Genomic DNA, 57,671 nt, shown 5'->3' with positions numbered 1-57,671 from the left:
AGAAGTGTTCTGAAACACAGTTCAAGCGATATACAGGCATCTCATGGTCAACCTTTGATTTAATGGTTGAACAACTTAAAATGCATATCCTTGCTAAAGGCAGACCGTCCAAATTAAGTATAGAAGATCAAATCCTTCTGTGTTTAAGTTACTAGCGTAAATATCGAACATTGTTCCATGTCGCAACAAGTTATGATGTGGCAGAGCCAACTGCTTCAAGAATTGTCCGTCATGTAGAGGACTGCCTGATCCAGTCTAATTTATTTAATTTACCGAAGAATTTGCCTGAAGGTGAAGGCATAGACTGGAATGTTGTGATTGTAGATGCTACAGAAATTCCAATACAAAGACCTAAAAAACAGAAGAGAAGCTATAGTGGCAAGAAGAAGGTACATACTTTCAAAGTACAGGCCATCATTCGTTATAGAACTCAGCAAATTCTAAGTTTATGCACCAGTCATGGTGCTGTACATAATTTCAAACTCTTTAAAAGGAACTTAAATCAAATTCCCTTCGAGGCATTTATCCTTGCAGACAAGGGTTATTAAGGGATTTATGCAGTATATTCAAATAGCCTATTGCCTCTAAAAGCAAAGAAGCATTGCAAACTAGATCCCGAACTAAAGATTTATAATCAGGAAATCAATAAAAGAAAAATTGGCATTGAGCATGTATTTGGCAGTTTGAAAACTTTCAAAATCCTTGCAGAACGTTATAGAAACAGAGGGAAAAGACATGGTTTGAGATTCAATTTAATCGCTAGAATATACAATTTAGAACTGTGTAAAAAATGATTTATGAAAGAAGCCTATTATTAAATTTTTTATAAAATCTAATAAAATTTTATTTTAACGACCTTTATCCAATAAATAAGCCTCTTATTTTAAGAGGCTTATTTTTAATAAGTTATTTTTAGATTGCGACCACTTTTACAATAATGGTTTGGCTTTCTTCTTGCTCTTCGGCTAGATATAAACGCTTTAATTCTTTGCTTTTAACTTTAAACTTTAAATTCTGGTAGTGAATGATGCTTGGGATCTGATCAAAATATTGACCATCTGCCTCAATTTCTTCCTGAAATAAAGGAGTACCCAGTTGATAATCTAGACTTTTTAATACGGAATACTTTACTGTGGTTTTCATTCTTACAACCTACTTTCCTTACGCACTTTATTTTTATTTTTACCACTGATCAGAGCAAGTTAAAACCATTAATTTCAAATATTGTCCAAGCATTAAGCAATCAGTTCAACAACTGCCAAACTTACGTTTGGAATACTAAAATTACAAAAATATTTTACCTTTCATCATAATAAAGAAATAATCTCACAGTTGATACAAAAGCAAAATGGGACTACATTGGAATAAAGATTACCTTCTAAGACAAAATAGACATTATGATTAAAACATGTTGTGGCCTGCTGGAACAAAGAAACATCAAGATTGCTTTTATTGAAAGTGCAAGTTCTGGCTATTTAACCAGTCAGTTTTCAATTTGCAAAAATGAAGGTGCTGAAATCTTGTTGGGTGGTCTGGTATGCTACGATCCTTCCGTGAAGATTAATGTTTTGGGAATTTCTCCGAATCTGATTAGTACCCATTCAGCTGAATCCATGCCTGTAACGGTTGCTCTGGCTGAGGCAGGTAAAAAAATGTTTCAGGAGGCTGACTGGATTATTGCCTGTACTGGCCTGCTTAAACCAGGCGGTAGTGCGACACCTGATAAACCGGAAGGTACTTTCTTCGCTGCTGTTTATGATGGTCTTCAGACTCACCAGTTCCAGTATTATATTAAAGGTACTCCACAGGAACGTCTCAATAAACTGGCAGCCGTCATCGCACATGACATGATTAATCTACTCAACACCTAAAGCTAAAACTGTTTATATTGAGTGCTGATCAAATTATATTGAGTGCTGATCAAACTTCATTATTTCTACTGTATTTATAGTTAAATTATTTCTATAAAAGCACGTTTTTTTAATGAGGCCTGATCAGTGATGAAAATAAGAATTGCAGCTCTTTTGCTCGCCCTTGGTATTCCTGTATCCGCTTTCGCCACTGTTGGTGGCCCACAGAATATTGAAGTTTTGGGTTATGAAGTCAAAGACCGGAAACTTTATCTGTTGCGGCATTATCTCGATGGTCGCGGACGCTTGCCTCAACTGTATTATTATAATTTTAAATCTAAAACACCGAATCAGTTAATTCAGGTGAACTCCCTGTATATCAATCCAAAAACCAAGCAGATTGACTACGATCAGTACAGCCGTAAGTTTAACCAGGAAATTGCCAAAATTAAAAAGCGACTAATTCCGCTGGTACCACTGAGAAAGCAAGCCATCCAGCTTAAGCTATTAAAGACCAGCAAAGGTACCGCCCCTGCATGGCATGACCCTAAACAGAAAGTCCCAAAATGGACTTATCAATATCGAGTGCAATCTGGCCAGTATAAAAGTCCTGTTCAACAAGCAGTCAGCTATAAAGCAGATTTAAGATTAAACCAGACTTATAAAGTACCGAAACAGAATAAAATACTGGTGACGGTAAAATACTTAGGCCTCCCATTCGAAACCGGTTATCATATTGAAGATCCAGCATTATTAAGTCGTTAAACCAACGTCAATAAATAATCAGAAAAAAAATAAGGTCTCGTGGAGACCTTATTTTTTATATTTAGAATATCTCTGGCTTACGCAGCAGAAGTGCGTTCAGCAATTGGAACCACTTTACGTAATTCTGGACCGGTATAATCCGCGCTCGGACGGATAATCCGGTTATCTGCACGTTGTTCCATCACATGCGCCGCCCAACCTGTGACGCGTGACATCACAAAGATTGGCGTAAACAGTTTGGTTGGAATACCCATAAAGTGATAAGCAGAAGCATGGAAAAAGTCTGCGTTACAGAACAGTTTTTTCTCGCGCCACATCACTTCTTCACAACGTACTGATACTGGATAGAGCACAGTATCACCCACATCTTTTGCCAGTTTTTCAGACCACTGCTTGATAATGCCATTACGCGGATCATTGTCTTTATAGATCGCATGACCAAAGCCCATGATTTTTTCTTTACGCTCCAGCATGCCCAGCATTTCGCGCTCGGCTTCTTCTGGAGATTTCCAGTTTTCAATCATGTCCATTGCCGCTTCGTTGGCACCGCCGTGTAATGGACCCCGTAGTGAACCAATTGCGCCGGTAATACATGAATGCAGGTCAGACAAAGTTGATGCACAAACACGCGCTGTGAAGGTTGAAGCATTAAATTCATGCTCTGCATACAGAATCAGGGATACATTCATCACCTGTTCATGCAGCTGATTTGGCTTCTTGCCATGTAGCAAATGAAGGAACTGAGCACCGATTGAATCATCATCGGTATTTTCATCAATGCGTACGCCGTCATGGCTATAGCGATACCAATAGCAGATAATTGCTGGTAGCGTCGCCAGAATACGGTCTGCAACATCCTGTTGCTGATCAAAAGACTGTTCAGTTTCAAGGTTGCCCAGCATCGATACGCCAGTACGCATCACATCCATTGGATGTGAGTCCGCTGGAATGCGCTCAAGTACTTCTTTCAATGCTTGTGGCAGTACACGCAAAGATTTCAGTTTTGCTTTATAGGCTGCCAACTGTTCTGAAGTTGGTAATTCACCAAAGAAAATCAGGTAAGCGACTTCTTCAAACTGACAGTTTTCTGCCAGATCCTGTACGTCATAGCCGCGATAGGTCAGGCCTGCACCACTTTTGCCTACTGTTGAAAGTGCAGTTTTGCCTGCGACTTGTCCGCGCAATCCTGCGCCAGTGAGTACTTTTCCTTCAGCCATTGTTTTAATTCTCCTGCTTGAACAGTTTATCTAATGTGTTTTCGAAGCTGTGATAATCTAAAAATTCGTATAATTCTTTACGCGGTTGCATTTTATCCAGAACATGCACCTGTGTACCATTTTCACGCACTGAGCGCATCACTTCCAGTGCCGCTTTTTGCATCGCACGGGTGGCTGATAGCGGGTAAAGTACCATGCGAATACCCTGCTCAGCCAGTTCTTCAGTGGTGTAATATGGGGTATCACCAAATTCGGTAATATTGGCCAAAACCGGCACACCAACTGCATCACATACGGTGCGATACATCGTAATATCCGTCATTGCCTCAGCAAAAATGGCATCTGCACCTGCTTCGACACAGGCACAAGCACGGTCAATCACTGCCTGCAGACCTTCTTTCTGTAATGCATCGGTACGTGCCATCACCACAAAGTTTGAATCGGTTTTAGCATCGACTGCCGCCTTGATCCGGTCAACCATTTCCTGTTGGGTCACAATTTCCTTATTCGGACGATGACCACAACGCTTTTGCGCAACCTGGTCTTCGATATGCACAGCTGCAGCGCCAGCAGCAATCATCTGCTTGATGCTACGTGCGATGTTAAATGCACCGCCCCAGCCTGTATCGATATCGACCAGTAAGGGTGTATCTACACGTTCAGTAATGCGACGCACATCTTCCAGAACATTATCCAGACTGGTCATGCCTAGATCAGGTAGACCGTAAGAATAGTTGGCAACACCGGCACCAGAGAGATAAATGGCTTTATAACCGACCTGTTTGGCCATCATGGCAGCATAGGCATTCACTGTGCCCATAATTTGTAATGGTTTTTCGACTTCAAGCGCTTGTCTAAACTTTAAACCTGCAGACATTTGTTCTGTCATCTTCCCTTCCACAGTCTTGGCTATAATTATTGAGATTTGAGTATACCGATTTGAAACCATGATGCTATAAGCCAATAGAATAAAAACTCTAAAACTTTAGTCAAACTTTTAAGTTTTACTTGATTCATTGAATAAATTCCGCCTTCATCCGGTCCGATTGTGAAATCTGCGGATATATTTGTTATGATGAACTACCAAGTTTATATAACCTGTTGATATACCATCCTCTATGCAAAACCTTGTTCATCTGGAACCACTCGCCAAAGATCTGCCACAAACCAAACGTGGTCATGAGCGCTGCGTTGCGCTGCTGGTCTCTGCGACCGAACTGTTTCTGGAACATGGTTATGATGCAGTTTCTCTTGATGATATTGTCCAGCATGCAGGCGGTTCCAAGGCTTCTATTTACAAGTACTTTGGCAACAAAGAAGGCTTGTTTAAGGCCATTTGCGATTATCGTCGTATCAAGTTTTTTGAAGATATCAGTATTCCGATCGAGCTGATGGCTCTGGATTTTCGTAGTTATCTGGTACATACGCTGCTTAATTTTTATCATCAGATCATGCAACCGGAAAATTCAGCCTTTATGCGTCTGGTGCTGGAACAGAGTCAGCGTAATCCGGAACTCGCGCAGCATATTCATGAACGAGGCCCAGTACATGTACAAAGTGCGATTGCCACGGCTTTAGAACAAGCAGATGCGCAAGGTTTATTGCATTGCGAGAATCCGCAATATTCGGCCCAGTTATATTTTGGCATCTTGCGTAATCTGGAATGGCGCATTCTGATGGGAATTCCGGTACAGGAAGATGATCAGGAAATCGACAAATACATCAGTTATTGTGTGGATCGATTTTTAGACGGTCATCAAAAAGTCTAGTTTTTTTTGCATTTTTCATTGCTTATAGTATATTAGCCGATTCCGTATTTTTTCTTAAACTAACCAACAACTGATTGTTGATCGAGTTTTTCGGCAATTATTGTGGAGTAACGAATGGCTCTCCGTCACTTTCTCACCTTACGCGATTTATCAACTTTAGAACTTAACCAGATTTTGCAACGCGCAATTGAGCTTAAGCGCAAACAGCATAACAATGAAGTGTTCCAACCATTTGTTGGTAAAGTGATGGGCATGATTTTTGAAAAATCGAGTACCCGTACGCGTGTTTCGTTTGAAGCTGGCATGAGCCAATTTGGTGGTAGCGCAATTTTCCTGTCTTCACGCGATACCCAACTGGGTCGCGGTGAGCCAATTGAAGATTCTGCACGTGTGATTTCCAGCATGCTGGATATTGTGATGATCCGCACTTTCGGTCACGATATCGTAGAACGTTTTGCTTCTTATTCAAAAGTTCCAGTGATCAACGCTTTGACTGATGATCATCACCCTTGCCAGTTACTTGCTGACATGCAGACTTATCTGGAACATCGCGGTTCGATCGAAGGTAAAACTGTTGCCTGGATCGGCGATGGCAATAATATGTGTAACTCTTATATCGAAGCAGCGCACATGTGGGGCTTCAAGCTAAAAGTTGCAGCACCGAAAGGCTATGAGCCTCAAGAACAGTTCCTGTCTGAATTCGCACACTGTGTAGAACTGGTCGATACTGCTGAAGATGCAGCAGTCAATGCCGACCTGATCGTCACTGACGTTTGGGCAAGTATGGGCCAGGAAGAAGAACAGAAAATCCGTGAAAAAGCTTTTGCAGATTATCAGGTGAATGAACGCCTAATGGATCTTGCACACCCAGACTGCCTGTTCATGCATTGCTTACCTGCGCATCGTGGTGAAGAAATTTCTGAAAACATGCTGGACCACAAAAATGCTGTGGTTTGGGATGAAGCAGAAAACCGCCTTCATGCACAAAAAGCACTGGTTGAATTCCTGTTGAATGAAAACCTGAAAAAAGACTGATTCCTTCAAAAAATCTTCACAAATTAAGCACCAATCTCTGGTGCTTTTTTTGTTTCAGCTCTTATAATCAGAATTGAAATGACATAAAAAGTGATGCGATACAATGCAAAAAAAATATTGGACTTTGGCACTCCTGGCAGGTTTTAGTAGTGCTGCTTTACCGGTGTATGCTTCTGAATTCGACCAGTATCTCCAAGGAAAAGGCATTCTGGACAGCAAGTTTAAAATTGAGAAAAAAGCTGAGCTGAACGAGCTGCTTACCGTGCTAAGTGCGGAAGATTCCAAGACTTTACCGCTACAGATCGATCAGAATACAATCATAGAGCAGTTACAACTTACAGCCAATAAAACCACGCTTAAAGGCATGATCACGACACCCGACTTTAGCCAGTTTGAGAAAGACTTAGGCCGTAAAGAAGTTCTTAAAGTGATTCGTAATAATCTTCTAAATAACTGCCAGATCTTTTTTGAACATCGCTATCAGATCGTCAATCCTTATAAAATCGAACTTAGTCTCAGCTCCCAAACACACACTTATAATGTTGACCTCTCCCAGAAAGACTGTAATGTAAAATAATCTTGTCTAGAATCAATAAAGGCAGCTTCAGCTGCCTTTTATATTTTGATAAATTCTATTTTGGTAAATATAAACAGACGGTCAACGGATCAAACCTTGCGGCTGTAAAATAATAATTAATGCACCTAGAATGACCACGATTCCCCCAAGCAGGTCCCAACGTGAAAGGCTGACCTGATCAACGAATCTCAGCCACATCAATGCTGAGAAAATATAGATGCCCCCATAGGCAGCATAAATACGTCCAGAAGCCGCCGGATGCAAAGTCAAAAGCCAGACGAACGCAGCTAAGGCTAATGCCGTCGGAACCCATAACCACTTGCTCTTCGCCTGATTTAGAATCAGGTAGGGAAAATAACAGCCCAAAATTTCCATCAATGCCGTTAATAAAAACAGAAAAAACGTGGTTAAAAGCTTGCTAATCTGGATATCCATATATTTCGCTAAATCAGAAACTCTTTAAACCAAGAGCACATAAATTAAGGGCAAATAAAACAACAAAACCCGTGCGAACACGGGTCTGATGATGATCTATTCAATGATTAAGCTGGTTCAGCAGTCTGATCTTCGAAGACTTCAAGTTTCAGACCGACAGACTTACCATTTTCTTTCTTCACAGAAACTGAAACGTTACCACCATTTTCAGCCAGTTCACCAAACAGGATCATTTCAGCCAGTGGTTTTTTCAGATGTTCCTGAATCAGACGCTGCATTGGTCGAGCACCCATCAAACGGTCATAGCCATTTTCAGCCATCCACTCACGTGCGCTTTGATCCACCTCCAGCACCACTTTCTTCTCATCCAGTTGTGCCTGAAGTTCAGTCAGGAATTTATCCACGACATTTTCAATAATGGTATTCGGCAATGCCTTGAATTGAATCACGCCGTCCAGACGGTTACGGAATTCTGGCGAGAACGCTTTCTTCATCGCTTCCTGGTTGTCATTACTGTTATCCTGTTCCATGAAACCAATGCTGACACGGGAAATACTTTCCGCACCAATATTAGTCGTTAGAACCAGCACCACATTACGGAAATCGGATTTGCGACCATTATTATCCGTTAATGAACCATGATCCATGATTTGTAATAACAGATTAAATACATCCGGATGCGCTTTTTCGATCTCATCTAGAAGTAATACACAATGCGGATTTTTGTGAATCGCATCGGTCAGTAAACCGCCTTGGTCAAAACCGACATAACCTGGAGGCGCACCGATCAGACGAGAGACTGCGTGACGTTCCATGTATTCGGACATGTCAAAACGTACCAGCTCTACACCCAGAATTTTCGCCAATTGCTTGGTGACTTCAGTTTTACCTACACCCGTTGGACCTGCGAATACAAAGCTACCCACTGGCTTATCAGGCGATTTCAGACCCGCACGTGACAGTTTGATCGCAGAAGCCAAAGCTTCAATTGCTTCATCCTGGCCGAAGACTACACGTTTCAGATCACGCTCAAGGTTCTCCAGTACAGACTTGTCATCTTTAGAAACCGTTTTCGGTGGAATACGGGCAATCTTGGACACAATGTCTTCGATATTTTCAACCGTAATCAGGCTGTCATCTTGCTCAGCTTTCAAACGGCGTTGTGCACCAGCTTCATCAATCACGTCAATCGCTTTATCTGGCAAGAAACGGTCATTAATAAATTTCGCTGACAGCTCAACCGCAGAAACCAGCGCCTGATCGTCATACTGTACATGATGGAAATCTTCAAATTTAGATTTCAGCCCACGTAAGATATCAATCGTTTCTGTAATCGAAGGCTCATTCACATCTATTTTTTGGAACCGACGTGACAAGGCATGATCTTTTTCAAAGACCTGACGGTATTCCTGGAATGTGGTTGAACCGATGCAACGCAATGAACCATTTGCCAATGCAGGCTTGATTAGATTCGATGCATCCATGGTGCTGCCCATGCTTGAACCTGCACCGATGATCATATGAATTTCATCAATGAACAGTACTGCATCTGGTTTTTTCTTCAAGGCATTTAATAGTTGTTTTAAACGCTTTTCGAAATCACCACGGTATTTAGTTCCCGCCACCAGTGCGCCGATGTCTAGGCTATAGATTTCAGCATTTTCCAGTGGCTTAGGTGCCTTGCCATTCACAATTAACCAAGCCAGACCTTCAGCAATTGAAGTTTTACCTACACCTGGATCACCGACTAGCAATGGGTTATTTTTACGGCGACGGCATAAAATTTGCGCTGCCCGCTCAATTTCTTTTTCACGGCCAATCAATGGATCTGTCTTGCCGCGTTGAGCTTCCTGATTCAGGTTTGTCGTATATAACTCTAGCGGACCAGAATTATTGGAAGAAGCCGATTCACCGTCCAGTTCTTCAATTTCTTCTTCAGACTGTACTTCGTCTTTACGTGTACCATGAGAAAGGTACTGGGTTAAAGTCAGACGGTTAATCTGATGACGTTTAAGCAGATAAACCGCAAAAGAATCACGCTCAGAATACATCGCAACCAGAATATCGGCGCCTTCTACAGTACGATCACCGCCACTGGATTGAACATGGAAAATTGCACGTTGCAAAATCCGGTCAAAACTTTCTGTAGGATGAGGTGCCTGATCACTATTTTCACCGAGTTTAGGGGTATGTTGTTCTACGTACTCTTCTAATTCTTTACGCAAAACGATAATATCTGCACCACATGCTTTTAAGGCATTCACGGCAGAATCATTGTCGAGTAAAGCTAATAATAAATGTTCTACGGTCAGGAACTCATGTCTCTTTTGACGAGCCATGCTGACAGCCAAACGTAGTGATACTTCTAATTGACGACTGAGCATGCAACCCCCTTAATCTTTCGGCTCAATCTGGCAAAGTAAAGGATGACCTTGAGATCGAGCGTAATTATTGACTTGGTTCGCTTTGGTTTCCGCAATGTCTCGAGGATAGACCCCAGCTACACCTTTTCCTTCATAATGTACAGTTAGCATCACTTGTGTAGCTTGGTCAAGATTCATTGCAAAGTATTGTTGTAAAATTTCAATTACAAACTCCATTGGAGTATAGTCGTCATTCAATAACACCACTGCATACATCGGTGGGCGCTTCAGTTCAGGAGGTGCAGTCTGGACTGCAAGATCAGCCTCATCATCGTGAAAAGGCTCGTCTGTTAAACGCGGGCTAATATGCCAATCAACCATGCCGGACTCGTAAAAAGAATTTTTGATCTCACTTAAACATTTTGGACGTTTATTGCTTGGCATACGATTTCTATTTCACACTTAATTTGCATTTGCTTCAGTTTTTGGAATCTCTGACAGGACTGTTGACTGGCTTTCAACAGCTTTCCCCTGATCCCAGCTAAAACGGCGAATCACAGGCTTAGCCCCTGAGAGACGCACTTCAATAAATTCTGGTTTGAAGCCTTTAGGCATGGTCCAGCGACCAGTCAAACGTTCATAATTGTCGAAATTAAAGTTTTTATCTTCAAGCGGCACGACCAGAATTTCAGTACCCTTAATCAAACGTAGCTCCACTGTACCAGAGGCGCGATTTTTGCCCGGGCTGACCTGAATCAGATCAATCTGGTATTCGAAGGCATTATCAGGCAAGGCTTTAATCCCCAGATGTTGAACTGTCAGCGCCAGACCACCGCGTTGACGCAAAATCTCACGATAGATCGTACCAACGCTTTCAGCCTGCTCTTGAGCATCACGCGCCTTATTTGCAGCCAGATAAAGATCATTAGCATTGCTAACGGCCAGATCACGTTCCTGTACCGCTGTATTCAGAGATTTATTCAGTGTTTCCAGACTGGTTTTCTGTTTTTGTACTACTTCAACCAATTGTTCTGCATCCGCCTCAAAGCCCACCGCAGTCAAACCTTGCCGATGCCCGACCGTATAGCCCAGCAAGCCACTACCCAGAATCAACACAGCAGCACCGATTACCAAAGGTGTATTGCCTTTCATCAATGGTTTCTTTGTAGATGGTTCCTGGATCGTCATGTTTGACTCATTATTCGGCATTTTGATCTCTGTATACTTTGTTCAAGACACACATTTAAATCCAAATCTAAATGTGTGTGAAGTTCTAATACGTTTTTTATGGTAATAAACCAATATTATTCAAGCCTGCATTTTCTGCAAAGCCAAACATCAGGTTCATGTTCTGTACTGCCTGACCAGCTGCACCTTTGACCAGATTGTCCTGAGCCACCAGAATCACCAGCTTGGCTGGTTGTGGCTTATACATTGCGATACGCAACTGGTTGGCACCGCGTACCGAACGGGTTTCTGGTGAACTGCCTGCTGGCATTACATCAACAAACTGTTCATTGGCATAGAACTGCTCGTACAGTGACTGCAAGTCAGCTGCCTGACCTGCTTCAGTCAAATCGATATAAATCGTTGATAACATCCCACGAATCATCGGCACCAGATGTGGCACAAACAGGATATGGTCAAACACGCCTTTTTGACCTGAAATGTTTTCTAGTGCTTCTACGATTTCAGGATGGTGACGGTGACCTGCAACGCCATAAGCCTTAAAGTTATCAGCATTTTCAGAATAGATCATGCCCAGGCTGGCTTTACGGCCTGCACCTGATACCCCAGATTTTGCATCGATAATAATGCTTTCTGGTTTTACCAAAGCTTCTGCCGCCTTTAAAACTGGTGCCAGACCAAGCTGAACCGTCGTTGGATAACAGCCCGGATTACCAATCACACTCGCCTGTTTGATCTGGTCACGGTTAAGTTCAGACAGACCATAAACAGAATCTTTTAACACTTCTGGGCAAGCATGTTCCATGCCATACCATTTTTCGAACTGTTCCAGATTTTGCAAACGGAAATCCGCTGCAAGGTCAATTACCTTGGTATTAGCTGCAACAAGTTCCTCAGCATGTTTCATGGCAACCCCATGTGGTGTCGCGAAAAATACCACATCACATGATTTTAAAAGATCAAGGCTGAGGTCAGAAAACTGAAGATCCGTATGTCCACGCAGACTCGGGAACATATCGTCAACGCGACGGCCTGCTTCAGTACGTGATGTCAGTGCTTTAACCTCTACATTCGGATGTCGCAGTAATAGACGTAAAAGTTCAACGCCTGTATAACCTGTACCACCCACAATACCCACTGAAATCACGATGATTACCTCAAACTAGATGTTTCCTTTATGGGCTGTAGTATGACAGGAACTTGAGGTTTTCTAAACTGTTTCACTAGGGATTGATGGTTTTTTATTTACCCTTTTATTTTGAGTGTTTTTAAAAAATTTGAGAGGATGATACCTATTGCTTAGGCTATTTGGAAGTAAATAAATACTATCCTCGTTCCTTTAAAGATATTCTTAAGCTGCCCACCAATATGGCATGACAGTATTTTTCAGAATTTTACGGTGAATTAAATAATTTGGATCATGCTTGGCCACTTCCGCCCAAAAACGAGGACTATGGTCAAAATGCCGGGTATGGGCCAGTTCATGCACACATAAATAACGCACGATTTTTTCAGAAAATAAAATGATGCCGCTATTTAGCATAATGTCATGTTTGGCCGAACAACTGCCCCATCGTGTTTTCGGCTGGCGAACATTACAAATGTTAAATGATAATCTTGTTTCTTGACTTACTTTGTTCAGATAAACAGGCAGCTGCTCTTTGGCATAAGAAATAATAAAAGCTTTTAAATATCCTTCAGGATTTCGATCACTAATCGACAACTGTAATATTTCAGCATCAAAAAGGAAGTTCTGCTTCTGACTTTGATAAACAATCTGAATGGGTGAAGTCTGATTAAAAAGCTGCAATTCTGCTGGTAAAGATCTATCAATACTTTGATTTTTTTCCTGCTGCAATTTCCAGGTTTTCAGTAGCCAGCTTTCCGCTTGGTCAATAAAATTCTGAATCTGTTTTTTGCTACAAAATACAGGTGCGGTTAAACGGATTTGATCACCCTCTACACGCAGTCTGAGACGTGTTGAGCGAACATTTCGGGTGATTTGGATTTCGGGCAGGTCGTTTAGGGTCATTTTTTATATTTAATCGTTATTTTACTAATCCCCCTCGATCCCCCTCGATCCCCCTTTAATAAAGGGGGAAGTTCAAACTTATAGAAGTTTCGAGGAGCTTTATCAAATTAAAGACTTTTCCCTCCTTTGAAAAAGGAGGGTCAGGGAGGATTTCTTAAATCGCTGTACGCTCTTCAATACCATTATTGGTCGCAACAATCGCAATATCCGCTTTATTGATCGCGAAAATACCGTTACATACGACGCCTGGAATGTCATTAATCGTTTTTTCCAGCTCAAGCGCATTCAGAATATTCAGGTTATGCACATCCAAAATAACATTTCCATTATCAGTCACGACACCTTCACGGTAAGCAGGATCACCACCTAATGCCACCAACTTACGTGCGACTGCTGAACGTGCCATTGGAATCACTTCAACAGGTAATGGGAAATCACGACCCAACTGCTCTACCCATTTCGAATCATCGACGATACATACGAATTTTTTCGCAATCGACGCCACGATTTTTTCACGTGTAAGCGCAGCACCACCACCTTTGATCATGTGCATATGACGGTCAATTTCATCAGCACCATCGACATAGGCATCTAAACCGCCCACGCTATTCATATCAACCACTTCAATGCCTAATTTTTTCAGACGCTGTGCAGTCGCTTCAGAACTTGCAACAGCAGCTTCCAATTGCAGTTCTGGTAAAAGGTCAATTAAAAAGTTAACGGTACTACCTGTACCTACGCCTAAAATGCCCCCTTTTGGTAAGTGTTTTAAAGCCGCTTTGGCTGCAGCTTGTTTTTTCTCATCTTGGGTTGCATATAGACTCATGACATCACTCAACTAATTTGGACTTTTGCAGTAATTTTAAACCGCAAAGCCGTGTGGTTTGTTACAATAGAGTCTTATTTTAAACTGTTAGATGGAAAATTAACATGCTGTCTCGTTTGGTTCGACAAATTTTACAAGCAACGGTCTACGATGTTGCAATCGAAACCCCACTCGAAGCAGCGCCACGAATTAGCGAACGCTTAAATAATAACATTCGCTTTAAACGTGAAGATTTACAACCGGTCTTTTCATTTAAACTACGCGGTGCCTATAACCGTATTAGTCAATTACCGAAATCACAACTCGAACGTGGCGTTATCACAGCTTCAGCAGGCAACCATGCACAAGGCGTGGCACTGTCAGGGAAAAAGCTGGGTATTCGCGCGATTATTGTGATGCCAAAGACCACGCCCGACATTAAAGTCCAAGCAGTAAAACGTTTAGGGGGTGAAGTAGTATTACATGGTGATTCATTTGACGTTGCCAACAAATATGCCATTCAGCGTGCCGAAGAAGATGGCATGACCTTTATTCCACCTTATGACGATGAACTAGTGATGGCCGGTCAAGGTACGATTGCCAATGAAATCCTGCGTCAATGGCGTGATGTGGAATATGTCTTCGTTGCTGTTGGTGGTGGTGGCCTGATTGCCGGTGTTGCAGCGTACTTGGGAGATGTGGCTCCGCATGTCAAAGTTATTCCTGTGGAATATGATGAATCCGCGTGCTTAAAAGCGGCCTTAGAAGCCAATGAACGTGTGATTCTTCCATCTGTCGGTTTATTTGCCGATGGTACTGCAGTGGCACAAATTGGTGAAAAACCTTTTGAGGTCATCCGCCTGCAAAAATCAGATAACTCTGGCCCAATCGTTGAACCAGAAGTCGTGCTGGTCAATACCGATGAAGTCTGTGCAGCAATTAAAGATACTTATGATGAATGCCGTAGCATCGTAGAACCGTCAGGTGCAATGGCATTGGCCGGTATCAAAAAATATGTAGCAGAACACGGCATTAAAGGCAAAAACATCGTATCGATTGTTTGCGGTGCGAACATGAACTTCGACCGTCTGCGCTATATTGCCGAACGTACAGAACTCGGCGAACGCAAAGAAGCTATCTTTGCCGTAACTATTCCAGAAGAAAAAGGTTCATTCCTGAAATTCTGCCGTGCACTACAAGGCCGTAATATCACAGAGTTTAACTACCGTTCAAGTGATGCTTCTGCAGCTCAGGTCTTTGTCGGTATCAGCCTGAAAAATGGTGAAAAAGAACGTCAGGAAATCTATGAAAACCTGAAATTCGACTACGATGTTGATGATCTGTCTGATGACGAAGTCGCAAAACTACATATCCGTTACCTGATTGGCGGTCATGCCGATATTGAAAATGAACGCCTGTTCCGCGTGGAATTCCCGGAACGTCCAGGTGCCCTGCTAATGTTCCTAGAACGTCTTGGCCCAACGCATAACATCACCCTGTTCCATTACCGTAACCACGGCGCTGCAGAAGGTCGCGTACTGGTCGGCCTAGAAGCAGAAGATGCACAGCAAAATCCAGATGGTTTGATTGAGACATTGGAAAGCATTACTTATCCATATGAAGAAATCACCAACAACCTGGGTTATCAGCGTTTCTTGAAATAATCAGTTTGATATAAACCGCCTTTCGAGGCGGTTTTTTTATGTCCAGCTAAAAAAATGTATGAAGTATTTATGTAAGGCCAGATAGCTGAAAACTATAAAAATCTTTAAGATACGTACTTAGACATGAACTGATTTGAAATAAAAAAGATTTAGGGAAATATGCATGGCATTATTTGCAGTCATTGGGCTGGGCAGCTTCGGTGCAACAGTAGCGACTCAACTGATCAGCCTGAAACATGATGTGATTGGAATCGATCTCGATAAAAAATATGTGGAAAATATTTCTGATCAGCTCACCCATGCGGTGATTGCCGATGCAACCGATGAGCATGTCCTGGATGAACTGGATATCCAGCGCTGTGAAGCAGTCGTAGTCGCGATTGGTGAAGATATTGAAGCCAGCATTCTGTGTGTACTGCATCTAAAAAATATGGGTGTAAAGAAAATCTGGGCCAAAGCCAAATCTAAAGCCCACCATATGATTTTGACTCATCTGAACGTCGAAAAAATTATTCACCCTGAAGAAGATATGGGCGTCCGTGTGGCACAATCACTCAGCTACCCGATGGTTAGCCGTTATATGTCACTTGAAGATGATCATTATATTGTCAAGATCGAGATTCATGCCGATCATCATGACACTCCCTTACACCAGTTAATGAGTCAGGTTCCCGAAATTAAAGTTCTTTTACATAAACGCGGCACTGAAATACAACATATCGTGGATCTTGAGCTGCTACTTAAGGAAGGTGACATTCTGGTGGTCGAAGGATTACTAGAGCCTCTACGCCGTTTGTCCAAGCATTTTAAGGCCATATGAAAAGTTCACATTTAAACCAGAACAGGATTGTCAATCTCAGTCCACCGAGTCTGCTGGCCTTAGGTTTTCTCGGACTGATTTTTATTGGTTCTTTATTACTGATGCTGCCCTTTGCGCATCAAACTGAAATCAGCTGGTTAGAAGCGATTTTTACAGCAACTTCTGCAGTGACAATTACCGGGCTATCTGTGGTCAATGTTGGTGAAGCTTATACACCCTTTGGGCAGGTCGTGATTATGTTCCTGCTGCAATGTGGTGGCCTCGGTTTTATGACCTTTGCCATACTCGCTTTTATGAGCCTGTCACCTAAACTTGGTTTAAGACAGCAAGTGATGGCACAGGAATCTATTGGCCAGACCAGTTTGAAGAAAGTCAGTTTTACCATTAAAGCGGTATTCCTATATTCCCTGTTTTTCGAAGCCATTGGCACCCTAATTTTAACCATGGCGTGGCTGGAAGATTATCCTTTTGGTGAAGCACTGTTTTATGCGGCTTTTTATAGTGTTTCTGCGTTTAATAATGGCGGATTTTCCCTTTTCCCCAATAGCTTGATGAGCTTTTCCGGCCAGTATTTCGTGACCTTTACGATCAGCATGCTGTATATCATTGGCGGGATCGGTTTTCTGGTTCTGATGGATGTAAAACAGAATAAAAGCTGGCGCAAGCTTAGCCCGAATAGCAAGCTGATTCTAACGACGATTATGGGCCTTAACCTGAGTGCTTTTATTGTACTCTGGCTATTAGAAGCCTCTAATCCACAGACTTTAGCGCTGATGAGTGTAGGTGATCAGGCACTCAATGCCTGGTTCCATGCCACTGTTCCCCGCTCTTCGGGTTTTTATAGTCTGCCCATGGACCAGATGAGCGATGCCTCAAGTCTAGTCACCATTTTTTTAATGTTTATTGGTGGCGGCTCCTTAAGTACGGCGGGCGGAATTAAAGTTGGTACGTTTATTATTGTGGTGATCAGCGTAATCAGTTTTCTACGCCGTGAAGATGAAATCCGCTTGTTCAATCATTCTATTTCTGAGAAAACTACTTTTAAAGCCTTGGCGGTTGTGTGTATTACTGCAGGTCTGGTCATGACCGGTTTTATGAGTTTACTTATTCTAGAACCCGATCATGATTTTTTAGATTTGCTGTTTGAGGCGGTTTCTGCAGCCTGTACGGTTGGATTAACGCGTGGTGTTACTGGAGAATTGCAGCCAGCGAGTTTAATCATTCTAATGCTGATGATGTATGCGGGTCGTCTAGGGCCTTTAACTCTTGCCTATTTAATTGCAACACCGAAAAAGAGCCGTCTTAAACATCCGCCTTCAGAAATTCAGATTGGTTAAGATTTAAATGAATACCCATAAGCAAAAAAACCACGCCTGAGCGTGGTTTTTTACATGAAACAGATTAGTACCAATTCATTAAGGATACACCCAAGCCCACATAAGTTGCACGGTGATTATAATCAATCAGACTTTCACCATAACCATCAAAGAGCTGGAATTGACCGCGTAGACGCCCACTGATCGGAAATGACCAGTCGAACTGGACTGCACCACGATTATCATCACCACCTTTAAGTGTATGACGCAACATTAAGGAGAAATCGTGGGCATTATGACGATAAAATGCAGTTAAATCCCCACGTCCGATATAGTTTTTAATCTCGGGATTATTGTCATCTGCACGATCTTCTTCAATACGATACCAAGGGCGCAGCATCATGGCAAAGTTGTCTTTTTCAAAACCGAGATTCAGCATTACCCGGTTCCAGCTACGAGATAATGGATCGGAACGGCCATTAGATTGATGATTCAGGGTTAGTCCCAGCATACGCCAGTTCAAACCAAACAGATCATAATTGGTACGGAAGATCAGGCTGGCTTCGGGCTCATAATTGGTTTCACGAAATGGTCGGGACTCTTCCGAGTTATACACCTGCCAACGTGAAGACTGGGTATAGCCCAGCCAGAGATCACCATTGTCACCCAGAATATTTTCAACCGCCTTGGTTTTTAAAGATAACTGGAATTTCCCCTCAATCGAGGTCAAATTCTGGTCTTCTTCAACCGTGTTATTTGGGTTTTCGCTTTGTGGAAACTCGTTTTTCTTGGAAGTCCAGAATCCTGGCATCAGATAAATCGGCTGATAGGAACGGATATTCCAGGTACCCAGTTTACTTTCCGGCGACAATTCCCAACGACTATCCAGCAAGGATAAAGTCGGAGTCAGCTTTGATCCTTCTGAAGCATAGATATTGGAAACGGTTTGTTCAATTTTTGCTTTGAGGTTATCAGGTTCGGGCGCAATTTCTATGGCTGCACGCCGTTCAGAAACAATATCTGGCTTACTATCGGCCGGTATTTTAAATACCGCATCATAACAGGCCAAGCGTTCTGAATTGGTTTCAACCGCAGAGCAAGCCTCCGCCGTTGCCGGCATCGGACTACTTGCTACAGTTTTATCTTCCGCATTAACTTGCGTCCCAACTACACAGCCAAGCAAAACGCCCAGCTGCAAAGTTGAGCGCTTAATAGAATTAAGCGCCATCCTCTATCCTCATTGTTTTTATTTATTGAACTTGCTGAATTGTAAAGCCGAGTTGTTCTAAAGTTTCTCGTTTGGCAAATGGCGCAACCACCGCTTTTGAAGCTTGCTGTTCAACCAGATAAGTCTGTGCGACACGTTTCAAATCATCTAAAGTGACATGCAACAAACGTTCCCGAAGCTGTTTACGGAATGCTGGCGTACGTTGATGCAGGTAGGCATAACAGGCAGTAATCGCTTCACCTGCTGGTGACCCCGGTTTGTCCATACTGGCAATTAAACCCAAGATGGCTTCTTCCAGCTGATGCGGTTGTTGAGGTGCGTTAAGCAACCATTGGATACTTGCATCAAAGTCCTGGAAAGTCTCTGCTAAGCGTGGATCGCGATAACTATAGAAGCGGAAAGAACATGCATTTCCGTCATAGCTTGCGCCACCACCATAAGCACCGCCTTTTTCACGGATTGCGCTATGCAGATAACCATTACGCAAGTAGCCTGCCAATACCATCAAGGCAGCAGCATCAGGATGTGAAACTTCTACCGCAGGATAAGCTGCTGCACAGAACTGCACATTAGTCTGAATCAACCAGGCTTCATCATTGCTATGATTAACTTTTTCAACCTGAGTCAATTCTGCAGGTGCAGTATTCACTTCCAGTTTGTCCCACACGTTTTGAATTTCTTCAATCAGACGCTCAGACTGCTGTTCTTCACACACCAACAGGAATTGTTTTGGTGCCTGTAGCAAGACTGTATGAATGCGTTTTAATTCATCAATCATAGCATCATAAGCTGCTGTATCTTTTTCAGCCTGATTGACCAAGTTAATCAGCCAGTTCAAAGCACCCAGACCGGTATTATGATAATCACGCAAGGCTAGAGCGCTATGCTGACGTGATGCCACTTGCATCGCATAGCTATGACCAGAACCGGAAATACGCGACTGCCAACGAGTTTTACGCTGTTGTAATAACTCAATAATACGGCCTTTTTCATCAAAGCGTAGCTGCTCGAAACCGATTTTTAACAGACGGATCGCATCCAGATGGCTAGCCAAAGATTTAGTCGTTAAAGTTAGCCACGCACTGATCTTGTTTTTGTCATCCACTTTAGAACGCAATGAAGCGCCCATGCCCAGACCACCACTGACTGCTGTTTGCAGTTGCTGGAATTGCAGGTAATCATATTCACCCGCACCAACTTCACCCATTAAAATAGACAACAGGTTGAAATACGGTGATTGCACCACTTCATCTGGAATTTTCACCAATACCTGTTGGTAATAAATCCCATTGGTACCTGCATGATAAAGATTCAACGGCGTATCTACGCGGTTACAGATAATCTCACGCAACTGGCCTTGAACAATCTGCAATTCCGCAGGCACATCTTCCAGACCCACCTTAGGTAACAAGTTCAAGTCATCCGGTGTATCCTGACGAATTTTTAATGCTTCAGTTTGAGCATTGATCTCTGCTTTTTGCTCTTCAGTTAAAGCTTTACCAATTTCAGCCAGACGTGCTTTTTCTTCTTCCGCTTCTTTGGCAGATTTAGTTGCATCTGGAACTAAAGTCAGTTGAACACGGTGCGGGTTATCTAAAAGATGATCTTTAATCAGATTCGACAGCCACATTGGATCTTGCAACTCTTCTTTTACTGAAGCAATTGCAGAGTCCACATCCCAGACTTCAACTGGATCACGATGGTGAATTGCACTGCTTAAGCCGCTTAAAATCAGGCTTAGACCATACGGTGTACCATCACCATTGATTTCACGCTGATGCAATTCGATCTGATGTAGGATCGCATCTACTGCCTGTTGATCAACAGGTTTAGAGGCAACTTCTTCCAGAACTTTGAAAACTCCGTTTTTGAATTCTTCAGCATGTTCAGGGTTTGAACCTTGAACCGCGCAGTAGAAGGTCATTTCAAAGTTGGAATCATCTACGCCCATGAATGGGCCAGTTGACTGTGCATAACCACAGGTTTCCAAGTAATGACGTAAGGGAGATGCTGAATCTTCCAGCAAAATCCCTTCTACGAGACGCAAGCCTAAACGTAACTTGATATCACTCGCTTCTGGCAATAACCATGACAATACGTGATAAGTCTTGTCCTTCAGATCTTCCCCATCAACTGCATAGGTTTCTGTCACATTGAGTGGCGCAGTTAAACGGGTTTCTGGTATTGAATAAAGTGTTTCACCTTTTTCAAATTTAGACAGCGCCAGATTTTCAAACTGTTCCTGTAACTCAGCAGCAGATTTATTACCAAAGGTCATAAATACAGCATTACTTGGGTGATAATGCGTTTTATAGAAGTTCACCAGCTCTTCATAAGTCAGGTCTGGAATATCTTTAGGATCGCCGCCTGAGTTGTAGTGATAAGTGGTGTCCGGGAATAAGTGATGCGCCAAAGTATGATAAAGCTGATCTGAAGGTGAGCTCATTGCCCCTTTCATTTCATTAAATACCACACCTTTATATACCGGTTCGCCATTTTCCAGTTCAATACGGATGCCTTCCTGAGCAAAATCCAACGGATTCAGGTTCGCAGCGAAAGCCGCATCCATATACACTTCTAATAAGTTCTGGAAGTCTTTATCATTTTGAGTTGCGAATGGATAAGCCGTCCAGTCTGCCGCTGTAAAGGCATTCATAAAAGTATTAAGCGAACGGCGAATCATCAAGAAGAACGGATCACGTACCGGGAATTTTTCTGAGCCGCACAGTGCGGTATGTTCCAGAATGTGCGCTTCACCTTTTGAATCCATTGGCTGGGTGCGAAACGCAACCAGAAAAACATTTTCATCGTGATTGGTCGCCAGATGATAATGGGTGGCGCCAGTCACTTTATGCTTATATTCAGACACTAAAATGTCTAAAGCTTCAACATGTTGTTGACGTACCAACTGAAACGCAGGATGTACAGTTTGAGAAATGGTTTCAGTGACATCTACAGTCATGCGATCTCCTAATGCTTAAATTAAAAAATTATTATTCGCATTATAGCTGTAGTTGTTTGAATTATTCACGTAGAAAACCGAGGATTTTGATCGAATTAAGTAAACCTGATCATCTGATTTTTAAATGATCAGGTTTGGCAATGATCTCTAGATCATATACTTGAAATAGTTATAACTCGGGTGGTTTTCAACAAAGACATAGTTCTGTTTTTGATAGAAACTGGCGGCCAGTTTGGTATCGGTCTGTAAACAAAGTGCTGAATAAAATGGTCGTGCCAACTGCTCCAGATAAGCTAGAAGCTGCTTACCTACACCATGTTGACGATATTTTGGATGCACATAGAAGCGACGTACCCGGCCAATTCTTTCTTCAATGCCGTTATCGCCCCATTGCTGGTTTAAGCCGCCACAGGCAATCAGTTTATTGCCATCATAGGCACAGGCCAGAAATTCATTATTTTGACTGAAACAGTTTTTTCCAGTGCGGTATTCTTCAATTAACTTATCAATCAGGTCATAACCTTCTTTACGCGCCAGTGTCGCTAAAGTGTCAATCTGATCAGGGAGCTGCTCGGCTGTTACAATCTTAATATCCATATACCCACACTGTTTTAGATGATTGTTCAAATGTCGCACCAGTATAACTGCTTGGTACTCTAATCTTATAAATAAAATCCAACCTTTAAATCAATGGCTGCACTCGCTACCGTTTAAAAATAAATCAATTCTTAGACCAAAGATTCAAGCTGAATAAGTTACAGTATTTTTTAAAGTATTCTGAAAATGTTTCAGTGAACTACAGCAAACCCGAGCAATCGTGTAAACTTAGCACTTTCATTTTTAATGTGATATTTGGATATGTCTACTGTTGACCTTTTTGCGATTGGCAATGCGCTGATTGACCAGGAATTTAAAGTTTCTGATGAGTTTTTAACTGCACATCACTTGCAAAAAGGCACCATGCAACTTGCGGATGGTGAAGCTCAGGCTACTCTGTATCAAAACTTAAAAGCAACTCAAACTTATAAAGGTCAGGCTTCAGGCGGTTCAGCAGCCAATACTACAGTTGCATTTGCAGCTTTGGGCGGCTCTGCATTCTATGCCTGCCGTGTCGGTAATGATGATTTGGGTCATATCTATCTGCATGGCTTAAATGAAGCTGGCATTAAAACTACAACCCAATCGATCAGTGAAGGCGTAACCGGCACCTGTATGGTTCTGGTCAGTCCAGATTCTGAACGTACCATGCATACCTATTTAGGTATTACTGCTGAACTGACAAATGAACAGATTGACTTCCAGCCTTTAACAACTGCTAAATGGCTCTATATCGAAGGTTATCTATCCACATCAGAAACAGCACGCCAGGCCGTAAAACAGGCGCGTGAAATTGCCAAAGCCAATGGGGTTAAAATCGCATTTACCCTTTCTGATCCTGCGATGGTGCAATATGCCCGTGCCGGTCTGGATGAAATGATTGCAGATGGTGTAGATCTCTTGTTCTGCAACCAGCAAGAAGCATTGATGTATACCGAAACAGATACCATCGAAGCCGCTCTGGCTAAACTTAAAGAATTAAGTCAATACGTTGTCATTACAATGTCAGCTGAGGGTGCGCTTATTTCCAATAATGGTGAAACCTTCACTGTACCGGGTCGTGCTGTAACTGCAGTGGATGCCAATGGTGCTGGCGATGCGTTTGCGGGTGCTTTTTTATATGCACTTAATGCGGGTCTTGGTTTAAAAACAGCAGCAGAACTGGCAATTTTAGTGTCTAGCCAAGTGGTAGCGCAATTTGGTCCACGTCTGGCGGTTTCAGAATACGCAGCATTATTAAAAGATGTTCTTAAGGAATGTGCTTAATGTTTAAAATTTGCATGACTGACGATATTCCAGAGCGTGAAGCGCGCTCTTTTGAACTTCCGAATGGGGATACAATTTTTATCACCCAGCGTGATGGTTCGTTTTATGCTTACCAGAATATTTGTCCACATTTACAGGTAGAACTGGAATTTTTGGAAAACCAATTTCTAGACCGTGATCAGGAGTTTATTGAATGCTCTACTCATGGTGCGCTATTCGTAGTAGAAAGCGGTGAATGTATTTCTGGACCTTGCCAAGGTCAATCACTTGAAAAAGTTGATATTACCGTGCATTCTGATGGCGGAATTTATCTTTCAGAATAATAGCTAAAACGGATTTTGCCATGCCTGAGTTTTTACTTGACTATAACCTGATGCCATTTCATCTCAGTTTATTGTTCATCATTCTGCTTGGCATGGCAAAAACAGTTGCCTTCTATTTTAAGCTTAAACCCAGTCAACTCCTGAAACGCATTTCCCCATATGACTTTCAGAATGTTGAATGGCTAAATGTCAAATTTTCCAAAACCCTGATTGTTTTTTTCTTCCTGATGAATTTTAGCTTTGCCGGCTATTTGCTTCAGTTTCTGATCTATTCACAGGAATATCATTTCTTACCTGCCTATTACATCATTCTACCGGCATTGATCATTGCGATTTTCTTTACCGTATTTATGATTCATTGTCTGGATCAGGTTATTCCACCTAAATATAAAAAGAATGATGTAAACCTATTAGGCCGTTTAGCTACAATTTCAAGCGGTAATGCCCGTCCTGGCTTTTCTGCCCAAGCACGAGTTCGGGATGAGTATGGTCAGTTACACTATGTTCAGGTTGAACCTGAATTTGGCGAACTGGAATTTCAGTCTCAGATTATTTTAATCCGTCTTAGAAAATCGCATTATGTGGCCAAGAAGATCTGTAAATCCAACCGACTCTTTAGCTTGAATCTGGAAGAAGCTTAAAGAATTCAATAGAAAAAATCCCGGCTAAAAGTCGGGATTTTTTATTGGATAGATAGATTTATTTTTTAAACAAGCCTGAGACCATATTCAATACATTCTGAATATCGTTATTGGCTTCCTGTTTACTGGTCTGCTCACCTTGTGGTGTCAGTGAATCAATAATCTGCGGCAAGACCTGAGAAATGGCGCTATAGACATCCTGCTTAGGCACATGTGTCTCTTGTGCGACCTGTTCCACTTCCTGATCATCAAACAGGTTTTGCACCTGCTGCGGATCGACATTGGCATTTTCACCTGGACCAGTAGATACCCAGTCATCAACCTGGCTATTTAGACCTTGTCCTTTGAGCTTATCCAATGCTCCTTGCAAACCGCCCTGTTTCTGAATCCAGGCCAAGACCAGTGGCAAGACAGCAATCAATAAAGTCTTTGTTGTTGAACTGCCACCCAGTCCAGAACTTGGTCGAGCGGAAGATTGGCTCCCACCTCCGAGCTGGCTGAGTACAGAACCTAAAATTGCACCTAGGCCATTTTGCTTGTTTTGCTGTTGTGAGTTTTGATGCTGCTGATTTGGGTTCTGGTTTTGCTGATTGGCATTATTGATATGACCCAATACTGATCCAAGAATATCTGCCAATCCCCCTTGCTGGGATGAACGCTGCTGGGATTGCGACGGGTTATTTCCTAGGGCTTGCTTGGCCAGCATTTCCACAATACTACTAAGATTGGTCATAACTCATTCCTGTATACGCCTTCTGTACAGAATAGAGTGTGAGCTCATATTTTCCATGCAGGATTTTGTTAATATTTGCAATACTGATATAAGACCTTATGAGCCATCCAGTTTTACCAGCGATATTTATCCCAGTTTTCAGGGTTAGCCCAGAATTTAGAGTTAAACCAGTCTGGCACATGTTTATAAGTCAAAATATTGAATTTCCAGAGTGCAAAATCTGCCTCATGAACTGTCTTGTCAATCAACTGGGTCAGACCTAAAGACCTGAGCAGTTTTTCATCCTGCAAGCGACTCACCACAACCAGACGTTTTGCAAATAAATCACGCATTTTAACCAGAATTTGACTCTTCTGCTGTTCTGACAATGCTAAGGTTTCAGGAGTGTCCAGCATCACTACTGCCAGGTCATAACGCTGTTGAAAAGGCAGATTTAGAACCTCAGATACGTTAAAATAGTGCCATTGAATAGATTGCTGAAACTGAGATTGGGTTAAATCCTGCCCGATACAAATAGCAGTATGAATTGGCTGTTCTTTGGCGAAATCGTCTAGCATTGAAGTGATGACATTCTGTTCAGCCATGACTGCATCCTTATGATTTAAGTGAGTAATTTTTTATGGAACTTCAGGGCATTTGCCATAAAATGCACGTCGGTCTTACAGACCTTAGTGTAACTGATCAAAATACCCAGCGGGCAAATGTTGAATACAAATTAATATTAGATGGATCAGAAATTAACCTTCCATTCCAGTTAGGTCAGGAAATCGAGATTGAATGGACTGGAAATATCTATTGTGTTTCTTGCGGCAAAAAAACTTCTAAATCATTCTCACAAGGCCACTGTTTTAAATGTTTTAAAACTAAAGCGTCATGTGATATGTGCATCATGAAACCGGAAACCTGCCATTATCATTTAGGTACTTGCCGGGAAGATGAGTTTGCACAGAATGTCTGCTTCCAGCCACATATTGTTTATCTGGCCAATTCTAGTGCATTGAAAGTCGGAATCACCCGTATTAATCAAATGCCGACTCGTTGGCTGGATCAAGGTGCAACTCAAGCCCTTCCTATCATGAAAGTGGGTTCTCGCCGTCTTTCCGGTAAACTGGAAGTGATGTTTGGTACTCAGGTCGCAGATAAAACCGACTGGCGTAAATTACTCAAAGGTGAGGCGGAACCTTTAAATCTGATTGAAGTCCGCGATCAGCTGATTGAAGAATTTGCACCGAAAATCCAAACTATCCGTGAAGAGTTTAATCAGAATTTGCAGTTTAATGAGAATATTGAAGTTTTGGATAAGGAATTACCACGTGAGTTCATCTATCCGATAGAGCAATATCCAGAAAAAATCAAATCTCACAATTTAGATAAAACTCCAGTGATCCGTGGCAAACTACAAGGGATTAAAGGTCAATATCTGATTTTGGATACTGGCGTGATTAATATCCGCAAATATACAGGTTATGAGCTAATTTTTAGAGCGGAATAACTTTAAAAGAGCGAGATATAACATCTCGCTCTTTTATACCTCACGAGTCACTAGCCTATAATGTAATTCTGTTCGGTAAGTGATGATTGTTGAAAATCTTGAATTGAATAGAAGATTGGACTGCTTTGAACAGAGTGGTCACCGAGTAATGCAGGCTCTTCTAATAAAGGATTAATTACAGTCTCTTCAGGCGGTGTTTGAATATCTTCTAAGAATAAAGCCAAATCAATATATGATTCCGGATTTTCCTGTCCACTACTTTCAGCTGGCTCTTGTTGCTCAATTGCCACAGTAAGAAGCTCTTCAAGTGAAACCTGTTGTTCTTCTATTATTGGAAAATTAAGCTTAGCCACAGAAATACTTTCACTACGGTCGCCTGCAGCATTTTCCGAATACAAAGTTATAAACCCACCTTGAGCAATCGGATTCTCAATACTCCATTCACCGTTTGCATTTGCATAAGTAACATATTCCAGACCATAAGCAAAAATCACAATTTTTCCATATGGCATCGCTTGACCTGCAAGCTGCTCATCATTTTCTAAAACTATTGGTACAACAGGTTCAAACACTATATAAATTGGTTGTTCCGGCTCTTCAATAGGCGGTTGTGGCTCAAGAAATACCATAGGAATCGCCAATGCAATTATCTCAGATCTAAGACCTAAACTATTTACTGCATACAACTCTAAAGTTCCCCCTTGTGCAATTGGATTAAGCATTGACCAATTGCCTTCGTGATCAACACTCGCTGTATATTCATGACCATTTGCCGTCACAACAATCTGTGTATAAGGCGTTGCCTGACCTGATAGATATTCACCTTGATCCAAAATCACTGGGGTAATTGGTGCCCAATCTGGAAATATTGGAATTTCAGGAAGTGGCGCCATACCTGAAATGATAGATGGAGACTCTTCTCCAAATTCATTACGGGTAAACACTTCCATTGTAGTACCCGGCACCAGTGGATTTGGAAGCATCCATTGTCCATCTGCATCAGCTTCAGTACTATATTCAATCCCATTATGCCGTACAATCACCGTTATATGCGGATCTGCTGCTGTACCGACTAGATAGCCTTCCTCTTGAGAAAATACAGGTATGCTTGGAGGTGGCGGTGCAATTTGTGCTAAACCAATTTGCTGGGAAGAAATACCCTCTGCATTAACAACAACAATAGTGACAGACCCTGTGCCCGAAATTGGATTAAGGAGTGACCAGTTCCCCTGTGCATCAACAGTGGTTTGATATTGCTGGTCATTATACGTAGCAATGATGGTTACAAATGGATCTGCCGTACCAATAATCTGAGCCTCAAATTCTGTGACTTCAGGCGTAGAAGGTTGAAGAATAATTACCGTTTCATCTTCATCACGACCATAACCTTTTCCCGGTTTATTAGGTTCATGTCCTTTTCCCGGATTGTTTGGTTGTGGATGAGACTGAGGTGATTTAATAGCCTGCGCATGTTGCGGAACAAGATTAAAATGTGATGTTTTTTTCATTATATGCTTTTTCATTTATTATTTATGAAGGATTTATATAGGTTTAAGAAACCTAATCAATTATATATCAAATACTTAATTTTATTATTCATACGAATATAAATTTTAAAAATAAAAAACCAGCCCTCAGGCTGGTTTTTTTACAAGCGAATCTTATTTGATTTTTGCGTGAGATTTTAAGTAACGCGTATAGTCATCAAATTCTTGTTGACCACGAAGCTGTTGATACAGTTTCACCAGTTCACTGCGTTGCTCTGCACTTAAAACATCGATCGGGTTTTTCTTCACTTCAGAAACTACCACAACCACCAATTCATTTGGCATATTTGCTGTCGTTACTGACCAGTGACCTGCTTTAGGCGCTGGCACGCTAAATGCTGCACGTTGCACATCACGCTTAAGCAGACCTTCTGCGCGTGTATAGATGCCTGCATCTTCAAATACCAGTTTACCTTTCGCAACGGATGCTGCAGGCTTGGTTTTAAACTCATTCAATGCAGTTTGAACTTCAGCTTTGGCCGCAGCAAATGCTTTATCTTGAATCAGTTTCGCTTTTACTGCTGGTTTAGCTTCTGCCAGTGTCTGCTCACCCGCTGCATGATAATTGCGAACTTTTACCCAAGCCACATCACCATTGGCTAACTGAATGCTTGAAGATGCATTACGGTCGCCATTTTTCACGTCATCATTAAAAAGTTTAACTTTGACAGCTGCATTACTTAGCAATGGATCACGTGTCGCAAGGGTCACACCATTTGCTTTCTGAACCTGAACACCCTTCACTTCCTGAGCAACAACATCCAGCGAGTCCGCACTTACGACCATATCATTCAGACTGTTTACCGTATCAGAGAATGTATTAGATTTTTTCGCTGCCAATACTTCTTCAGATAAACGTGCTTTTTGAGATTCAAACGATGGAACTGCTACATCAGGCAATTGGACTGAAATAATATGGTAGCCATAATCCGTTTTAACAGGCGCTGAAACTTGACCAGATTTTAAAGATGCAACAGTCTGATCAAAGGTAGTACCGAACACGCCTTTTTCATAGACAGCAATAGCACCGCCTTTAGACTTAGATTCAGGATCCTCAGAATATTGAGCTGCTGCTTGTGCAAAAGTAGTACCAGCTTTGATTTTAGCTGCAATTTCGCTTGCCAGTTTTTTGGCCTCAGCATCGCTACGACTATCTGCAGTCACCAGAATATGTTTAACCTCTGGTTTTACATTCTGCTTCTGGTCAGCCACAAATTTATTATAAGCTTCCTGCAATTCTGCATCAGTAACCGCTACATTGGCAGTATCAATATTGCTCGGCTTGATCACCACATAATCCACATCAACACTAGTTGGTTGCTTGAACTGGGATTTGTGCTTTTCATAATATGCTGCAATATCAGCTTCTGATACTTTTACTGCTTTTTTATAGCTGTCCAGATTCACGCTAGCGATATGAATATGACGCTGTTCAGTTTGCAGATCTGCAATTTGCTGCATTTCAACCGGACTGACTAGAGGATAATCCATAAAAGTAGAAGACAGCATTTTCAGTGCATGGTCTTTACGTAAACTTTCTACTAAAGCATTGTTGGTCATGCCAATTGATTTCAGGTAATTTTCATATAAAGCATTAGAAAATTTGCCATTCTCCTGAAAAGAAGGCTGCTGTGAAATCATTTGTGCAATTTGCTGGTCACTCAGGCTAATCCCCAGTTTTTCAGCCTGTTGCAAAAGCAAGGTACGCGCAACCAGGGTATCCATCGCTTTTTGATCGATGAAGCTTTGATTTAATAAGGTTTCATCACCATTGGCATAACTTAAGTATTGTTGTTTGAATGATTTTGTCAGTGACTCTAATTCTTGTTTAGAGATATCAGTTCCATTGACTGATTTTGCTGCATCAGAATTCCCGCCGCTAAAATATCCTTCAATACCTACAAGTGCTAAAGGGGTTAAAAACAGAACGAGCAAGACCTTGCCCAACCAACCCTTAATAACTTTACGAAAAGATTCCATAAGTATTCCAATATTTTATTTGCAGAGGATTTTAACCGAAAAAACCCATTGAATGAATGTGTTAATCAAAACAATTAAATCTATCAATAAAAAACGCGCCAAAGAAGGCGCGTTTTAGGATTGAAGCAGCTTAAGCAACAGCGTCTTTTAAGCCTTTACCTGCTTTGAAGCTAGGTACTTTGCTTGCTTTAATTTCAAGAGTAGCACCAGTTTGTGGATTACGGCCAGTACGTGCAGCACGCTCTTTAACGCCGAAAGTACCGAAACCAACTAGAGTTACTGTATCACCCGCTTTTAAAGCTTCAGTAACAGAAGCAATTGTAGCATCTAAAGCTTTACCTGCGTCAGCCTTAGATAATCCCCCTTTCTCTGCAATTGCATCAATTAATTCTGATTTATTCATGAAAACTACGTCCTCTTAATATCGTTTATTTAAGGTCCAAGAATTTGTTTAAACTACCATAACGCCTTTATAGCAATGCTTTAGGTATAAACGCAATACTTATAAACCTCTTTTTTTTCAAAATATATGCGAAAAAAACATTGAATTATGAAGAAAATCATTTTGTGTGTATTTTTTCCGATAATTCTTTCTGTATTTTTTCTTGCTGCAAGGTCAATTCATCAACCTTGGCATGCAACTGAAGAATTAAACGCTCCAGATGTTGTACATCCTTCAGTGTGACTAATCCTATACGATTCAAGGAATGATGAACAGAGTTGTCGATCAGTTTTTCAACCTTATCTTTGGTATCTGTCACAGATTCGCGTGCTTTTTCGGAGACTTTTTCCACAGTTTGATCTGCAATATCGACTGTTTTGGATTCTAGCTCTTCTCCGACCTTGACCAGCGAGTCAAACAGTTTGTTGCCTTCTTCCTCTGCCCGGGAAAATGCCCCAAGGCCAGCCAACCAGATCTGCTTAGTATATTTACGAAAGTCCAGCATTGAACGTCGCTCTGAGGCAGACTTTGACTTAGTCTTCACCGGTTTTTCAATCAATACCTGATCTGTATCTTGTGTCGTTTTTGTTTTATCCATGTACACGACTCCTGCTTATTTTCTATGCAAATATCATAAAATTATCTACAAAATCACCGCATAATAGCAAATTTAGGGCTTGATAGATTTGCTAAACTGTTCTACAAAGCACTTTATTTCAAGTCTAATTTGATTTAACCCTGAAATCTTTTACTCAGCAGGATGCTTTTTCATTTTAATTTTCAGGTAAGGATTGGTTGTATATATGAGTGAATCGCAACAAAGTCAAAATCAACCACATTTGTTGCTTACGATGACTTTGATCGTTTTAGAAACAATATTCACGTTCATTCTCAAACATGACCGTGTTGTTGCTCTTCAGGCGAAGAAGTTTGTAGATGAGAATATTACAATAAAAATCAATAGTTATATTCCCTATTTTGATTTCTATGTTCAGTTTACCAAAGACGGGCTGTTATTTGACTATAAAGCACCAGGCAGAGTTATTGATCTGGATGTTCGCACTACTTTAATGGATCTGATTAAGATCTTTATCTTTGGCAATCGCAGAAGCATTCGTGCAATGCGAATTGACGGTAATCAGGTTTTAAAAGACGAGTTCCGTGATTTACTGACTTTATTTGCCTTACCTAAAGTCTTGTCTGACTGGAAGCACTGGTTATCTGAACCACCGGCAGATGAGACCGATATTGTTTCATCAAGAAAACGTATTGCGCCTTTATTAAAGAAAATTGAAGATCAACGTTCTAAAATTAATAGCCTGCAAGTTGAAGTTAAACAGTATCGTAACCGCATTAAACGTATGGAGCGCCGTCAAAAGCGGATCAATATGGTCTTTAGTATAATCACAGTACTTTTGATTGCGTTATTAGTGTATAATTGGATCAGCGCGTAATTCTTTCAATTTCAGAAAATTAAATACGCTCGCCATTCACAAAAATAACTTGACTAATTTAGTCGGGATTCATAAAATCTACACATCTAGTCTAACCATGTGTATCGAATCATGCGCCTAACCACTCGCGGTCGCTACGCAGTGACTGCTCTACTTGATTTAGCTTTGCAGCCATCTGAACAAACGATCACGCTTGCTGAAATTGCAGCACGTCAAACTATTTCTGTTGCCTATCTCGAGCAGTTATTTGCGAAACTAAAACGTTATGGTCTAGTTTCGAGTGTTCGCGGTGCCAATGGTGGATATCATTTAGCACGCAGCGCAGATGAAATTACTGTGTTAGCAATTATTGAAGCTGTAAACGAAACAGTTGATGCGACTCGCTGTGACCATAAAGGCAACTGCCAAAATGGCGCGATGTGCTTGACTCATGATTTATGGCAAGAACTCTCCCACCACATTGCCGATTATCTCGCAAAAATCACCCTTGCTGACCTTGTAGCCCGTGACAACGTACAAACCGTGTCATTACGCCAAAATTCAGCAAACATTGATTCAGCCCTTTTATCGGTTACAGGTATTTGACATGAAACGTCCGATTTATCTTGACTATGCAGCAACAACTCCGGTAGATCCTCAAGTTGCAGAACGTATGATGGAATGCTTAACTTTCGAAGGCACCTTCGGTAATGCAGCATCTCGTTCACATGCTTATGGCTGGCAAGCGGAAGAAAAAGTTGAATACGCCCGTGAACAAGTGGCGAATTTAGTAAAAGCTGATCCGCGTGAAATCGTATGGACTTCAGGTGCGACTGAATCTGACAACCTTGCATTGAAAGGTGTGGCTCAGTTCTATGCATCTAAAGGCAAACACATCATTACTTCTAAAATTGAACATAAAGCAATTTTGGATACATGTCGTGAGCTTGAGTCTGAAGGTTTTGAGATTACTTATCTTGAGCCGCAACCAAAAACTGGCTTAATTACTCCAGAAATGGTTGAAGCAGCAATCCGTCCAGACACCATTCTTGTTTCCCTGATGATGGTAAACAACGAAATCGGTACGACAACTGATGTTGCTGCGATTGGTGAAATCACCCGTGCGAAAAAGATTTTCTTCCACGTTGATGCTGCACAGGCTGCGGGTAAAGTTGAAATCGATCTTTCTCAATTGAAAGTCGATTTGATGAGCTTCTCTGCACATAAAATCTATGGTCCTAAAGGTATTGGTGCCCTGTTCGTACGTCGTTCACCACGTGTACGTCTAAAAGCACAAATGCATGGTGGCGGTCATGAACGTGGTATGCGTTCTGGTACTCTTGCAACTCACCAGATCGTTGGTATGGGTGAAGCATTTGAACTTGCAGGCAAAAATTTACAGTCTGAACAAGCTCGTTTACGTGTCCTTCGTGACAAGCTTTGGAATGGCTTACAAGGTCTTGAACAGGTATTCTTGAACGGTCACCCAACTCAAAACGTTGCAAACTACTTAAACGTAAGTTTCAACTTTGTTGAAGGTGAATCATTGATGATGGCACTGAAAGATGCAGCGGTATCTTCAGGTTCAGCATGTACATCTGCAACACTTGAACCATCTTATGTACTTCGTGCATTAGGTCTTTCTGATGAGCTTGCACACAGTTCGATCCGCTTCAGCTTTGGTAAGTACACCACTGAAGAAGATATCGATCACGTTTTAAATATCACTAAAGCTGCTGTTGAGAAATTACGTGAACTTTCTCCGCTTTGGGATATGTACAAAGAAGGTATCGACCTTTCTACAGTTGAATGGGCTGAGCACTAATTTTTGACTCTGAGATAGCTGTATTTACACTGCTATCTCATTGATAAAAAATTTTTAATCCCCATATTTATATTAAGGCTGACCCCGAGTTTTGGAGAAGCAACATGGCTTATAGCGAAAAAGTAATTGATCATTACGAAAACCCACGTAACGTTGGTGTTTTAGACAAAAATGCAGAAAACGTTGGTACTGGTATGGTCGGTGCACCTGCTTGTGGTGACGTAATGCGTTTACAGATCCAAGTAAATGATGAAGGCGTGATTGAAGAAGCACGTTTTAAAACTTATGGTTGCGGTTCTGCAATTGCATCAAGTTCATTAGTGACTGAATGGTTAAAAGGTAAAACCTTAGACCAAGCACAAGCGATCAAAAACATTGATATCGCAAATGAATTGGCTCTTCCACCAGTAAAAGTGCACTGCTCTGTACTGGCTGAAGATGCAATTAAAGCGGCTGTTGAAGACTACCGTAACAAGAAGTCTAAAGTTTAATCATTCGTTTTTTGAAGAAAGATTCACGGAGTTTTCATGATCCACTTAACTGAAAATGCAGCAACTCATATCAGCAATTACCTCAAAAGTCGCGGTAAGGGTGAAGGCATTCGTGTTGGTGTGAAAACTTCAGGCTGTTCTGGTCTTGCTTATGTTCTTGAGTTTGTCGACGAAGTTGATACTCATGACCAGGTCTTTGAACAGTTTGGTGTTAAAGTTTTCGTAGACCCAAAAAGTCTGGTTTATCTCGAAGGTCTAGAAATGGACTACGTGAAAAACGGCTTGAACGAAGGCTTCGAATTTAATAATCCAAATAAAAAAGGTGAATGTGGTTGTGGTGAGTCATTCACTGTCTGATTGCAGCAATAATTCTCTTTTTTCAGCATTAAAACAGTGTGAAATACACTGTTTTAATTGCATTTAGGCAGTTATTTTAATTGTCATCAAGTTTAATCATTTTTGCATATTAATCGCGGACTCTATCTCCCATGAATCATTTTGAGTTGTTCAATCTTCCTGTAGCACTCGATATTGATTTAGCCACTTTAAAAGCAGAGTTTTTAAAGTTGCAGCAACAATATCACCCCGATAAAGCTGAAGATAAAGATCAGGCTTTGATTAAATCAAGCGAGATCAATCAGGCATTCAAGGCTTTGTCAGCGGTTGATAGCCGTGCAGCTTATTTACTGTCTTTAAAAAAACAGGACTATCATCTGGATCAGTCTATTAGCGATTTTGAATTTCTTCAGGATGCGCTGGAAATTCGTGAACAATTAGATGAAGCCTCATCGGCTGAAGATCTTTCCTCTCTGAAAGTTGAAGTTCAGCAATGGATTGATGGTCTGGTTCGTGAGTTCAAAATCGACTATGAAGATGAAGACTGGAGTGAAGCTCGCGATACTGTGCGTAAACTGCGTTTCTTTGTTAAAGTCATGGCGGACATCGACAAAGCGGAAGACCGTTTCCTGGATGATGACAGCTTTGATCTTGATGATGAATTTTAATTTTTCTATTTAATTTTAACGTGCAAAGGATGTAACACTATGGCTCTCTTGCAGATTGCAGAACCAGGTCAATCAAGTGCACCACATGAACACCGCATTGCGATTGGTATCGATTTAGGCACCACCCACTCTTTGGTTGCCACGGTTCTTTCAGGTCAAGCCAAAGTACTCAAAGATGAACAAGGTCGTGTGTTACTTCCTTCTATCGTTCATTATGCAGCACAAAGCACCGAATATGGCGATGACGCCAAACCTTTTATTACCACCGATCCTAAAAATACGATTGTATCCGTAAAACGTTTTATGGGTCGCTCCCAAGCAGATATTAAATTCCAGCATCCTTATGCCTTGGTGGGCGAAGCGAATGAAATGCCGGCATTTGAAACTGCGCAAGGACGTAAAACGCCAGTTGAGATTTCTGCGGAAATTTTAAAGCAGCTTAAAGAACGTGCTGAAGCCAGCTTAAAAAATGAGATTAATGGTGCCGTGATTACGGTTCCTGCATACTTTGATGAAGCACAACGCCAGGCAACACGTGATGCCGCGCAACTGGCCGGTTTAAACGTTCTGCGTTTATTGAATGAACCAACAGCTGCTGCGGTGGCTTATGGATTGGATCAGGAAACCAACTTGAGCACAGATCGCAACTATGTGATTTATGACTTGGGCGGCGGTACCTTTGACGTATCCATTCTGCGTTTCTCTCAAGGTGTGTTCGAAGTATTAGCGACTGGTGGCCATACTGCTCTAGGTGGTGACGATCTGGATCGTCTGATTTTAAAATGGGCTAAAAAACAGCTTAATATCGAAACCCTAGATGATGCTGAATATGCGCATTTCATTACTGCTGCGCGTAAAGCTAAAGAAGCATTATCTGATGCAGACTCAGTTGAATTAAAGCTGCTTGATCAAAGCCTGACTTTAGATCGCCCGACTTTTGAAGAAATCATCAAGGTTGCTTTGGATAAAACCATCAGCGTTTGTAAGCGTGTCATGCGTGATGCCAAGCTGGAACTTGATGATATTCAGAATGTGGTGCTTGTAGGTGGTTCTACCCGCTCGTACGCCGTGCAAAAAGCAGTACGTGATGTGTTTAACCAAGAGCCTCTATGCACCATTAACCCGGATGAAGTGGTTGCGATTGGTGCTTCAATTACAGCGAATCAGCTCATTGGTAACAGCAAAGATGGATCATTATTATTAGATGTGACTCCACTTTCTCTTGGTCTGGAAACCATGGGCGGTCTGGTTGAACGTCTGATTTCACGCAATACCGCAATTCCAGTTGCACGTCGCCAGGAATTTACAACGTATCAGGATGGCCAAACCGCTATGCTGATTCATGTGGTACAAGGTGAACGTGATCTGGTAGAACATTGCCGTAGCTTAGGCCGTTTTGTCCTGCATGGTATTCCACCAATGACCGCAGGTCAGGCACGTATTGAAGTGACTTTCCAAGTGGATGCGGATGGCTTATTAACCGTTTCTGCCAAAGAAATGACTTCAGGTGTGACTGCACAAATCGATATCAAACCATCTTATGGCTTGTCGAGTGAAGATACTGAGCGTCTGCTGTTAGAAGGTTATCAGTTTGCTGAAGAAGATAAAAATCTTCGTCATCTGCAGGAAACCAAGGTGGAAGCACAACGTGAACTTGAAGCACTGATTCAGGCACTGAAAGTAGATGCTCAATTGATGAATGAACAGCAATTGGCAGAACTGACTGCTGCGCAAGCACGACTTGAGTCCGAGCTACAAGGTACAGATATCAAAGCCATTGAATATGCAGTAGAACAGCTTAAAATACATAGTGATGCATTTGCTGCTCTGCGTATGAATCAACATATTGATGCTGCCCTTAAAGGCACTAAACTCGACGATTGGTCAAACTCAAACTAATTTAAGGTAAAGACTATGCCACGTATTAAAGTTCTTCCACATGCGCAAATTTGCCCTGAAGGCGCTGAGTTTGAAGTTGAACAAGATGCCAATCTATGTGAAAGCATGCTGAAAAACGGAATCAAGATTGAACATGCGTGTGATATGTCATGTGCATGTACCACTTGCCACGTAATTGTTCGTCGCGGTTTCGACAGCCTTGAAGAAATGAATGATGTCGAAGCTGATCTGCTCGATCGTGCTTGGGGTTTAGAGCCTGATTCCCGTCTGTCTTGCCAAGTGAAGATTGTGGATGAAGATCTGGAAGTTGAAATTCCAAAATATACCATCAACCATGCTTCAGAAAATCACTAAGATTCTGCAATCAAAAAACCACGCTTAGGCGTGGTTTTTTTTATGGTCTTTATCATTTATTTAAATCATAAAAATTAGATGACTTTTGATCGTTCAGCTGCTCGAAATGCTTCTTCAGCAGACAAAGGTTCAATGACTTCATCTTCAAGTTTTAATTTCACAATTCCTTGAGAGTTGGTCAGTTGCTGTTGGGTTTGAATGCGTTTAATCATTTTCTCCAGCACATGCAGCAACTCTGGATAATCATAGTTTTGCACTTCATCCAGATTTAACAGTAAATGGAAACCTTTATATTCATAATCAAACCAGCGCTGATATTCAACTTTCTGGAAGGCATATTTTTCCATCACTTGCCAAGTGCGTACCGGTGCCTTAATCCCTTTCAGGAAAATTGGCTTTTTAGGTGCACATAGATAGTCATTTTTGATCAGGTTATGGGTATCTTCAGAAATCAGGATTTCATCAACTTCCGCAGCACTTTGCAAGCGTGCAGCCAGATTGGCATCACGACCAACAATGGTATAGGCCATACGGTGATTGGCACCATAGTTCCCCACGTGGCAATAACCGGTTGAAATCCCCATACGGATATGTAATGGCGGATAACCCATTTTAATCCAGCGTTCGCGTAGTAATTTCATTTGCTGACGCATTGAAATCGCCATTTCCAGACAGTTTTTAGCATCCTGCTCTACACCATCTGAGTGCGGATCGCCAAAGAAGATCAGGATGGCGTCACCCATGAATTTATCGACTGTCGCTTCATATTTCTTGGCGATTTCAGTCATATGGCTTAAATAGTCATTCAACAGGAAAGCCAAATCATCCGGAATCAGAGTTTCAGAAAGCTCTGTAAATCCCTGAATATCCGAAAAGAAAATCGTGAGTTTTTTACGTTTGTATTCGATCTTAGCTTCAGACTCGCCTTTCATGATGGATTGCCATAACTGCACTGGCGCATAACGGCTGAGCTGGTTAGCAAATTCCATATAACGGTTCATCTGGTCAAAATAATGATTTTTCTTTTGGGTCATATATTGCATACGACCGCTTTGATAGAAATTTCCGACACCAAAATAAGTAATCAAACAGATGAAACCTAGTACGGTGAGTTCCGTACTGGTGGGACTGAAATAGCTGGTAAACCCAAAAATGCCAATGGTAGACAGATAAAAGATCATGGTGCCAATCAGGCCAGCCAGTGACACCATCATGAACGAAATCTTGTTATTAATGGCGGTATATAGCAATGTGACCACTGCCAGTAGAGACAACACCAGATCCAGATGCACAGCTGCAAGTACAACCGATACGATAATCACATCTAGAACAAAGAAGAAATTACGTTTTAAATTATAGTCGTATTTATAAATCATCCACCGGGATAATTTCGGTGTGATCACCAAAACCAGTGCCAGAAATAACGGAACAAAAATCTGGTAATTGGTGTCCGGTTCCGTGTAGTGATAGACGATCAGAACCAGAGACAGCATGATATATCCCATCATCCGATGGAAATATTCAAACTGTTTTGGTTCCTGATGAATCCAGTCGTCTAATTGCACTCAATTACTCTCTTGAAGTCCAAAATCCTGAATGGACCATAAAATGTATGTCAACGCTTAGTCCATACGCCAGTCAAATGGCATATCCCCTTGACCACGTAAAGCCAGCATCAAGGTTTGACGCATATGTGCCAATACTTCACTGCTATAAGGAACTGCTGGAGTGCCCCATACCGGCTTAGGCCATGCCACATCATTTTGATAACGAACCACATGATGAAAATGCAGTTGCGGCACCATATTGCCCAAAGCTGCGACATTCATTTTGTCGGCACGGAATACACGCGCTAACTGGCTAGATAACCAGCTTGATTCACGTAAAAACTGCTCTTGGTCAGCTTGGCTCAATTCATATAATTCGGTAATGCCTGGTACACGCGGAACCAGAATCAACCACGGAAATTGCATATCATTCATCAAACGACATGTTGATAAAGGAAAGTCGCCTACAAAAAACGTATCTTGAGCAAGTTGTGGATGCAAACTAAACATATCTTTATAAATGATGCAAAATTAGAATGATGGCTAATACTACCATATACAATTGCGGCTGAGTATTGTAAGCGGGCGCTTTAGGGCAATTTTGTATGAATTGTGAAGGACAAAACGGCAAACTATTAGCTTAAATAATTCCATATGAAAACAAGCTGATATTCACACTATATTTATAAAAATGAAATATAGTGTGAATATTCATATTCCATGAAATCTAAAAATATTAATTTAGCTCTTTTAATAGGCTATCCAATAAATCACTGATGAACTGGATTCGTTTCTGATAGTCTTCCAGCATTACCATCACTTTTAATCGCTGGCCGCCTTCCATCCTGAAATATGTCGGATGTTTCTGCATCATCTGGATAATACTCATAGCCTGAACTGGCGTATCTGGTGCAAATTCGATATGGCCACCCTGCCCACCAATGTCAATTTTAGTGATGCCCAATTGCTCGGCTTTAAGACGTAGCTGATGCACAGCAAATAACTGTTTCACCGGTTGCGGCGGAATGCCAAAACGGTCAATCAGTTCCATACGGATATTATCGAGTTTTTCCTGAGTATCAGTATTACTGATGCGTTTATAGAACAGCAAGCGCTGATGTACATCACCCAGATAATCGTCCGGAATCAGGGCTGGCATATGCAGGTTGATTTCCGCAGTTAAAGACAGTGGCGCATCAAAATTCGGCGTTTTACCTTTTTGAATGGCTTTAGTCGCCTTTTCCAGCATTTCCATATACAGGCTATAGCCGATCGCCTGCATCGAACCACTTTGCTGCTCACCTAGAAGTTCACCTGCACCGCGAATTTCCAGATCTTCGGTGGCCAGCATAAAGCCTGCACCCAAAGTCGAGGCACGTTGAATCGCTTCCAGACGTTTTTCTGCATCACCTTTCAAGGCTTTTAGGGATGGCACTAACAGATAGGCATAAGCCTGGTGATGCGAACGCCCAACCCGGCCACGCAACTGGTGTAACTGTGCAAGACCGAGCTTGTCTGCCCGCTCAATAATAATAGTATTGGCATTAGGTACATCAATCCCGGTCTCAATAATGGTCGAGCACACCAAAACATTGTATTCCTTGTGATAGAACTGCTGCATCACCTGCTCAAGCTCACGTTCTCGCATCTGACCATGTGCCACAATGACACGCGCTTCCGGCACCAGATTCCGGATATTTTCTGCAGCACGGTCAATGGTATCGACTTCATTATGCAGGAAATAGACCTGACCACCACGCAGTAATTCACGCAGAATCGCCTCTCGAATGGTGTCGCTGGTATGTTCCTGGACAAAAGTTTTTACAGCCAGACGGCGTGCTGGTGGTGTTGCAATAATGGACAGATCACGCATTCCACTAAAGGCCATATTTAGGGTACGTGGAATTGGCGTTGCTGTTAGGGTCAGCATATCCACATCGGCACGCAAGGCTTTAATACGTTCTTTATCACGCACCCCGAAACGATGTTCTTCATCAACAATCATCAAACCCAGATTATGGAACTGGACATTTTCCTGTAAAAGCTTATGGGTGCCGATGACAATATCGACTTTGCCATCCGCTAAATCCTCAATCGTTTTGGTATGAGCTTTAGATGAACCGAAACGGGAAAGCACCTCAATCCGAACTGGCCAATCCGCAAAACGGTCTTTAAAAGATTCATAATGCTGTTGTGCCAGCAAAGTGGTAGGCACTAATACCGCAACCTGACGGTTATTTTGAACTGCGACAAAGGCTGCCCGCATGGCGACTTCAGTTTTACCAAAACCGACATCACCACAGACCAGACGGTCCATTGGTTTTGCCAGTTGCATATCATATAGTGTGGCTTCAATCGCATTGGCCTGATCCGGTGTTTCTTCATAAGCAAAGCCGCTAGCAAACTGCATATACAGACTTTGATCAACCTCAAAACTGATCCCCGGCTTAGATGAACGACGTGCCTGAATATGTAATAACTCGGCTGCGACATCATGAATCTGTTCCAAAGCTTTACGCTTGGCTTTATTCCAAGCATCTGTACCCAGTTTATGTAAAGGTGCTAGATCTGGATCGCCACCACTATAGCGGCTGATCAGATGCAGGTTAGTCACCGGCACATAGACTTTAGCGCCTTCAGCATAGTCCAGTTGCAGAAATTCATGGTCCTGATCATCGATACTTAAAGTAATTAAGCCTGCATAACGTCCTACACCATAATCAATGTGTACCACTGGTGCACCAATGCTTAGCTCGGTCAGACTGCGGATCAGGAATTCTTCTGATACTTCCTGCTGACGCTTGCGACGACGTTGGACCACACGATGTTCGTAAAGCTGATTTTCCGAGATCACACTGATCCGATTTGTCAGAACAAGACCACGTTCCAATGGTGCACTGGTAATCGCAATCGCATGCAGAGAATCGACAAAAGCATCAAAGTTTTCTACGGTCGGAATATCGCCCAGACTTGGGCGCAGCGCATCTTTTAAGGTTTCACGACGACCGGCACTTTCAGCGACCAGTAAAACCGGATGATTAGCCGCATCGATATATTTTTTGACTTCGGTAAAGGGCTTTTCACGTTTTGGATCAACAGGCAACCGTGGTGGTAACTGGGTATCCAGATTAATCACACCGGCTTTCTCATCAAAAGCTTCTTGTGCCGCAATGATGCGACTAAACTGATTCAGCTGTTCTAAAAGCTGATTGGTCGGACAGAACAGCGTTTCAGGCGGCAGAATTGGCTGATCAATATTATGACGGCGATCTTCATAACGGCGTGTTACATCCTGCCAGAACTGTTCTAAACTCTGCTCCAATGCCTTATCTGTAATGACAATGCCATTCTTTGGTAAGTATGAAATTAAGGTACTTTGCCCTTGCATCGCTTCATGACTAAAGAATAAAGGCAGGTAGAACTCAATTCCAGGTGAAGCAATGCCATCCATCACATCCTGATAAATTGGATTTTTCTTTGGATTAGCTGTCGGGAAAAATTCTGCATAACGGTCACGGAAAGTAGCACGACCTTCCTTAAGGGGAAATTCTTGTGCAGGTAATACGGTAAATTGTTCTAGAGTTTGCGTAGTACGTTGCGTTTCCGGATCAAAAAATTTCAAGGTTTCAATTTCATCATCGAACAGGTCAATCCGGATTGGTGCATCCTGACCTGAAGCATATATATCGATAATGCTACCGCGAACTGCAAATTCACCATGGTCATAAACGGTATCGACCAGATGATAACCAGCCTGAATCAGTTTTTTCTTTTGCTGTTCCAGATCCAGCTTTTGTCCGACTCGAATATCGAAGTGTTCACCCAGCACCCATGAAGTAGGTGCAACACGCTGTGCCAATGTAGAAGCTGCCAGCAACAATACGCCGCTTTGGGGCATATTAGATAAAATTGCCAGACGTTCAGAGACGATATCCTGATGCGGTGACAGGCGGTCATAAGGCAAAATTTCCCAGTCTGGAAATATGGTCGGTTTAATCCCATAAAATTCCAGTTCGCTTTCCAGTTGACCCAAATGCTGGTTATTACGTGCAACAATAACAAATAGGCGCGATTGCTGCTGCTTGATAATTTCTTTCAGCAATAATGCAGTAGACGAGCCTTGCAGATTGCCTAACCAGCGTTTCTCGCCTGCCTTGAGCTTGGGTAAATTAAGTTGGGAAATTTCTTGTTGGAACATGTATATAGCTTTAAAGTCTAAACAACATGAAGCTTATACTATCACGATGATCTGGTGCTATTTCGTTATTTTTATGCAGTCGTTACAGATTGACTGCATAGGATAAAATCAGCCTATGATTCAGTTATTTTTTATCACGTAAAAAGTTACGATAATAGTCATTCAACTTTTTCACAATTGCTTTGAATTGCAGCAGGTTTTCTTCAGTATTGCCTAATCTTGCATTAAAACGCTGATTGGCAATTTCCAGATCAATTTTTTCATTAATGATCATTGCAGTTGAATATAGCGCTTTTAAATCATCAAAAGTTTTCATGCGTCGGTTAGACAAATATTCCAGCCGCTCGCCCAGCTCCTCATTTAAATTAATCCCATCCACAATATAGCCGATCCCTTCTACATATTGGATATGATTCTCTTCCAGAAAAATCTGAGCCGGATCAGGTTTATTTGATTTAAATAAGTTGCTGATTTTATCAAACATGCTATGCACTCAATTCATTGTGTCATCGATATAGTCTAGATGAAAATGCCCCAAACCCACAGACGGGATTTGAGGCAAATGGTTAAAATCAGCACAAATCTATATTCGGCTCATCCTTAAACTTTCAGGATACCTGTTCCCATTGATTCATCATTGGGACTTCTGAAACCAGATTTTCAAAGGCAAAAATTTCATCCAGCTGAATTTCACTTAACAAACCCAGTTCCAGCACCACTTCGGGTACAGTTTTATTTTCACGAATACATTGCTTGCCAATTTCATCACAAGTGGCATGACCTAAAAGTGGTTCCAGTAAGGTGATAATCCCGATACTGCGCATCACTGCATTTAAACAGTTCTGTTCATTGGCCTGAATCCCGGCAATACATTTTTGTTGTAGGGTCTGCATACCTTGAGTTAATAATTGGATGGATTCATTTAAGGATACTGCAATGACCGGCTCCATAACATTAAGCTGTAATTGCCCTGCTTCTGCTGCCATTGTTATAGTCAAGTCATTTCCAATCACACGAAATGCAATCTGATTGACTACTTCTGGAATGACCGGATTGACCTTGGCTGGCATGATAGAAGAACCTGCCTGCAATTCTGGCAAACGGATTTCTGCCAGACCGGTACGTGGGCCAGAACTCAAAAGACGCAAGTCATTACAGATCTTGGATAATTTAACAGCCAGACGTTTCAGACTGCTCGATAGAATAATAAACACACCACAATCGCTGGTCGCTTCGACATAATCTTCCGCGCCTTTTAAAGGCAGGCCGGTAATTTTCGCTAAAGTGTGTACTGCATGTTTGGCATAACCATCAGGAGTATTCACGCCGGTTCCAATGGCGGTCGCACCCAGATTCACTTCCAGCAATAACTGACGCATTTGTTCTATCAGCTTCAGGTCTTCCTTTAATAGAGTCGCGAAAGCACGGAATTCCTGTTCCAGGGTCATTGGAACCGCATCCTGTAACTGGGTACGCCCCATCTTGATCACATACTGAAACTCTGATGCCTTGCTATATAAAGTATCAATCAACGATTTTTGCACATGAAGCAGTTCATCCAGACGTGTATATGTCGCTAGACGTAGTGCCGTGGGATAGACATCATTGGTGGATTGCGAAGTATTCACATGATCATTTGGATGCAGGATATGGTAATCGCCTTTACGATGCCCGAGCAATTCTAGCGCCCGATTTGCAATAACCTCGTTTGCATTCATATTGATAGAAGTACCGGCTCCCCCCTGATAAGGATCAAGCGGAAATGCTTCCTGCCAGTCCTGAGGTTGATGAATCAATTCATCACAGGCTTGTTGAATAGCACTACTTTGTTGTTCTGATATTTTCTGAAAATGTAAATTCGTTTGTGCTGCTGCTTTTTTAACTTGCGCCAATGCGCGAATAAAGTGTGCTTGCTGGCCTACTGCCAGACCTGAAATCTGAAAATTCTCAATCGCACGCAAAGTATGAATACCATAATAGCTGTGCTGGGGAATTTGTTTTTTCCCCAATAAATCCTGTTCAATTCGACTTGATTCTATTTGCAACATATTGTCCATATCATATTACTCTTAGCAATGATGCACCATTCAGAATGGCGTTCCTTCACTATGAAGAGAGGCACTAAAAACAAATAGAAGTGATTTAAGCAGGATTTGAAACAAAATATGACTAATTCGAGCTTGTTGTTAGTTTTGTAAAGTTGTGTAATTAAAATACAAAAGTTCAATGAATTTAACCGTTTATTAAAATTACCTATTTTTCTTCAAAACCATGTGTAACTTTGCGTTTTACAACCCTCTACTAATTCTGCATTTTTATAAGAAAATTCTTAATTTACACAAAATATACATAAAAGCTGATCAACTGTTACAGAGTGTAATTTTTAAACCGTGTTTGAATCACTGCCCTGTAAACGCAGTTCAAAAAATCATCCCGGATGATGATGTTCAAAATTTAAGGATACTCTGCCTATGAGCTCGCTAAACCCGACACTGATTACTTTTATGTTTTATATCGTCGCCATGATTGGGATCGGTTTATACGCCTATCGTGCGACGTCCAATTTTGATGAATATATTCTGGGTGGGCGAAGTCTGGGCAGTGTAGTGACTGCGCTTTCCGCAGGTGCTTCCGATATGAGCGGCTGGTTGCTGATGGGTTTACCCGGAGCCATTTATCTGTCTGGCCTGTCTGAAGTCTGGATTGCGATTGGCCTGATTATTGGCGCCTGGCTGAACTGGTTACTGGTTGCTGGCCGTCTACGGGCGCATACCGAGTACCAGAACAATGCCCTGACCCTGCCGGATTATTTCACCAGCCGTTTTGCGGATAAGAAACGGATTTTACGCTTACTATCAGCCATTGTGATTTTGGTGTTCTTTGCAATTTACTGTGCTTCCGGCATGGTCGCAGGTGCACGTCTGTTCGAAAGCCTGTTTGGCTGGGATTACACCACGGCGCTCTGGCTTGGTGCAGTGGCTACGATTCTATATGTGTGTATTGGCGGCTTCCTGGCAATCAGTTGGACCGATACGTTTCAGGCAGGATTGATGATCTTTGCCCTACTCATTACACCGATCATTACCTATTTGGCATTGGGTGATAATGCTCAACAAGTAGGTGCTCTATTAGAAACCGCCCGTCCACATGCATCCAATATGCTGGAAGGTCTGAGTTTTGTGGCAATTATTTCCAGCCTAGCTTGGGGCTTAGGCTATTTTGGTCAGCCACATATTCTGGTGCGCTTTATGGCGGCAGATTCGGTTAAAACCATTCCTGCTGCACGCCGGATCGGGATGGCCTGGATGATTCTGTGTCTGGTGGGTGCGATGTCTACGGGCTATATCGGAATTGCTTATTTTGCGGCAAATCCTGACCTGCCAGCTGCTGCAATCGTGAACCAGAATCCTGAAACCGTGTTTATGGAACTCACTAAAATTCTGTTTAATCCATGGGTAGCAGGTATCATCTTGGCGGCAATTCTGGCTGCGATTATGAGTACATTGAGCTGCCAGTTACTGGTTTGCTCGACCACCCTGACTGAAGATTTATATAAAGGCTTCCTGCGTAAAAATGCGTCGCAAAAAGAACTGATCTGGGTCGGTCGTGGCATGGTGATTGTGATTGCCTTGATTGCAATTTTATTGGCCATCAATCCAAACAGTAAAGTTCTGGGTCTGGTGGCTTATGCCTGGGCTGGCTTTGGTGCTGCCTTTGGTCCACTGATCATTTTCTCATTGTTCTGGAAACGCATGACCCTCAACGGCGCGATTGTCGGCATGGTGGTGGGTGCTGTAACCGTAATTGCCTGGAAAAATTATATGGGTGATACTGGTCTGTACGAGATCATCCCGGGCTTTATTCTGGCTGCGCTGAGCATTGTGATTGTGAGTCTATTGGATAAAGCGCCAAGCCACGATGTAGTCAATCGTTTTGAACTGGCAAAAGCAGAATATCAGAAAGAAATGGCTGAAATGAATAAATAATCTTTCTATTTCAAATTAAAAAGGGACTTTATGTCCCTTTTGTTTTGTCTGAATTTATACCTTAGCTTTAGCCGGCATTTTCAACTTGATCCGCTGGGTTTCCTTGATCACTTCCATGACCGGATAACTACGGGTTTCTTTTACCCCTGGCAGTTGCCACAAAATATCACCGGAGATTTTTCGAAATTCATCCATATTGGCACAGCGGATTTTCACCACAAAATCGAAGCCACCACTGATCATATGACATTCCACGATATCGGGAATATGCTGTACCGCCTCGGAAAATTCTTCCAGTACATTCGGTGTGGTTTTATCCAGCAGGATTTCGACAAAGACCACAAAACCGTTATTCAGCATAATTGGATTGAGCCGCGCTTCATAACCGAGAATAAACCCCTCCTTGGTTAGTTTTTGTACACGCGCCAGTACCGCAGTCGGTGATAGATTCACCATTTCGGCCAGTTTAATATTGGAAATTTTCGATTCAGACTGCAGCAAATCAAGAATGCGAATATCTATTCGGTCAAGGCTTAAATAAGGGCTATTCATTAGAATTATTCTCTAAAAATGATACAAACTATAGTGAGATATTCATCAATTATTTTGGGATTATAGATTAAAACTCATTCAACTCAAAGAACCGATTGACGCAGTACAGGAAGTCACTATGTCCACCACATTACGCCCGAATTCGCACTCGAATGCAGTGAAGCAATCGAATTACATTGCTGAATTTAAGGATAAAAACCAATACGAACAGCGCATCAATACCGCATGGCGACGCGCCGAATCCGAATGCGTGGAAACACTGCTGGAACATAGTGAAATTTCTTCAGAACTGACAGATAAAATTCAGCGCCTGGCGTTTGATCTGGCACATTCCCTGCGCGAGCGTAAAGGTTCAGGCGGTAAAGCCGGTATCGTACAAGGACTGCTTCAGGAATTTTCGCTCTCTTCTCAGGAAGGGATTGCCTTGATGTGTCTGGCAGAAGCTTTGCTGCGTATTCCGGATACGGCAACCCGTGACCTGCTGATCCGCGACAAGATCAATCAGGGCAACTGGAAAGAACATCTTGGTCAAAGCCAGCTGATGTTTGTGAATGCAGCAGCTTGGGGATTGATGCTCACCGGAAAACTGATGGAAACGCCTCAGCAAAAAAGCCTGTCGAGCTTATTGACTGGTCTTTTAGCACGTAGTGGCCGTGGCATTATCCGTAAAGCAGTTGATGTCGCGATGCGCATGATGGGTGAGCAGTTTGTCACTGGCGAAACCATTGATGAAGCCCTGAAAAATGCAGAACGTCTGGAAGAAAAAGGGTTCCAATATTCTTATGACATGCTCGGTGAAGCAGCGCTGACCGATCCGGATGCAGAACGCTATTATCAGGATTATCAGGATGCGATTCATGCCATTGGCAAGGCATCAACAGATAAGGATGTTTATAACGGTCCGGGAATTTCTATCAAACTGTCTGCACTGCATCCACGTTATCAGCGTTCGCAAATGGATCGCGTCAATGATGAACTGTATAGCAAAGTCCTGAATCTGGCAGTTCTGGCGAAAAACTATAATATCGGGCTGAATATTGATGCCGAAGAAACTGAGCGTCTGGAAATTTCCTTAGAGCTTTTAGAACGCCTGTGTTTTGAACCTGAACTCAATAACTGGAAAGGCATTGGTTTTGTGATTCAGGCCTACCAGAAACGCTGCTTCTATGTCGTGGATTACATCATTGATCTGGCTAAACGCAGCCAGAAACGCCTGATGATTCGTCTGGTGAAAGGTGCGTATTGGGATAGCGAGATCAAGAAAGCCCAGATCGAAGGTATGTCTGATTATCCGGTATTTACCCGTAAAGTGCATACTGACCTATCCTATATTGCCTGCGCACGTAAACTACTGGCAGAGCCGGACTATATTTACCCGCAATTTGCGACACATAATGCGCAGACTGTTGCCACGATTTATCAGCTCGCTAATCCAGACCGCTATTATGCCGGTCAATACGAATTCCAATGTCTGCATGGCATGGGTGAACCGCTATATGAAAATGTGGTAGGTGATAAAGCGGCTGGAAAACTTGGTGTTCCATGCCGGATCTATGCGCCGGTCGGTAACCATGAAACCCTACTGGCCTATCTGGTTCGTCGCTTGCTAGAAAATGGCGCGAATACCTCTTTCGTCAATCGCATTGCTGACAAGAGTTTAAAAGTCGAAGACCTAATTGAGAATCCGCGTCAAACCATTTTAAAAGCAGCTCAACAGGAAAATGCCTTAGGTGCTAAACATCCGCAAATCCCTTATCCAAAAGATTTATATGGTACTTTACGATCAAATTCGTTTGGTTTGGATCTGGCCAATGACGCAGACCTGCAAGCCTTAAATGAAGTTGCAACTGACTTGGCGAATAGCCAATTCCAGGCTGCGGCGATGGGTACTGCATTTTCAGAACTAGATACTAGCAATGCTATACAGGTTATCAATCCAGCCCAGCATCAGGATATCGTCGGTACCGTTTATGAAGCAACGACTGAACAGGCAGAAATTGCCCTGATCCAAGCTGCCAATGCACAACATTTCTGGGCCAATCTGCCAAAGAATGAACGTGCCGCCTGTCTGAATAAAGCCGCCGAGCTGATGCAGCAACGCCTGCTGCCCCTGATGGTTCTGCTATCGCGTGAAGCTGGTAAAACCTATGCCAATGCCATTGCTGAAGTACGTGAAGCGATTGACTTCCTGCGTTATTATGCTGGCCAGATTTCAGATCTGTCTGAAAATGTCCATATCCAGCCTTTGGGCACCGTACTGTGTATCAGCCCTTGGAACTTTCCGCTGGCGATTTTCACCGGCCAGATTTCTGCAGCATTAGTAGCGGGCAATACGGTAATTGCCAAACCGGCTGAGCAGACTCCGCTAATTGCTGCCCAAGCTGTACAAATCCTCTGGGAAGCTGGCATTCCACAAGATGTATTGCAACTGTTGCCCGGCCGTGGTGAAACCATTGGTGCCCAGCTGAGCCAGGACTCCCGCATTCAAGGCATCATGTTTACCGGCTCTACCGAAGTAGCAAAAATTCTGCAAAAAACTGTAGCCAAACGGTTAAACCAGTTTGGCGAAAGTGTGACCCTGATTGCCGAAACTGGTGGTCAGAATGCCATGATTGTCGATTCATCTGCATTGACCGAACAGGTGGTGCTGGATGTGGTCAACTCTGCTTATGATAGTGCTGGTCAGCGTTGTTCCGCCCTGCGTGTATTGTGTGTACAGGAAGATAATCTGGACACTGTACGTCATATGTTAAAAGGTGCCATGCAGCAGTTGCGTGTTGGCAATCCAGTTCTGCTCAAAACTGATATTGGTCCGGTCATTGATGCCGAAGCCCAGCAGAACATTCAGAAGCATATTGATCAGATGCGCAGCAAAGGCCATAAAGTCCATCAATTGATGTTTAATCAGGATGCTTATGAACTGGCTCAAGGCACCTTCATTCCGCCTACTTTAATTGAACTGCCAAACCTGAATGATCTGGAACGTGAAGTTTTTGGTCCGGTGTTACATTTGATTAGCTATAAAGCTGGCCAACTGCCACAGTTGCTAGATCAGATCAACACTAAGGGTTATGGCCTGACTATGGGACTACATACCCGGATCGATGAAACCATGCAGACTGTGATCTCGAAAGCACATGTCGGCAACCTGTATATTAATCGTAATATTGTCGGTGCAGTCGTTGGGGTACAGCCATTTGGTGGTGAAGGTCTATCCGGCACTGGTCCAAAAGCCGGTGGTCCACTTTATATTTACCGTTTAATGCATCAGGTATCCGAGAAAAAGTTAGCTCAACCTTATGCGATGAATTCTGCTCAGGCAACGCTTGAAAATCCATTACTACAGGAATTTAAAGCTTGGGTATATAAAACTTTCCCAACGATTTCCTTAACCACTCCGGCTAAAATCACAACTGGGCACAGCTTTAGCCTACAAGGTCCAACAGGTGAAGAAAACCAGTACATGATCTTGCCACGTGAAAGTGTATTATCTCTGGCAACGAATGATGCTGATCAGATGCAACAGTTACTGGCGATCTTATCGGTTGGTAGCCGCCCGGCCGTACTCGCAGACAATACTTTTATACTCAAGTATCTGCAAAGCATGCCCGCAAGTGTAGTGAAGGCCATTAAAGTTATCAAGGATATTGAATCGGGTGAATTTGAAGCTGTGCTGCATCATGGCGAGACTTCTGCATTGCTTGATCTACAGCAACGCATTTCAACACGGCAAGGAGCTATTGTAGGTATCATACATTTAAGCTCTGGAAATTATGAGATTCCAGTGGAGCGTTTCGTGATTGAACGTGCAATCAGTATCAATACCGCAGCTGCAGGTGGCAATGCCAGTCTCATGACCATGTCAGGCCTATAAACAGCTTTAGTACTTAAATTATTTTAATTCCTTTCCTCTTATGGCCAAATCTCTCCCCTTTGAAGATTTGGCCTTTTTTTAACTGCTTTTCAAGCCTGTTTCCCTGAATAGTCTTAGGCAGAACAGCAATTTTTTGCTACCATCTTGGCTTTCAAAATATTTGCGATTTTTTACTGCATATGACCTCATCTTATCAGCAACAACTGGATGCCAAAGTTGAACGCATTAGCGCGCAATTTGCCGAATATCAACCACCTGCCCTTGAAGTATTTGAGTCGCCTGAACAGTACTATCGCATGCGTGCTGAATTCCGGATCTGGCATACTGAAGATGACCTGTTCTATGCCATGTTTGAACGTGATCAGAACAATAACAAGAAAGTGATCCGTATTGATGAGTTCCCTGTGGCTGACCGCAGTATTAATGACTTAATGCCGCAATTGCTAGAAGCCTTCAAAGCCGATGCAACTCTGGGCCACCGCCTATTTGAAGTGCATTTCCTGGCAACACTAAAAGGTGAAGTACTGGTTTCCCTGATCTATCACCGCAAGCTGGATGAAAGCTGGGAACCTGCAGCTAAAGCACTGGCTGAAAAATTGAAGATCAAGCTGATTGGTCGTAGCCGTGGCCAGAAATTTGTCTTGAGCGATGAGTTTGTCGTAGAAGAACTCACTGTATTTGACCGCAAATATCAGTACAAACAGATCGAAAGTAGCTTCACCCAGCCGAATGCACAAGTCTGCCAGAAAATGCTGGAATGGGCATGTAATGCCGCGCAGCAATCTGATAAAGATCTCTTAGAGCTGTATTGTGGCAATGGTAACTTTACCCTGCCACTCTCCACCCGCTTCCGTCGTGCATTGGCGACTGAATTGGCCAAGTCATCTGTCTATGCAGCTGAATGGAATATCGAACAGAACGGTATCGACAATATTCAGGTAGCACGTCTATCTGCTGAAGAATTTACGCAAGCTTTTAATGGTGAACGTACTTTCCGCCGTCTGCAAGAAGCCAATATTGACCTGTCAACTTATGACTTCGATACGGTATTCGTCGATCCCCCACGTGCAGGGATCGATGATGAAACACTGAAACTGCTACAGCGCTTTGAACGAATCATCTACATTTCTTGCAATCCGGACACATTATATGACAATCTGAAACAACTTTCCCAAACCCATAAAATTACCAAGTTTGCCCTGTTCGACCAGTTCCCTTATACCCACCATGTAGAGTCAGGCGTACTGCTGGAAAAACGCTAAAAATATTGTTTCAATTTATTTTTTTGTTACATAAATGGAGCTTTTGTTAGCTCCATTTTTATACATAAAATTAGTAACTTATCCATGAATTATCTTGTTTCAATCAAATAATATCGTTCAAAATGTCTTCTGCAATCGAAAATTTGAAATACTGACTGCTGCTTTTATCACATAGGTCCTATTGCTTTATTTATTAAATTGGATATATTTCACCCTATGTTAGGTTGTGTATGAAGGCTCTATGAGTTTCTGGCAGAAGTTGTTTTCAGATGAACAACAAAATGAACACAAGAACCAGATTGCTTGTGTTGAAAATGATTGCTCTTGCAAGACAAATGAACAGCTCCTTGAAGCACTGTCTAAAGCAACTGATGAAGATATCATTATCGGAATCAAAAAAGTTCTAGCTTCTCGCGGTTATAGCCGTAAAGAACTCAATGAACTTCAACACCTGCCGCTGCAATAAGCAGCTTAGGTCTTGATAAAAAGCATTTGCGTACGCCAATGCTTTTTTTATATCTATCATTTGGATTTTTGCCTATCCCTCTTTGCTCTTCATTAGATGGAACCTACTCCTTATATCTAAATCTAAGTGCCTATATCTTTATTTCTTTTCAAATATGCAGATAAATGACTTTTCATATTTACTTAGGCTATTTAAACATTATAATTTTAGATCTATCCAATCAGTTCACATACAGCATTTATAAGGTTCGAGAAATTTAAGGATGACTGTCTAGACAACGAATTCTGGATAGAATTAAGTTCTAAAACATCGATTAATTCACAAAAAAACAGTACACTTGCTGTTTAAAATACACTTGTTATTAAATGGCTTAATCTTTACATGCAGCGAACTAAACGGTTTCCCATAGGTGCGCATCTTATGGTTAAACATTTCGGTTATACTCATCACGGGATTTATGCCGGGCGTGGTCGTGTCATCCACTATTCCGGTTTTGCACATTTATTTAAGAAGCATCCAATTGAAATTACCTCAATTGAGAAATTCAGCAACGGCAAACCGATTCAGATCCAGTATTATGCCTCAGCAAAATACAAAGGCCGTAAAGTCGTTCGCCGTATGCGTTCCAGAATGCATGAAAATAACTATCACCTGATTATTAATAATTGTGAACATCTCTGTACCTGGGCAATCACTGGTGTAGAAAGCAGCCCACAAGTCATTCAGATGATGAATCGCCTGACGACGATCGGTTATATCAGCTCCATGATGAGCTTTATGAATAGCCTTTTCCTGACCTTGACGACCACCTGTTTCGCTCTAGCTCTCTATATCAAGAAAAAGCTACGTGACAAGGCCAAACAACGTTTAGAGCAATATCGTGAGCTACATGAGCAGGTTAAAAACAATAGCCCAGATCTTGGCAATCATTTAAAACATCGTTAAGGTTTTAGTTTCTTGCTATTAAAGTTTTTAAGACGGCTATTTAAAAATAAGATGACTTTCATTTGATTTATTGAATAATTAACTTGTCGATAAAATCGATTTAAACCTAAGTTAAATAAGCTTTTTTAGCTTTAATCGCTTCAGGTAATTCTTGTCCTAAAGAACTCAGGGTTTCACGTTCGATCAGTCTCACAATAGAGTCTAAAGGCAGATCATTATCCTGAAATCCAAAAGGCTCTTCCAGTTCTGCACTCAGCTCATCTAACCCTAACAGCATATAGGCAATCAGGCCGACCAGAATCGGAGTCCATAAACCAAGACTGGCTTCCAGACTAAATGGCAGGATAAAGCAGAAAGAATAAACAGCACGATGCAACAGCACCGAATAAGAAAAGGGTAACGGCGTCGACAGGATCCGGTCACAACCCGCCTGTATATCGCCTAAAGCCACTGTATGCTGATTCAGATTGTTATAAATAATGTCTGTAATCTTGCCTTGTTTGTAGAGCAAAACCAAATCTTTCTGGATCTGTTCCAGTACCCATTGTGATGCATTGATATGCGTGGGCAATTGTTCAAATGCAGCAACTTCAAAACCAGTATGGGTCTGGTAATGCTGAATACTTTGCTGTTGCTGTCTCAAACGGTCACGTAATAAATGAGTAAAGAGCATCATTCGATACAACAGGATTTCACGTGACTGATCATCAAGCACGTAACTATCACGACATAAATGACGTGTGGTAGCAATCAGCGCTCCCCACAGCTTACGCCCTTCCCACCAACGGTCATAACAGGCAGTGTTACGAAAGCTGAGAAAAATTGACAGAATCACCCCGAAGATGGTAAAGCCAATGGCCGGCACTGCAGGAAAGCTAAAAAAATGCGCCTGACGCAGATAGACCAGCAAGCCTGAAAGAAAAATTACCAGCCCCAAGGCAGGCAGAACTTTAGGCAAAATTGTGCCATGCCATGCAAACAGCAGACTAAAGCTATTACTTTTATCACGAACAATCATTCATTCTTTCCTGCCACGATTGAAAAAGCCCAACCGGAGTTGGGCTTTTTAGGGATTTAGCTTAAATTATTTGCCAGGTTTAAAGCTGTCTTTCAAATCTAGAATACGGTTGAACACTGGTTTGTCGCTTGAATGATCATATTGATCCGCTACGAAATAGCCTTCACGTTCAAACTGGAAACGATCTTCCGGTTTTGCCTCAGCCAGCGCAGGCTCAATAACTGCTTGAACCACTTTCAATGATTCAGGGTTCAGATTCGCCAGGAAGTCATCCCCAGTTTCTGGATCAGATTCAGTGAACAGACGATCGTAAATGCGAACTTCGGCAGGAATACCTTTGGTTGCAGATACCCAGTGAACTACACCTTTTACTTTACGGCCTTCAGGATTTTTACCTAAAGTTTCAGGATCGATTGAGCATTTCAATTCAACCACTTCACCGTTCGCATCTTTAATCACTTCATCACATTTGATGACATAAGCATGACGAAGACGCACTTCACCGCCCGGAATTAGGCGTTTGAAGCCTTTAGGTGGCTCTTCTTCAAAGTCTTTATGGTCGATATAGATTTCTGAAGTGAGCGGAATAATACGTTCGCCCATATCTACGTTTGGATGACGTGAATGAGTCAGATCCATATCCGCTGGCAAATTGGTTAAAGTCACTTTCAGTGGATTCAATACTGCCATACCGCGAGCTGCAGTATTTTCTAAAGATTGACGGATGCAATATTCAAGCATTGCTACATCAACGATACTGCCATCGACTTTAGATACTCCTACACGCTTACAGAAATCACGCAGACCTTCAGGCGTGAAACCACGACGGCGCATACCGACAACAGTCGGCATACGTGGATCATCCCACCCGTTAACATAACCGCCTTCAACCAGCTTGCGCAGCTTACGTTTAGACGTGATGGTGTAATCAACATTCAGACGGCTAGATTCGTATTGACGTGGAACTGATGGCGATTTAACTTTTTCCACCACCCAGTCGTAGAATGGACGGTGATCCTGGAATTCCAGTGTACAAAGTGAATGCGTAATGCCTTCAATCGCATCTGATAATGGATGCGCATAGTCGTACATTGGATAAATTTTCCATTTATCGCCAGTTTGGTGATGCGCAGAATGCAGAATACGATACAGGATCGGATCACGCATATGCACATTTGGCGAGTTCATATCTATCTTGGCACGCAATACCGCTTCGCCTTCAGCATATTCACCAGTGCGCATTTTTTCGAAACGCTCGAGGTTTTCTTCCACAGTCGCATCGCGTTGTGGCGAGTTTTTACCTGGCTCTACAAAGTTACCGCGGTTCAGCTTGATCTCTTCCGGAGTTTGCAGATCCACATAGGCATCGCCCTGTTCAATCAGTTGAATTGCCCATGCATATAACTGGTCAAAATAACTTGATGCATAGCGTGGTTCACCATTCCACTGGAAACCTAGCCATTTTACATCATTGGCAATTCCATCCACATATTCCTGCTCTTCTGCATCCGGGTTGGTATCATCAAAACGCAGGTTACACAGGCCACCAAATTCTTCAGCAATACCGAAGTTCAGGCAGATCGCTTTTACATGACCAATATGCAAATAACCATTTGGTTCAGGCGGGAAACGGGTGACCACTTGCTGGGTACGGCCAGCTGCTAGATCGTCAGTAATCACCTGACGTACAAAGTCTAAGCCTGGTTGTTGTTCCTGCTGCTGCGCTGAATCGACTGCATTCTTATTTTGGGTCGGGTTGTCGGGCAGAGA

Annotated in this window: 52 protein-coding genes and 1 pseudogene (1 of these 53 only partly in view); 26 read left to right on the top strand and 27 right to left on the bottom strand. The window is 42.2% G+C overall.

The annotated features are described in order from the left end of the window. Positions 1 to 167: 167 nt before the first annotated feature. Positions 168 to 794 (top strand): annotated as a pseudogene (locus FTV34_RS17780) (transposase); the annotation flags it as partial. A 118-nt stretch (positions 795 to 912) separates the two neighbouring features. Here FTV34_RS17780 and FTV34_RS01450 read toward each other — a convergent pair. Continuing rightward, positions 913 to 1,143 (bottom strand): hypothetical protein, encoded by a 231-nt coding sequence (locus FTV34_RS01450; protein ID WP_034702487.1) that lies wholly within the window; start codon positions 1,141 to 1,143, stop codon positions 913 to 915. 254 nt (positions 1,144 to 1,397) lie between these two features. On the opposite strand from FTV34_RS01450, the gene FTV34_RS01445 reads away from it, so the two are divergent. Together FTV34_RS01445 and FTV34_RS01440 are read left to right on the top strand one after the other, a co-directional pair. After that, the gene (locus FTV34_RS01445; protein WP_034702490.1) at positions 1,398 to 1,871 is read left to right on the top strand and encodes a CinA family protein; all 474 of its coding nucleotides are present in this window, start codon (positions 1,398 to 1,400) and stop codon (positions 1,869 to 1,871) included. A 129-nt stretch (positions 1,872 to 2,000) separates the two neighbouring features. Further along, a complete protein-coding gene (locus FTV34_RS01440) occupies positions 2,001 to 2,615 on the top strand; it encodes an aminotransferase (protein WP_180068564.1) in 615 nt (204 codons plus the stop codon). A gap of 77 nt (positions 2,616 to 2,692) precedes the next feature. Here the strand turns inward: FTV34_RS01440 and prpC are convergent, their stop codons facing one another. Next, positions 2,693 to 3,832: a 2-methylcitrate synthase gene (prpC, locus tag FTV34_RS01435; protein ID WP_005235399.1), complete on the bottom strand. Its 1,140-nt coding sequence runs from the start codon at positions 3,830 to 3,832 to the stop codon at positions 2,693 to 2,695. A 4-nt stretch (positions 3,833 to 3,836) separates the two neighbouring features. After that, on the bottom strand, positions 3,837 to 4,721 hold the full coding sequence (prpB, locus tag FTV34_RS01430; protein WP_004785998.1) for a methylisocitrate lyase: 885 nt from the start codon (positions 4,719 to 4,721) through the stop codon (positions 3,837 to 3,839). A gap of 229 nt (positions 4,722 to 4,950) precedes the next feature. Here prpB and FTV34_RS01425 point away from each other — a divergent pair, with 229 nt between their 5' ends. From FTV34_RS01425 to FTV34_RS01415, 3 genes are all read left to right on the top strand, one after another. Then, complete coding sequence (locus tag FTV34_RS01425) at positions 4,951 to 5,601, top strand: TetR/AcrR family transcriptional regulator (RefSeq protein ID WP_034702501.1); 651 nt, start codon at positions 4,951 to 4,953, stop codon at positions 5,599 to 5,601. Positions 5,602 to 5,715: 114 nt separating this feature from the next. Further along, entirely contained in the window at positions 5,716 to 6,636 is a 921-nt protein-coding gene (gene argF / locus FTV34_RS01420; RefSeq protein ID WP_004786004.1) for an ornithine carbamoyltransferase, read from the top strand. A gap of 103 nt (positions 6,637 to 6,739) precedes the next feature. Continuing rightward, positions 6,740 to 7,213 carry a hypothetical protein gene (locus FTV34_RS01415; protein WP_179992341.1) on the top strand — a complete coding sequence of 158 codons (474 nt, stop codon included), beginning with the start codon at positions 6,740 to 6,742 and terminating at the stop codon, positions 7,211 to 7,213. Between the two features lie 81 nt (positions 7,214 to 7,294). Here the strand turns inward: FTV34_RS01415 and FTV34_RS01410 are convergent, their stop codons facing one another. The 7 genes from FTV34_RS01410 to rpiA all read right to left on the bottom strand — a co-directional run bounded on the left by FTV34_RS01410 (position 7,295) and on the right by rpiA (position 14,057). Next, positions 7,295 to 7,648, bottom strand: coding sequence for a YnfA family protein (locus tag FTV34_RS01410; RefSeq protein ID WP_180015523.1), 354 nt, complete (start codon positions 7,646 to 7,648; stop codon positions 7,295 to 7,297). A gap of 107 nt (positions 7,649 to 7,755) precedes the next feature. Next, complete coding sequence (clpA, locus tag FTV34_RS01405) at positions 7,756 to 10,032, bottom strand: ATP-dependent Clp protease ATP-binding subunit ClpA (RefSeq protein WP_034702512.1); 2,277 nt, start codon at positions 10,030 to 10,032, stop codon at positions 7,756 to 7,758. A gap of 9 nt (positions 10,033 to 10,041) precedes the next feature. After that, positions 10,042 to 10,455, bottom strand: coding sequence for an ATP-dependent Clp protease adapter ClpS (clpS, locus tag FTV34_RS01400; RefSeq protein ID WP_175967516.1), 414 nt, complete (start codon positions 10,453 to 10,455; stop codon positions 10,042 to 10,044). An 18-nt stretch (positions 10,456 to 10,473) separates the two neighbouring features. Beyond that, entirely contained in the window at positions 10,474 to 11,220 is a 747-nt protein-coding gene (locus FTV34_RS01395) for a DUF6776 family protein (protein ID WP_175967514.1), read from the bottom strand. Positions 11,221 to 11,296: 76 nt separating this feature from the next. Beyond that, positions 11,297 to 12,352, bottom strand: coding sequence for an N-acetyl-gamma-glutamyl-phosphate reductase (gene argC / locus FTV34_RS01390; protein WP_180068562.1), 1,056 nt, complete (start codon positions 12,350 to 12,352; stop codon positions 11,297 to 11,299). A 198-nt stretch (positions 12,353 to 12,550) separates the two neighbouring features. Next, positions 12,551 to 13,231 carry a M48 family metallopeptidase gene (locus FTV34_RS01385; protein WP_180068551.1) on the bottom strand — a complete coding sequence of 227 codons (681 nt, stop codon included), beginning with the start codon at positions 13,229 to 13,231 and terminating at the stop codon, positions 12,551 to 12,553. A 154-nt stretch (positions 13,232 to 13,385) separates the two neighbouring features. Then, on the bottom strand, positions 13,386 to 14,057 hold the full coding sequence (rpiA, locus tag FTV34_RS01380) for a ribose-5-phosphate isomerase RpiA (RefSeq protein ID WP_159122734.1): 672 nt from the start codon (positions 14,055 to 14,057) through the stop codon (positions 13,386 to 13,388). 104 nt (positions 14,058 to 14,161) lie between these two features. On the opposite strand from rpiA, the gene ilvA reads away from it, so the two are divergent. The 3 genes from ilvA (at position 14,162) to FTV34_RS01365 (ending at position 17,857) form a co-directional block, all read left to right on the top strand. Further along, the gene (gene ilvA, locus FTV34_RS01375; RefSeq protein ID WP_180053839.1) at positions 14,162 to 15,700 is read left to right on the top strand and encodes a threonine ammonia-lyase, biosynthetic; all 1,539 of its coding nucleotides are present in this window, start codon (positions 14,162 to 14,164) and stop codon (positions 15,698 to 15,700) included. Between the two features lie 163 nt (positions 15,701 to 15,863). Next, positions 15,864 to 16,520 carry a TrkA family potassium uptake protein gene (locus tag FTV34_RS01370; protein WP_104426160.1) on the top strand — a complete coding sequence of 219 codons (657 nt, stop codon included), beginning with the start codon at positions 15,864 to 15,866 and terminating at the stop codon, positions 16,518 to 16,520. Next, positions 16,517 to 17,857: a TrkH family potassium uptake protein gene (locus FTV34_RS01365; RefSeq protein WP_180003229.1), complete on the top strand. Its 1,341-nt coding sequence runs from the start codon at positions 16,517 to 16,519 to the stop codon at positions 17,855 to 17,857. Before FTV34_RS01370 ends, FTV34_RS01365 begins: the two co-directional genes overlap by 4 nt. A 64-nt stretch (positions 17,858 to 17,921) precedes the next feature. Here the strand turns inward: FTV34_RS01365 and FTV34_RS01360 are convergent, their stop codons facing one another. The 3 genes from FTV34_RS01360 to FTV34_RS01350 form a co-directional block, all read right to left on the bottom strand. Further along, the gene (locus FTV34_RS01360; RefSeq protein WP_159122738.1) at positions 17,922 to 19,064 is read right to left on the bottom strand and encodes a phospholipase A; all 1,143 of its coding nucleotides are present in this window, start codon (positions 19,062 to 19,064) and stop codon (positions 17,922 to 17,924) included. Positions 19,065 to 19,086: 22 nt separating this feature from the next. After that, positions 19,087 to 22,026, bottom strand: coding sequence for an insulinase family protein (locus FTV34_RS01355; protein ID WP_180068549.1), 2,940 nt, complete (start codon positions 22,024 to 22,026; stop codon positions 19,087 to 19,089). A 147-nt stretch (positions 22,027 to 22,173) separates the two neighbouring features. Continuing rightward, the gene (locus tag FTV34_RS01350) at positions 22,174 to 22,623 is read right to left on the bottom strand and encodes a GNAT family N-acetyltransferase (protein ID WP_034170350.1); all 450 of its coding nucleotides are present in this window, start codon (positions 22,621 to 22,623) and stop codon (positions 22,174 to 22,176) included. A 261-nt stretch (positions 22,624 to 22,884) separates the two neighbouring features. Here FTV34_RS01350 and FTV34_RS01345 point away from each other — a divergent pair, with 261 nt between their 5' ends. Genes FTV34_RS01345 through FTV34_RS01335 form a run of 3 tightly spaced genes read left to right on the top strand, consistent with a single transcriptional unit; the run spans position 22,885 to position 24,853 of the window. Next, positions 22,885 to 23,889: an adenosine kinase gene (locus FTV34_RS01345; protein ID WP_180068547.1), complete on the top strand. Its 1,005-nt coding sequence runs from the start codon at positions 22,885 to 22,887 to the stop codon at positions 23,887 to 23,889. Next, positions 23,889 to 24,212 (top strand): Rieske (2Fe-2S) protein, encoded by a 324-nt coding sequence (locus tag FTV34_RS01340; protein ID WP_004786036.1) that lies wholly within the window; start codon positions 23,889 to 23,891, stop codon positions 24,210 to 24,212. Before FTV34_RS01345 ends, FTV34_RS01340 begins: the two co-directional genes overlap by 1 nt. Positions 24,213 to 24,232: 20 nt before the next feature. Further along, positions 24,233 to 24,853, top strand: coding sequence for an OB-fold-containig protein (locus tag FTV34_RS01335; RefSeq protein ID WP_005235372.1), 621 nt, complete (start codon positions 24,233 to 24,235; stop codon positions 24,851 to 24,853). A 58-nt stretch (positions 24,854 to 24,911) separates the two neighbouring features. Here the strand turns inward: FTV34_RS01335 and FTV34_RS01330 are convergent, their stop codons facing one another. Beyond that, positions 24,912 to 25,586, bottom strand: coding sequence for a YidB family protein (locus tag FTV34_RS01330; protein WP_180068546.1), 675 nt, complete (start codon positions 25,584 to 25,586; stop codon positions 24,912 to 24,914). Between the two features lie 113 nt (positions 25,587 to 25,699). Beyond that, the gene (locus FTV34_RS01325; RefSeq protein WP_180068543.1) at positions 25,700 to 26,170 is read right to left on the bottom strand and encodes a DUF6231 family protein; all 471 of its coding nucleotides are present in this window, start codon (positions 26,168 to 26,170) and stop codon (positions 25,700 to 25,702) included. 35 nt (positions 26,171 to 26,205) lie between these two features. Between FTV34_RS01325 and FTV34_RS01320 the strand changes: the two genes are divergently transcribed. Next, positions 26,206 to 27,078 carry a DUF2797 domain-containing protein gene (locus FTV34_RS01320; protein ID WP_125278306.1) on the top strand — a complete coding sequence of 291 codons (873 nt, stop codon included), beginning with the start codon at positions 26,206 to 26,208 and terminating at the stop codon, positions 27,076 to 27,078. A 50-nt stretch (positions 27,079 to 27,128) separates the two neighbouring features. Here the strand turns inward: FTV34_RS01320 and FTV34_RS01315 are convergent, their stop codons facing one another. The 4 genes from FTV34_RS01315 to FTV34_RS01300 all read right to left on the bottom strand — a co-directional run bounded on the left by FTV34_RS01315 (position 27,129) and on the right by FTV34_RS01300 (position 31,645). Next, complete coding sequence (locus FTV34_RS01315; RefSeq protein WP_180068541.1) at positions 27,129 to 28,601, bottom strand: hypothetical protein; 1,473 nt, start codon at positions 28,599 to 28,601, stop codon at positions 27,129 to 27,131. Positions 28,602 to 28,739: 138 nt separating this feature from the next. After that, a complete protein-coding gene (locus tag FTV34_RS01310; RefSeq protein WP_180068539.1) occupies positions 28,740 to 30,605 on the bottom strand; it encodes a SurA N-terminal domain-containing protein in 1,866 nt (621 codons plus the stop codon). A 130-nt stretch (positions 30,606 to 30,735) separates the two neighbouring features. Further along, positions 30,736 to 31,008: an HU family DNA-binding protein gene (locus FTV34_RS01305; protein WP_004786051.1), complete on the bottom strand. Its 273-nt coding sequence runs from the start codon at positions 31,006 to 31,008 to the stop codon at positions 30,736 to 30,738. Positions 31,009 to 31,165: 157 nt separating this feature from the next. Beyond that, on the bottom strand, positions 31,166 to 31,645 hold the full coding sequence (locus FTV34_RS01300; RefSeq protein ID WP_180068537.1) for a phasin family protein: 480 nt from the start codon (positions 31,643 to 31,645) through the stop codon (positions 31,166 to 31,168). A 205-nt stretch (positions 31,646 to 31,850) separates the two neighbouring features. On the opposite strand from FTV34_RS01300, the gene FTV34_RS01295 reads away from it, so the two are divergent. From FTV34_RS01295 to fdx, 8 genes are all read left to right on the top strand, one after another. Continuing rightward, positions 31,851 to 32,501 carry a hypothetical protein gene (locus FTV34_RS01295; RefSeq protein WP_104426168.1) on the top strand — a complete coding sequence of 217 codons (651 nt, stop codon included), beginning with the start codon at positions 31,851 to 31,853 and terminating at the stop codon, positions 32,499 to 32,501. Between the two features lie 111 nt (positions 32,502 to 32,612). Further along, positions 32,613 to 33,086, top strand: a complete 474-nt coding sequence (locus FTV34_RS01290) for an Rrf2 family transcriptional regulator (RefSeq protein WP_179992330.1) — start codon at positions 32,613 to 32,615, stop codon at positions 33,084 to 33,086. 1 nt (position 33,087) lies between these two features. Next, a complete protein-coding gene (locus tag FTV34_RS01285; protein ID WP_166136649.1) occupies positions 33,088 to 34,305 on the top strand; it encodes an IscS subfamily cysteine desulfurase in 1,218 nt (405 codons plus the stop codon). Between the two features lie 104 nt (positions 34,306 to 34,409). Further along, positions 34,410 to 34,796 (top strand): Fe-S cluster assembly scaffold IscU, encoded by a 387-nt coding sequence (gene iscU, locus FTV34_RS01280; protein WP_180068535.1) that lies wholly within the window; start codon positions 34,410 to 34,412, stop codon positions 34,794 to 34,796. Positions 34,797 to 34,832: 36 nt separating this feature from the next. After that, entirely contained in the window at positions 34,833 to 35,153 is a 321-nt protein-coding gene (gene iscA / locus FTV34_RS01275) for an iron-sulfur cluster assembly protein IscA (RefSeq protein ID WP_004786063.1), read from the top strand. 131 nt (positions 35,154 to 35,284) lie between these two features. Next, on the top strand, positions 35,285 to 35,800 hold the full coding sequence (hscB, locus tag FTV34_RS01270) for a Fe-S protein assembly co-chaperone HscB (RefSeq protein ID WP_104426170.1): 516 nt from the start codon (positions 35,285 to 35,287) through the stop codon (positions 35,798 to 35,800). Between the two features lie 39 nt (positions 35,801 to 35,839). Further along, a complete protein-coding gene (hscA, locus tag FTV34_RS01265) occupies positions 35,840 to 37,699 on the top strand; it encodes a Fe-S protein assembly chaperone HscA (protein ID WP_180068533.1) in 1,860 nt (619 codons plus the stop codon). A 15-nt stretch (positions 37,700 to 37,714) separates the two neighbouring features. Then, complete coding sequence (gene fdx, locus FTV34_RS01260; protein WP_034702567.1) at positions 37,715 to 38,053, top strand: ISC system 2Fe-2S type ferredoxin; 339 nt, start codon at positions 37,715 to 37,717, stop codon at positions 38,051 to 38,053. 74 nt (positions 38,054 to 38,127) lie between these two features. Here fdx and FTV34_RS01255 read toward each other — a convergent pair whose 3' ends face one another. The 5 genes from FTV34_RS01255 to aspA form a co-directional block, all read right to left on the bottom strand. Continuing rightward, positions 38,128 to 39,618, bottom strand: a complete 1,491-nt coding sequence (locus FTV34_RS01255) for an adenylate/guanylate cyclase domain-containing protein (RefSeq protein ID WP_159122747.1) — start codon at positions 39,616 to 39,618, stop codon at positions 38,128 to 38,130. A gap of 57 nt (positions 39,619 to 39,675) precedes the next feature. Continuing rightward, the gene (locus FTV34_RS01250; RefSeq protein WP_004786072.1) at positions 39,676 to 40,110 is read right to left on the bottom strand and encodes an HIT domain-containing protein; all 435 of its coding nucleotides are present in this window, start codon (positions 40,108 to 40,110) and stop codon (positions 39,676 to 39,678) included. 226 nt (positions 40,111 to 40,336) lie between these two features. Continuing rightward, positions 40,337 to 43,798 (bottom strand): transcription-repair coupling factor, encoded by a 3,462-nt coding sequence (gene mfd, locus FTV34_RS01245; protein ID WP_180068531.1) that lies wholly within the window; start codon positions 43,796 to 43,798, stop codon positions 40,337 to 40,339. A 124-nt stretch (positions 43,799 to 43,922) separates the two neighbouring features. Then, positions 43,923 to 44,282 carry a hypothetical protein gene (locus tag FTV34_RS01240; RefSeq protein ID WP_034702570.1) on the bottom strand — a complete coding sequence of 120 codons (360 nt, stop codon included), beginning with the start codon at positions 44,280 to 44,282 and terminating at the stop codon, positions 43,923 to 43,925. A 124-nt stretch (positions 44,283 to 44,406) separates the two neighbouring features. Then, a complete protein-coding gene (gene aspA / locus FTV34_RS01235; RefSeq protein ID WP_180068529.1) occupies positions 44,407 to 45,855 on the bottom strand; it encodes an aspartate ammonia-lyase in 1,449 nt (482 codons plus the stop codon). Between the two features lie 414 nt (positions 45,856 to 46,269). On the opposite strand from aspA, the gene putP reads away from it, so the two are divergent. Next, positions 46,270 to 47,784, top strand: a complete 1,515-nt coding sequence (gene putP, locus FTV34_RS01230) for a sodium/proline symporter PutP (protein ID WP_180068527.1) — start codon at positions 46,270 to 46,272, stop codon at positions 47,782 to 47,784. Positions 47,785 to 47,838: 54 nt separating this feature from the next. Here the strand turns inward: putP and FTV34_RS01225 are convergent, their stop codons facing one another. Next, positions 47,839 to 48,336, bottom strand: a complete 498-nt coding sequence (locus tag FTV34_RS01225) for an Lrp/AsnC ligand binding domain-containing protein (RefSeq protein ID WP_180068525.1) — start codon at positions 48,334 to 48,336, stop codon at positions 47,839 to 47,841. Positions 48,337 to 48,454: 118 nt separating this feature from the next. On the opposite strand from FTV34_RS01225, the gene putA reads away from it, so the two are divergent. The 4 genes from putA (at position 48,455) to FTV34_RS01205 (ending at position 54,883) form a co-directional block, all read left to right on the top strand. Then, the gene (gene putA / locus FTV34_RS01220) at positions 48,455 to 52,210 is read left to right on the top strand and encodes a trifunctional transcriptional regulator/proline dehydrogenase/L-glutamate gamma-semialdehyde dehydrogenase (protein WP_180068522.1); all 3,756 of its coding nucleotides are present in this window, start codon (positions 48,455 to 48,457) and stop codon (positions 52,208 to 52,210) included. A 179-nt stretch (positions 52,211 to 52,389) separates the two neighbouring features. Beyond that, on the top strand, positions 52,390 to 53,472 hold the full coding sequence (gene trmA, locus FTV34_RS01215) for a tRNA (uridine(54)-C5)-methyltransferase TrmA (protein WP_180068520.1): 1,083 nt from the start codon (positions 52,390 to 52,392) through the stop codon (positions 53,470 to 53,472). Between the two features lie 241 nt (positions 53,473 to 53,713). Continuing rightward, positions 53,714 to 53,938, top strand: a complete 225-nt coding sequence (locus FTV34_RS01210) for a hypothetical protein (protein ID WP_004786091.1) — start codon at positions 53,714 to 53,716, stop codon at positions 53,936 to 53,938. A 381-nt stretch (positions 53,939 to 54,319) separates the two neighbouring features. Next, complete coding sequence (locus tag FTV34_RS01205) at positions 54,320 to 54,883, top strand: lecithin retinol acyltransferase family protein (RefSeq protein WP_125278319.1); 564 nt, start codon at positions 54,320 to 54,322, stop codon at positions 54,881 to 54,883. 106 nt (positions 54,884 to 54,989) lie between these two features. Here FTV34_RS01205 and FTV34_RS01200 read toward each other — a convergent pair whose 3' ends face one another. After that, a complete protein-coding gene (locus FTV34_RS01200) occupies positions 54,990 to 55,901 on the bottom strand; it encodes a bestrophin family protein (RefSeq protein WP_180003192.1) in 912 nt (303 codons plus the stop codon). Positions 55,902 to 55,967: 66 nt separating this feature from the next. Next, on the bottom strand, positions 55,968 to 57,671 hold the 3' portion of the coding sequence (locus FTV34_RS01195; protein ID WP_180003190.1) for a glutamine--tRNA ligase/YqeY domain fusion protein. Its footprint extends 24 nt past the window's final position; the window shows 1,704 of its 1,728 coding nt (coding positions 25-1,728); its start codon lies beyond the right edge, outside the window; it ends in the stop codon at positions 55,968 to 55,970.

Source organism: Acinetobacter sp. YH16038, assembly GCF_013417275.1.
Classification (GTDB): domain Bacteria; phylum Pseudomonadota; class Gammaproteobacteria; order Pseudomonadales; family Moraxellaceae; genus Acinetobacter.
Note: the sequence above shows the minus strand (reverse complement) of the source record. Positions and strands in the feature narration are given on the sequence as shown.

What these genes read in the sequence shown, in the direction of transcription:
- FTV34_RS01330 (WP_180068546.1), bottom strand. Translation starts at nt 25,586, where the DNA reads ATGACCAATCTTAGTAGTATTGTGGAAATGCTGGCCAAGCAAGCCCTA.
- FTV34_RS01365 (WP_180003229.1), top strand. Translation starts at nt 16,517, where the DNA reads ATGAAAAGTTCACATTTAAACCAGAACAGGATTGTCAATCTCAGTCCA.
- FTV34_RS01415 (WP_179992341.1), top strand. Translation starts at nt 6,740, where the DNA reads ATGCAAAAAAAATATTGGACTTTGGCACTCCTGGCAGGTTTTAGTAGT.
- FTV34_RS01350 (WP_034170350.1), bottom strand. Translation starts at nt 22,623, where the DNA reads ATGGATATTAAGATTGTAACAGCCGAGCAGCTCCCTGATCAGATTGAC.
- FTV34_RS01225 (WP_180068525.1), bottom strand. Translation starts at nt 48,336, where the DNA reads ATGAATAGCCCTTATTTAAGCCTTGACCGAATAGATATTCGCATTCTT.
- ilvA (WP_180053839.1), top strand. Translation starts at nt 14,162, where the DNA reads ATGCTGTCTCGTTTGGTTCGACAAATTTTACAAGCAACGGTCTACGAT.
- clpA (WP_034702512.1), bottom strand. Translation starts at nt 10,032, where the DNA reads ATGCTCAGTCGTCAATTAGAAGTATCACTACGTTTGGCTGTCAGCATG.
- FTV34_RS01410 (WP_180015523.1), bottom strand. Translation starts at nt 7,648, where the DNA reads ATGGATATCCAGATTAGCAAGCTTTTAACCACGTTTTTTCTGTTTTTA.
- FTV34_RS01395 (WP_175967514.1), bottom strand. Translation starts at nt 11,220, where the DNA reads ATGCCGAATAATGAGTCAAACATGACGATCCAGGAACCATCTACAAAG.
- FTV34_RS01360 (WP_159122738.1), bottom strand. Translation starts at nt 19,064, where the DNA reads ATGGCGCTTAATTCTATTAAGCGCTCAACTTTGCAGCTGGGCGTTTTG.
- FTV34_RS01445 (WP_034702490.1), top strand. Translation starts at nt 1,398, where the DNA reads ATGATTAAAACATGTTGTGGCCTGCTGGAACAAAGAAACATCAAGATT.
- argF (WP_004786004.1), top strand. Translation starts at nt 5,716, where the DNA reads ATGGCTCTCCGTCACTTTCTCACCTTACGCGATTTATCAACTTTAGAA.
- FTV34_RS01240 (WP_034702570.1), bottom strand. Translation starts at nt 44,282, where the DNA reads ATGTTTGATAAAATCAGCAACTTATTTAAATCAAATAAACCTGATCCG.
- putA (WP_180068522.1), top strand. Translation starts at nt 48,455, where the DNA reads ATGTCCACCACATTACGCCCGAATTCGCACTCGAATGCAGTGAAGCAA.
- FTV34_RS01370 (WP_104426160.1), top strand. Translation starts at nt 15,864, where the DNA reads ATGGCATTATTTGCAGTCATTGGGCTGGGCAGCTTCGGTGCAACAGTA.
- FTV34_RS01315 (WP_180068541.1), bottom strand. Translation starts at nt 28,601, where the DNA reads ATGAAAAAGCATATAATGAAAAAAACATCACATTTTAATCTTGTTCCG.
- hscA (WP_180068533.1), top strand. Translation starts at nt 35,840, where the DNA reads ATGGCTCTCTTGCAGATTGCAGAACCAGGTCAATCAAGTGCACCACAT.
- rpiA (WP_159122734.1), bottom strand. Translation starts at nt 14,057, where the DNA reads ATGAGTCTATATGCAACCCAAGATGAGAAAAAACAAGCTGCAGCCAAA.
- FTV34_RS01200 (WP_180003192.1), bottom strand. Translation starts at nt 55,901, where the DNA reads ATGATTGTTCGTGATAAAAGTAATAGCTTTAGTCTGCTGTTTGCATGG.
- FTV34_RS01325 (WP_180068543.1), bottom strand. Translation starts at nt 26,170, where the DNA reads ATGGCTGAACAGAATGTCATCACTTCAATGCTAGACGATTTCGCCAAA.
- iscA (WP_004786063.1), top strand. Translation starts at nt 34,833, where the DNA reads ATGATCCACTTAACTGAAAATGCAGCAACTCATATCAGCAATTACCTC.
- iscU (WP_180068535.1), top strand. Translation starts at nt 34,410, where the DNA reads ATGGCTTATAGCGAAAAAGTAATTGATCATTACGAAAACCCACGTAAC.
- trmA (WP_180068520.1), top strand. Translation starts at nt 52,390, where the DNA reads ATGACCTCATCTTATCAGCAACAACTGGATGCCAAAGTTGAACGCATT.
- FTV34_RS01335 (WP_005235372.1), top strand. Translation starts at nt 24,233, where the DNA reads ATGCCTGAGTTTTTACTTGACTATAACCTGATGCCATTTCATCTCAGT.
- FTV34_RS01250 (WP_004786072.1), bottom strand. Translation starts at nt 40,110, where the DNA reads ATGTTTAGTTTGCATCCACAACTTGCTCAAGATACGTTTTTTGTAGGC.
- prpC (WP_005235399.1), bottom strand. Translation starts at nt 3,832, where the DNA reads ATGGCTGAAGGAAAAGTACTCACTGGCGCAGGATTGCGCGGACAAGTC.
- FTV34_RS01295 (WP_104426168.1), top strand. Translation starts at nt 31,851, where the DNA reads ATGAGTGAATCGCAACAAAGTCAAAATCAACCACATTTGTTGCTTACG.
- FTV34_RS01440 (WP_180068564.1), top strand. Translation starts at nt 2,001, where the DNA reads ATGAAAATAAGAATTGCAGCTCTTTTGCTCGCCCTTGGTATTCCTGTA.
- mfd (WP_180068531.1), bottom strand. Translation starts at nt 43,798, where the DNA reads ATGTTCCAACAAGAAATTTCCCAACTTAATTTACCCAAGCTCAAGGCA.
- FTV34_RS01385 (WP_180068551.1), bottom strand. Translation starts at nt 13,231, where the DNA reads ATGACCCTAAACGACCTGCCCGAAATCCAAATCACCCGAAATGTTCGC.
- FTV34_RS01300 (WP_180068537.1), bottom strand. Translation starts at nt 31,645, where the DNA reads ATGGATAAAACAAAAACGACACAAGATACAGATCAGGTATTGATTGAA.
- clpS (WP_175967516.1), bottom strand. Translation starts at nt 10,455, where the DNA reads ATGCCAAGCAATAAACGTCCAAAATGTTTAAGTGAGATCAAAAATTCT.
- FTV34_RS01320 (WP_125278306.1), top strand. Translation starts at nt 26,206, where the DNA reads ATGGAACTTCAGGGCATTTGCCATAAAATGCACGTCGGTCTTACAGAC.
- FTV34_RS01345 (WP_180068547.1), top strand. Translation starts at nt 22,885, where the DNA reads ATGTCTACTGTTGACCTTTTTGCGATTGGCAATGCGCTGATTGACCAG.
- prpB (WP_004785998.1), bottom strand. Translation starts at nt 4,721, where the DNA reads ATGACAGAACAAATGTCTGCAGGTTTAAAGTTTAGACAAGCGCTTGAA.
- FTV34_RS01285 (WP_166136649.1), top strand. Translation starts at nt 33,088, where the DNA reads ATGAAACGTCCGATTTATCTTGACTATGCAGCAACAACTCCGGTAGAT.
- FTV34_RS01310 (WP_180068539.1), bottom strand. Translation starts at nt 30,605, where the DNA reads ATGGAATCTTTTCGTAAAGTTATTAAGGGTTGGTTGGGCAAGGTCTTG.
- fdx (WP_034702567.1), top strand. Translation starts at nt 37,715, where the DNA reads ATGCCACGTATTAAAGTTCTTCCACATGCGCAAATTTGCCCTGAAGGC.
- FTV34_RS01450 (WP_034702487.1), bottom strand. Translation starts at nt 1,143, where the DNA reads ATGAAAACCACAGTAAAGTATTCCGTATTAAAAAGTCTAGATTATCAA.
- FTV34_RS01305 (WP_004786051.1), bottom strand. Translation starts at nt 31,008, where the DNA reads ATGAATAAATCAGAATTAATTGATGCAATTGCAGAGAAAGGGGGATTA.
- aspA (WP_180068529.1), bottom strand. Translation starts at nt 45,855, where the DNA reads ATGGACAATATGTTGCAAATAGAATCAAGTCGAATTGAACAGGATTTA.
- FTV34_RS01210 (WP_004786091.1), top strand. Translation starts at nt 53,714, where the DNA reads ATGAGTTTCTGGCAGAAGTTGTTTTCAGATGAACAACAAAATGAACAC.
- FTV34_RS01355 (WP_180068549.1), bottom strand. Translation starts at nt 22,026, where the DNA reads ATGACTGTAGATGTCACTGAAACCATTTCTCAAACTGTACATCCTGCG.
- FTV34_RS01425 (WP_034702501.1), top strand. Translation starts at nt 4,951, where the DNA reads ATGCAAAACCTTGTTCATCTGGAACCACTCGCCAAAGATCTGCCACAA.
- FTV34_RS01205 (WP_125278319.1), top strand. Translation starts at nt 54,320, where the DNA reads ATGCAGCGAACTAAACGGTTTCCCATAGGTGCGCATCTTATGGTTAAA.
- FTV34_RS01290 (WP_179992330.1), top strand. Translation starts at nt 32,613, where the DNA reads ATGCGCCTAACCACTCGCGGTCGCTACGCAGTGACTGCTCTACTTGAT.
- FTV34_RS01340 (WP_004786036.1), top strand. Translation starts at nt 23,889, where the DNA reads ATGTTTAAAATTTGCATGACTGACGATATTCCAGAGCGTGAAGCGCGC.
- hscB (WP_104426170.1), top strand. Translation starts at nt 35,285, where the DNA reads ATGAATCATTTTGAGTTGTTCAATCTTCCTGTAGCACTCGATATTGAT.
- putP (WP_180068527.1), top strand. Translation starts at nt 46,270, where the DNA reads ATGAGCTCGCTAAACCCGACACTGATTACTTTTATGTTTTATATCGTC.